Annotated in this window: 41 protein-coding genes (1 of these 41 only partly in view); 14 read left to right on the forward strand and 27 right to left on the reverse strand. The window is 35.4% G+C overall.

Going from position 1 to position 57,671, the window contains the following annotated elements; all coding sequences use genetic code 11:
* Positions 1–81, reverse strand: the 5' portion of a protein-coding gene (locus ACFOOI_RS19220; protein WP_379839707.1) for a universal stress protein. It extends 747 nt beyond the left edge of the window; the window shows 81 of its 828 coding nt (coding positions 1–81); it begins with the start codon at positions 79–81; the stop codon falls past the left edge of the window.
* 160 nt (positions 82–241) lie between these two features.
* Here ACFOOI_RS19220 and ACFOOI_RS19225 point away from each other — a divergent pair, with 160 nt between their 5' ends.
* Positions 242–670 carry a hypothetical protein gene (locus tag ACFOOI_RS19225; RefSeq protein WP_379839709.1) on the forward strand — a complete coding sequence of 143 codons (429 nt, stop codon included), beginning with the start codon at positions 242–244 and terminating at the stop codon, positions 668–670.
* Positions 671–681: 11 nt separating this feature from the next.
* Here the strand turns inward: ACFOOI_RS19225 and ACFOOI_RS19230 are convergent, their stop codons facing one another.
* A complete protein-coding gene (locus ACFOOI_RS19230) occupies positions 682–1,485 on the reverse strand; it encodes a winged helix-turn-helix domain-containing protein (protein ID WP_379839710.1) in 804 nt (267 codons plus the stop codon).
* Between the two features lie 144 nt (positions 1,486–1,629).
* Between ACFOOI_RS19230 and ACFOOI_RS19235 the strand changes: the two genes are divergently transcribed.
* From ACFOOI_RS19235 to ACFOOI_RS19250, 4 genes are all read left to right on the forward strand, one after another.
* On the forward strand, positions 1,630–1,959 hold the full coding sequence (locus tag ACFOOI_RS19235; RefSeq protein ID WP_379839711.1) for a two-component regulator propeller domain-containing protein: 330 nt from the start codon (positions 1,630–1,632) through the stop codon (positions 1,957–1,959).
* Positions 1,959–2,738 carry a ligand-binding sensor domain-containing protein gene (locus tag ACFOOI_RS19240; protein WP_379839712.1) on the forward strand — a complete coding sequence of 260 codons (780 nt, stop codon included), beginning with the start codon at positions 1,959–1,961 and terminating at the stop codon, positions 2,736–2,738. Before ACFOOI_RS19235 ends, ACFOOI_RS19240 begins: the two co-directional genes overlap by 1 nt.
* A gap of 68 nt (positions 2,739–2,806) precedes the next feature.
* Positions 2,807–3,211 (forward strand): hypothetical protein, encoded by a 405-nt coding sequence (locus tag ACFOOI_RS19245; RefSeq protein ID WP_379839713.1) that lies wholly within the window; start codon positions 2,807–2,809, stop codon positions 3,209–3,211.
* Position 3,212: 1 nt separating this feature from the next.
* Positions 3,213–3,800: a YceI family protein gene (locus tag ACFOOI_RS19250; RefSeq protein ID WP_379839714.1), complete on the forward strand. Its 588-nt coding sequence runs from the start codon at positions 3,213–3,215 to the stop codon at positions 3,798–3,800.
* Between the two features lie 46 nt (positions 3,801–3,846).
* On the opposite strand, the gene ACFOOI_RS19255 is transcribed toward ACFOOI_RS19250, so the two are convergent.
* The 6 genes from ACFOOI_RS19255 to ACFOOI_RS19280 all read right to left on the reverse strand — a co-directional run bounded on the left by ACFOOI_RS19255 (position 3,847) and on the right by ACFOOI_RS19280 (position 12,934).
* Positions 3,847–5,103, reverse strand: coding sequence for a PQQ-dependent sugar dehydrogenase (locus tag ACFOOI_RS19255; RefSeq protein WP_379839715.1), 1,257 nt, complete (start codon positions 5,101–5,103; stop codon positions 3,847–3,849).
* Positions 5,104–5,282: 179 nt separating this feature from the next.
* The gene (locus ACFOOI_RS19260) at positions 5,283–5,576 is read right to left on the reverse strand and encodes a LytTR family DNA-binding domain-containing protein (RefSeq protein ID WP_379839716.1); all 294 of its coding nucleotides are present in this window, start codon (positions 5,574–5,576) and stop codon (positions 5,283–5,285) included.
* Positions 5,577–5,588: 12 nt separating this feature from the next.
* Positions 5,589–7,967, reverse strand: a complete 2,379-nt coding sequence (locus ACFOOI_RS19265; protein ID WP_379839717.1) for a DUF4114 domain-containing protein — start codon at positions 7,965–7,967, stop codon at positions 5,589–5,591.
* A gap of 507 nt (positions 7,968–8,474) precedes the next feature.
* On the reverse strand, positions 8,475–11,075 hold the full coding sequence (locus ACFOOI_RS19270; protein WP_379839718.1) for a hypothetical protein: 2,601 nt from the start codon (positions 11,073–11,075) through the stop codon (positions 8,475–8,477).
* Between the two features lie 3 nt (positions 11,076–11,078).
* Complete coding sequence (locus tag ACFOOI_RS19275; protein ID WP_379839719.1) at positions 11,079–11,906, reverse strand: GLPGLI family protein; 828 nt, start codon at positions 11,904–11,906, stop codon at positions 11,079–11,081.
* A 425-nt stretch (positions 11,907–12,331) separates the two neighbouring features.
* Positions 12,332–12,934, reverse strand: a complete 603-nt coding sequence (locus ACFOOI_RS19280) for a hypothetical protein (RefSeq protein ID WP_379839720.1) — start codon at positions 12,932–12,934, stop codon at positions 12,332–12,334.
* Positions 12,935–13,180: 246 nt separating this feature from the next.
* Between ACFOOI_RS19280 and ACFOOI_RS19285 the strand changes: the two genes are divergently transcribed.
* Positions 13,181–13,549: a hypothetical protein gene (locus tag ACFOOI_RS19285; protein ID WP_379839721.1), complete on the forward strand. Its 369-nt coding sequence runs from the start codon at positions 13,181–13,183 to the stop codon at positions 13,547–13,549.
* Between the two features lie 414 nt (positions 13,550–13,963).
* Here the strand turns inward: ACFOOI_RS19285 and ACFOOI_RS19290 are convergent, their stop codons facing one another.
* The 6 genes from ACFOOI_RS19290 to ACFOOI_RS19315 all read right to left on the reverse strand — a co-directional run bounded on the left by ACFOOI_RS19290 (position 13,964) and on the right by ACFOOI_RS19315 (position 20,681).
* Positions 13,964–14,515 (reverse strand): hypothetical protein, encoded by a 552-nt coding sequence (locus ACFOOI_RS19290; RefSeq protein ID WP_379839722.1) that lies wholly within the window; start codon positions 14,513–14,515, stop codon positions 13,964–13,966.
* 1,144 nt (positions 14,516–15,659) lie between these two features.
* Positions 15,660–16,310 (reverse strand): hypothetical protein, encoded by a 651-nt coding sequence (locus tag ACFOOI_RS19295; protein ID WP_379839723.1) that lies wholly within the window; start codon positions 16,308–16,310, stop codon positions 15,660–15,662.
* 62 nt (positions 16,311–16,372) lie between these two features.
* Positions 16,373–16,612, reverse strand: coding sequence for a hypothetical protein (locus ACFOOI_RS19300; RefSeq protein WP_379839724.1), 240 nt, complete (start codon positions 16,610–16,612; stop codon positions 16,373–16,375).
* 203 nt (positions 16,613–16,815) lie between these two features.
* Positions 16,816–17,277 carry a hypothetical protein gene (locus tag ACFOOI_RS19305; protein WP_379839725.1) on the reverse strand — a complete coding sequence of 154 codons (462 nt, stop codon included), beginning with the start codon at positions 17,275–17,277 and terminating at the stop codon, positions 16,816–16,818.
* Positions 17,278–17,352: 75 nt separating this feature from the next.
* Positions 17,353–17,481, reverse strand: a complete 129-nt coding sequence (locus tag ACFOOI_RS19310) for a hypothetical protein (protein ID WP_379839726.1) — start codon at positions 17,479–17,481, stop codon at positions 17,353–17,355.
* A 143-nt stretch (positions 17,482–17,624) separates the two neighbouring features.
* The gene (locus ACFOOI_RS19315) at positions 17,625–20,681 is read right to left on the reverse strand and encodes an SdrD B-like domain-containing protein (RefSeq protein WP_379839727.1); all 3,057 of its coding nucleotides are present in this window, start codon (positions 20,679–20,681) and stop codon (positions 17,625–17,627) included.
* A gap of 492 nt (positions 20,682–21,173) precedes the next feature.
* Here ACFOOI_RS19315 and ACFOOI_RS19320 point away from each other — a divergent pair, with 492 nt between their 5' ends.
* Both ACFOOI_RS19320 and ACFOOI_RS19325 read left to right on the forward strand, forming a co-directional pair.
* Complete coding sequence (locus ACFOOI_RS19320) at positions 21,174–23,129, forward strand: T9SS type B sorting domain-containing protein (RefSeq protein WP_379839728.1); 1,956 nt, start codon at positions 21,174–21,176, stop codon at positions 23,127–23,129.
* Between the two features lie 392 nt (positions 23,130–23,521).
* Positions 23,522–26,737 (forward strand): WD40/YVTN/BNR-like repeat-containing protein, encoded by a 3,216-nt coding sequence (locus tag ACFOOI_RS19325; protein ID WP_379839729.1) that lies wholly within the window; start codon positions 23,522–23,524, stop codon positions 26,735–26,737.
* A gap of 554 nt (positions 26,738–27,291) precedes the next feature.
* Here the strand turns inward: ACFOOI_RS19325 and ACFOOI_RS19330 are convergent.
* The 9 genes from ACFOOI_RS19330 to ACFOOI_RS19370 all read right to left on the reverse strand — a co-directional run bounded on the left by ACFOOI_RS19330 (position 27,292) and on the right by ACFOOI_RS19370 (position 37,026).
* Entirely contained in the window at positions 27,292–27,747 is a 456-nt protein-coding gene (locus tag ACFOOI_RS19330; protein ID WP_379839730.1) for a hypothetical protein, read from the reverse strand.
* A gap of 183 nt (positions 27,748–27,930) precedes the next feature.
* Positions 27,931–28,095 (reverse strand): hypothetical protein, encoded by a 165-nt coding sequence (locus tag ACFOOI_RS19335; RefSeq protein ID WP_379839731.1) that lies wholly within the window; start codon positions 28,093–28,095, stop codon positions 27,931–27,933.
* A gap of 99 nt (positions 28,096–28,194) precedes the next feature.
* Positions 28,195–28,893: a hypothetical protein gene (locus ACFOOI_RS19340; RefSeq protein WP_379839732.1), complete on the reverse strand. Its 699-nt coding sequence runs from the start codon at positions 28,891–28,893 to the stop codon at positions 28,195–28,197.
* A gap of 397 nt (positions 28,894–29,290) precedes the next feature.
* Complete coding sequence (locus ACFOOI_RS19345) at positions 29,291–29,692, reverse strand: hypothetical protein (protein ID WP_379839733.1); 402 nt, start codon at positions 29,690–29,692, stop codon at positions 29,291–29,293.
* Complete coding sequence (locus tag ACFOOI_RS19350; protein ID WP_379839734.1) at positions 29,682–30,080, reverse strand: hypothetical protein; 399 nt, start codon at positions 30,078–30,080, stop codon at positions 29,682–29,684. The genes ACFOOI_RS19345 and ACFOOI_RS19350 overlap by 11 nt, the downstream gene beginning before the upstream one ends.
* 110 nt (positions 30,081–30,190) lie before the next feature.
* A complete protein-coding gene (locus tag ACFOOI_RS19355; protein WP_379839735.1) occupies positions 30,191–30,751 on the reverse strand; it encodes a hypothetical protein in 561 nt (186 codons plus the stop codon).
* A gap of 847 nt (positions 30,752–31,598) precedes the next feature.
* Complete coding sequence (locus tag ACFOOI_RS19360; protein ID WP_379839737.1) at positions 31,599–34,103, reverse strand: hypothetical protein; 2,505 nt, start codon at positions 34,101–34,103, stop codon at positions 31,599–31,601.
* Between the two features lie 602 nt (positions 34,104–34,705).
* A complete protein-coding gene (locus ACFOOI_RS19365; protein ID WP_379839738.1) occupies positions 34,706–35,440 on the reverse strand; it encodes a response regulator in 735 nt (244 codons plus the stop codon).
* Positions 35,437–37,026 (reverse strand): histidine kinase dimerization/phosphoacceptor domain -containing protein, encoded by a 1,590-nt coding sequence (locus ACFOOI_RS19370; protein ID WP_379839739.1) that lies wholly within the window; start codon positions 37,024–37,026, stop codon positions 35,437–35,439. The genes ACFOOI_RS19365 and ACFOOI_RS19370 overlap by 4 nt, the downstream gene beginning before the upstream one ends.
* A gap of 246 nt (positions 37,027–37,272) precedes the next feature.
* Here ACFOOI_RS19370 and ACFOOI_RS19375 point away from each other — a divergent pair, with 246 nt between their 5' ends.
* The 6 genes from ACFOOI_RS19375 to ACFOOI_RS19400 are packed head-to-tail and all read left to right on the forward strand — an operon-like array spanning position 37,273 to position 51,028.
* Positions 37,273–39,009, forward strand: coding sequence for a hypothetical protein (locus ACFOOI_RS19375; RefSeq protein WP_379839740.1), 1,737 nt, complete (start codon positions 37,273–37,275; stop codon positions 39,007–39,009).
* A gap of 34 nt (positions 39,010–39,043) precedes the next feature.
* The gene (locus tag ACFOOI_RS19380; protein WP_379839741.1) at positions 39,044–39,442 is read left to right on the forward strand and encodes a hypothetical protein; all 399 of its coding nucleotides are present in this window, start codon (positions 39,044–39,046) and stop codon (positions 39,440–39,442) included.
* A 52-nt stretch (positions 39,443–39,494) separates the two neighbouring features.
* Positions 39,495–45,821, forward strand: a complete 6,327-nt coding sequence (locus ACFOOI_RS19385; RefSeq protein WP_379839742.1) for an RHS repeat-associated core domain-containing protein — start codon at positions 39,495–39,497, stop codon at positions 45,819–45,821.
* Positions 45,818–46,618, forward strand: coding sequence for a hypothetical protein (locus ACFOOI_RS19390; RefSeq protein ID WP_379839743.1), 801 nt, complete (start codon positions 45,818–45,820; stop codon positions 46,616–46,618). The genes ACFOOI_RS19385 and ACFOOI_RS19390 overlap by 4 nt, the downstream gene beginning before the upstream one ends.
* A 4-nt stretch (positions 46,619–46,622) precedes the next feature.
* Complete coding sequence (locus tag ACFOOI_RS19395) at positions 46,623–48,797, forward strand: LamG-like jellyroll fold domain-containing protein (RefSeq protein ID WP_379839744.1); 2,175 nt, start codon at positions 46,623–46,625, stop codon at positions 48,795–48,797.
* Complete coding sequence (locus tag ACFOOI_RS19400; protein WP_379839745.1) at positions 48,794–51,028, forward strand: LamG-like jellyroll fold domain-containing protein; 2,235 nt, start codon at positions 48,794–48,796, stop codon at positions 51,026–51,028. Before ACFOOI_RS19395 ends, ACFOOI_RS19400 begins: the two co-directional genes overlap by 4 nt.
* Positions 51,029–51,256: 228 nt before the next feature.
* Here ACFOOI_RS19400 and ACFOOI_RS19405 read toward each other — a convergent pair whose 3' ends face one another.
* The 4 genes from ACFOOI_RS19405 to ACFOOI_RS19420 all read right to left on the reverse strand — a co-directional run bounded on the left by ACFOOI_RS19405 (position 51,257) and on the right by ACFOOI_RS19420 (position 57,661).
* A complete protein-coding gene (locus tag ACFOOI_RS19405) occupies positions 51,257–54,451 on the reverse strand; it encodes a type I restriction endonuclease subunit R (protein ID WP_379839746.1) in 3,195 nt (1,064 codons plus the stop codon).
* A 3-nt stretch (positions 54,452–54,454) separates the two neighbouring features.
* Positions 54,455–55,060 carry an 8-oxoguanine DNA glycosylase OGG fold protein gene (locus tag ACFOOI_RS19410; RefSeq protein ID WP_379839747.1) on the reverse strand — a complete coding sequence of 202 codons (606 nt, stop codon included), beginning with the start codon at positions 55,058–55,060 and terminating at the stop codon, positions 54,455–54,457.
* The gene (locus ACFOOI_RS19415; protein WP_379839748.1) at positions 55,057–56,304 is read right to left on the reverse strand and encodes a restriction endonuclease subunit S; all 1,248 of its coding nucleotides are present in this window, start codon (positions 56,302–56,304) and stop codon (positions 55,057–55,059) included. The genes ACFOOI_RS19410 and ACFOOI_RS19415 overlap by 4 nt, the downstream gene beginning before the upstream one ends.
* A gap of 220 nt (positions 56,305–56,524) precedes the next feature.
* Positions 56,525–57,661 (reverse strand): Fic family protein, encoded by a 1,137-nt coding sequence (locus ACFOOI_RS19420; protein WP_379839749.1) that lies wholly within the window; start codon positions 57,659–57,661, stop codon positions 56,525–56,527.
* Between the last annotated feature and the right edge of the window lie 10 nt (positions 57,662–57,671).

Here is a 57,671-nt window from a genome sequence, read left to right on the forward strand (position 1 = left end):
CCTTGTGGCTAAATTTATAGCAAAGTTTAGTGCGTTGTCTGCTCCGCTAGAAAAATCGATCGGGACTATTATTTTTTTCATGTTATCTAAGTTTTAGTCAAAATTAGAAATTGTTTTTTTTAATTATTATGACCTATATTAACAAAAAATATGACATTGAATAGGTAAGTTAGTTTTCTTATTTAAATATTTTAGTGTCTAATTATCAATTAATTGTGAAGTTTTTGATTGAAAAAAATAAATGAAGTTATCTGATTTCAAGCCAATTGTAGTCGGTTTTATAAACCATACACTCCCCAAAGAGGACTGGACACACCAAGCACATGTTATGGTAGCATTTTGGTTTAATACCCAATATCCTTTTGAAGAGGCATTTGCTAAAATAAAAGCAAAAATAATGGCATACAACGAAGCCATTGGTGGACTAAATACTGATACTGCAGGCTATCACGAAACTATTACGTGGTTTTGGATGAAATATACCAAAAACTATTTGTTAGCAAATATAGATTTAACACTTGACGAGGTTTGCCAAAAGTTTTTAGAATCAGAAAATTCGCTCAAAGAATTGCCTCTTAAATATTATTCTGCTGAGCTTTTGGCTTCTACAAAAGCTCGTAAACAACGAGTTGAGGGAGATATTTTAGTCTTAAATCTAAAAAGTAAATAAACTTCAATTCCTTAAAACTCGATGCCGTAGCCTTTGCCGTGGCTGTTTACGATTTTGATATTTGGGTCGTTTTGAAGTTTTTTTCTGAGTTTAGATACCAACACATCTAAGTTTCGGCTGATGACAAATACACCTTCGTTTTCCCAAATTTCTTTTAACAGAAAATCTCGCTCTACTATTTCGTTTGGCTTTGCTAAAAGTAGCTGCAAAAGCTTCGTTTCGTTTTCGGAAAGCTCGATGGTTTCATTTCCGAATTTTAGGGTTTTGTCTACGGCAATAAATCTAAATTTTCCCAAAGAGAAATAGTCTTTCTCTGTTTCAGTGGGCTTCTTTTTTTTAGAATAATACCAAAGCCCATACACGATAAAAATCAAGAATGGAAATAAGAAAAGTGGCCAATTAACAAAACTTTCTAAAATTTGAATCCTAATATTATAACAATCTTTTGGGTACACTCTGCCAAGGCAAGGAATACCAAAATCGTATTTCTTTTCTACTTTATATCCGTAAATAAGTTCTTCTTTTTTATTGCAACTATACACCGACACCTTGTATTCTTTTCCTTTGGAATATACCGAAAGATGCCTATGAACGATTTCAATCAGCGTGTCGGGGTTTAAGGCGAAATCGCTTTCAAACGATATTTGGTAAGTGTTGTTTCCTAACTCTTGGATGGGCAAAACCCGCGAGGTGGAGTCGCCCGAATGCAATAGCAAAACATGGCCAATGTTTCTAAATATGAGGGTGTCTTCTTTTTCTTTACAAGAGAAAAACACCACAAGTGAGAATAGAATGAAAAGGATTTTTGATTTCATAATTAGCTGCAATTTAAAGTTAAAAAGCCGCTCCATTTCATGGTTTACGTATTATTTACACTATTTTACATTTGATTTACAAGGTCTTGGGCCATTTCATATAGTTTTGGTTCATAATCAAAGCCAAAAGCAATCTTTTATATCATGGAAAAAATCAGTATTCGAGTTTCAGCTATAGCCTACTTATTATTTGTAACGGTGGCCTGCAGCGGACAAAATCCCAAACAAACAGAAAAAGACAGTGTAGCCGCCAAAGCGAAAGTGGTAAACGCTCCTGTAATAGCTCCGAAGTTTTTTAATATTAACCAAAACGATTACATACAGATAAGTGCCTACATCCGTAAAATATATCAAGACAAAAAGGGAAACCTTTGGTTAGGAACTAATGGCGATGGTGTGGCTAGATTTGATGGCAATTCGCTTGAATATTTCTCAAAAAAGAAGGATTTAATGGTGAGGCCGTACGAGGAATAGTGGAAGACCAAGATGGGGCAGTTTGGTTTGGAACAGACTTGGGTGTTACAAAATTTGATGGCGAATCTTTTATAAACTACGGAAACGCCGATGGACTTGAAGACTGCGGCGTTTGGAATATCATGATAGACAAATCAGGCGAGGTTTGGGTCGGGACTATCTCTTCGGTTTTTAAATTTGACGGCAAGAGGTTTACCAAATTTGCTTTACCAGAAACCACAGTCGGAGCCAATGAGTCGCGGTTTTCGACCAACTTAGCGTGGAAGATTTTTGAGGATTCAAAAGGAGTTTTTTGGTTTGGAATGGATGGGGCAGGCTTGTATCGGTTTGATGGCAAAAACATAAAAATATATACAACCAAAGATGGCTTATGTGGCAATAACGTAAACGACATATTGGAGGCCAAAGACGGTAGCCTTTGGTTTGCCACCCGCGACGGCGGCATTAGCAAATACGATGGTAAATCGTTTACAAATTACAATGAAAGCAATGGCCTTACGAGCAACTTTGTGTACACCATGATGCAAGACAAAACGGGCGATATATGGTTTTCGACTCTCGGCAGAGGTGTAGACCGATATGATGGAAAGTCTTTTACGAATTACCAAGAAAAAGAGGGAGTAACGCGGAATCACATTCAGAGCATTTTTGAGGATAACATGGGCCGACTTTGGTTCGGGTTTTCTGGTGGGCTGTTTAGATTTGAAGGCAATAAATTTATTAATATCACCAAGTCTGGTCCGTGGCAGTGGTGTGCTCCCAAAGTTTCTTCTAATTGAAAGTTGTAAATTAATGATTTTCAGTTAGTTGGGTTCAGTTTTTTATTCTAAATAAAATTTAATTTCAAATGAAAAATATATTTGCGATATGCTTAATCTGTGTGTCTGTAGTTTCTATGGCACAAAGTCGATTTTCGGACTGTTCGGTGTTGTTACTGAATGAGCAGGTTTTGGTAGAAAACTATTCGCCAAATGCCACTTGTAACGTATCAAAAGCCGCCAAAGGCTGGCTAACTGCTGGCACTATAACTTTAGGTGAAAACAGCATGAAACCCAATGCCAATGGCAAGTTTGAATTTGGAGTTGCCATTAAAGACATGGAAACCGGAACGCTGCATCTTTTCTCTTTTGAAAAATATAAAAAAGTTAAAATAGAGGAGGTTTTAAGGCAATGTAAAGCCGGAGACTCAATTGTGATTTTGACGACTAATTCGAAATTCGCATTGCCTCACAATGAAATAAAAGTATATTGATATGAGAGTCATTTTTATAATGATTTGGTTGTCATTTTCTTCGGTGTTTGCCCAAGAGAAACACGCCTTAGACCTAAATAGGAGCACTGCGTTTTGGAAAGGAAGGATATTTGGCGGAATGCACGGAAACGAAGGAACCATAAAGTTTAGTGCAGGCGAAATAGCACTAAACAGCAAAGGTGAGCCATACGCCGCTAGTTTTGTGATCGATATGGAAAGCATAAAAAATACCAACCTCAAAGAGCCCAATCAGCAGCTCAATATCGAAATGGACTTAAAGTCCGATAAGTTTTTTGATTCTAAAAGATATCCGAAAGGCTATTTTAAAAGTACACAAATACGAAAAAATGGAGCAGGTGAATATTCGGTGCAGGGCGACTTGACAGTAAAAGGTATTTCTAAACCAATTGTGATAAAGGTTAAGCTAACAAACACCATAGACGGGCTAAACGCAAGTTCAGATTTTACTTTTTATAGATCACACTGGGGAGTAAATCTCAGTACGCCAAATGTGCTGTATACCAACATAGGAGAGGGGCTAATAGCCGAAGAAGTGCCAATGAGTTTTCAGATGGTTTTTGCGAAATAAGAATAGTTAAGAGCGTGTTTCGATACGCTCTTAACTATCAATCTGCTTATTTTTTATACGAAATCTTAAAAAGTGTTTCTCCCAAATCGTCACAAACAAACAGTTCTCCTTTGGGACCTTGTGCCAGTCCGCATGGACGGTGCTGAATAGGGCCTGTAGGTTTTGCTAAATCTACCCCTGCAAAATTATCCGCGAATATCTCCCAAGTGCCTGCTGGTTTTCCGTTTTTGAAAGGCACAAAAGCCACGAAATATCCTTTTTTGAGCTCGGCAGACTGCCCGTGAAAAGCAATAAAAGCACCGTTTTTGTATTTAGCAGGAAACATGGCTCCGGTATAAAATAAAATATCGTTTGGTCCTAAATGAGCCGGAAATGCAAGTAGCGGATTAATGGCTTTTTCGCCACCCGTTTTTTTGCCATTGCCGCCATATTCGGGAGCCATTATTTTCTTTTTCTGAATTTGGTCATAATATATGTACGGCCATCCGGCGTCGTCTCCTTCATGGATTTCGTAGAGGGTTTCGGCAGGTAGCTCGGCACTTTGCTGCGGGGTGTAATATTGCGGATAAAAATCATGAAACTGCCCACGGCCATGCACCGCCGAAAACAAAGAGTTGGTTTGGGTGTTCCAGGTCATAGCCACTGCATTTTTTAGACCTGTGGCGTATCTGCTTCCATCAGCAAATGTCTGGTTTAACTTGGTGGCACTAAACTTCCAAACGCCGCCTGCTGAGTCTAAAACTGAGCAAGGCATTATTCCTTTTCCCGAGTTTGGTTCACGGCAGGGGTCGTTCCAGCTGCCGATAGTTACCAGTAGGTTGCCCGTGTTGTCAAATGTGAAAGGCTTGGCGTTGTCACGGCCGTGGTCTGGCAAACCGCTGACAATCATATCGGGCTTTTCGGTGTTTATTACTTCTTGGTTTTGGTCTAATTTGTATCTAAATATCCCCGAGTTAGAAGCCGTGTACAAGTGTCCGTCTTTTATTTCTATGCCAGTGCCCGGTAGGTTGCCGAATGATTTTTGTTCGTCTATTACGCCGTCGTGATTTTTGTCTTTAAGCATCAATATGGCTTTGCCATCTACCAGTTTTGAGCGGTTTATGTAAATTATTCCGGTTGAACTTACCACCATGTGGCGAGCTTTGCCTAGTTCAGAGCCGAGTACTTCTGCTTTGAAACCACTCGGAAGTTTTAGTTGAGAAGCCACTTCGTTTGGCTTAATAAAAGATTGACTTGCCGATAAGATTACCCCGAAAAACAGGGGAATCAAGAGCCTTGATTTTTTGGTTAAAGAATTTTTCATGTAAGGTTGAATATTGGGTTTTTAAACTAAAGCATGAAGTTAATGGGAATCTGCAAATTTCCTTTACTTTTTTTACCTAAATGGGTGTCTTTTTAAGGATTTGTAATACGCTGAAAACAAAAAAAGTAGAACTGAACTTTAGATGTTCAATTCTACTTCAAATAAAACGCTACTTCGCCTCAAAGGGCTGTCTTGAAAGGATTTCTCCGTCTAGACACATGGGTTTCTACGCCATTTGACATCAATATTCGTGTAACTTTGTCTTTGGTTTTTAGTTTTTTGATGTGTTCGGGGTTTAGTAGGTGCGACCTATTTACCCGAATAAAGCTTTTAAGTTCTTCTTTTTCTTCGTGAATTTTTAGGGTAAAACCCGATATATATTTTTCTCCGTTTCTAAAATAATAGACGGTGTAGTTAGTTTCTGCCTTTAGCATCACGATGTCGTGAGGGTCAGCGTTTATCCATTTTTTCATTTTTGTTTTATTTTAGTTGTTTCCGCAACCTTTAATTTCGGCTTTCAGTACTGCACCTGTAGACGCCTCAAAACCCGGAAGGAGTTCTATGGCATTGGCCGCCGAAAGCTGAATGTTCGCGTTGGTTTTATTTTTATTTGTTACTTCTAATTTTCCACTAGACTCATATTTTTCTTTTGAATATGCCGAGGCCACCACTTGTTGGGTGCTTTGGCAGGCACCTACTTTACTAAATGCCAATTGATTGATTTTTACATTGAAGGGCAGGTAGTTTTGATCAGGACTTATTACCGAGAATGTCACCGCATTTATATCGGTTTTGTTTAGTGCTTGGCTTTGGTTGTTAATAAATTGAGCCAAATCGATGTAGTATTTCTTAACATCGGGTGTTAGCGTCACGAATATCCGTGCTTGGTCATTCCAATTTATAATTCCCTTTCTGCTAATTACTATTTCTACGGTGTTGGTCCCCGAAGCTGTAAACGTAAGGTAGTTGTAGGCACTTAGGTCTTGAGGTTTTAGTCCCAAACGAAGAGGACGGTGAATCGAATAGTAGTTTTTTGTGCTACCTGAGGCTTCGATGGCCCTTTCTATCCAATAGTGGTTGTTTTCTATCGGTAGTTTGTCTTGCGGGAAAGTCACCAAATTAGAATTCATTACATTTTCGGTTTCGTAGTTAGCCACCCATGCACCGTCTGCCAGATAGAGCCCGTCAGACTCAAGCGAGTCGGCATCGTAGATAAATAAACCGGCATCAAAAACCCCAGGGGCATCGAGTGTAAAGGTTTGATTTACTAAGCCGTTTAGCGTAATTTGTTTCAGATATGGCAATGAGGTTTCATTTTCGGCCACTTTATAGGCACCGCCCACATTTAGGGTTTTAACTAATTTGTTTCTATTCAAAATATTAATATTGAATTTGCCCTGATTGTAAGAACCCGACCCAGCCAATATAGCGGGAGGAGCCGTAAACTTGATGTCATTGGTTAAATGATATACGGTGTCTAGTTTGGCTAATATACTTTCGGCCATATAAAACACACTACCCGGGTATTTGCCCCAAAGCTGAAAACTTAGGTAGTCTGAGCCGGTAGCGTACTCTTGTACAATCCAATGTGAGTTATATTCAAAAGTTGAGTCGGCTACAACGCGAGCCGAAAAACTCAAGCCATATTCGATAGATTCATCCGGTTTTTTGAATGTAACCAACGTAGATGGATACTGATTTCTTATAAGTACAGTCTTGGTAGATAATATGGAAGCTCCACCTACTCGGTCGCAGATGTTTTTGGTATGGCTGTAGACTTCATTTATTGTTTTTATGACAAGCCCTACGGCGTTAAGCGTACTGCCATTAAAATAATCGTAAGAGAGCAGCTGGCTCGCGTTTGTGATGCCTACCAAGTCAGTAGGCGTAGACACATAAGCAGTAGATGAGTCGGGGCCGATATTTGGCAAAAAGTCTGCTAAACCTGTGCTAACGGTGTTTATGCTCGTTTGGGCACTGGCTTTTATCATCGATTTTGGACTGTTTCTGTCTGCTTTATTGTTTTTTAGTTCTTTGTTTACGTTTCGTTTAGTTATAGCCGTGGCCAATGAGCCGTCGCTTTCTAGTCCGCCGTCGTTTCCTGACGATACCTCACCTACCACATTGGCGGTTTCAAGAAAAGTGGCCGCTTGTAGGGCAGTATTTGGAGATGCTGTGATATAAAATAAGGCATCGTTAAAGTCATTGTCGCAGTTGCTGTAATCTCTTCTGATATCTTCAAAACCCATCACCAATCTGTCTGTTTGTGAATCATAGAGAATTACGTTGTGGTACCTTAGGTTTGGATTTGCTTCCGGGTTTAGGTTTGGGTGAGAATACAGTTTCCAAAGTCCGTTGGTAACTGTACTGCCGTTATAACCATTGGCCAAAAGCACCCAGCCGATACCCGTGTTGGCCGGGAAAGTGCCCAGTTTTACCTTGTCGCCGGCAATAAGACCACCGCCACTGCCACTTGCCGAAACATTGGGGAAAACAATAGTGATTTGACTATTAGTTGGTGCTACAGTAGGTGGGTTGCTTGGGTCAAACGTATAAAATCCCAAAACGTTTTTATAACCAGCTCCTTCCGAGACGAAAGTAACCCAGACGTCAGCCTCTTCATAAACTACTATACTTGATTTTGAATCAGTAACAATATACTCAGGATTGTAACTTGGTACTGGGTATCCCTCTGGAAATGATGCCTTTACCCGTTGCAAAAACGTGGACGTAACTACGTCTCTACCTGCCATGTTAGTGGGTACACCCAAGCTATTAAAAGGGCTGAGGTAATTGTAGGCTTGTGAAAAGGCTATATTGTTAATTAGACCAAAAATAGAAGCTAAAAGTAAACGTTTAAGCATGGCTTAGAATTATTGAAAGTGATTAAAGTATTCCCAGTTTTTTTTGGTGGGATTTTGTTTATTACCAATCAATTATGCGGCCAGTTAAGACCTGATAATTGGAAAGTTATTAAGCGGATATAAAATCCACGAAAACTTATATTTCGAGGTTTAAATTGTGACTGAGGAAGATAAAAAAAGCCGAATTTTCTGTTTTTTTCTGTGTTTTAAGTGCTGTAATATTTAGTGCCAAAAATAGTGCGAGGATATTATATTTTTCGTGATTTCGTTTTATCTAAAAGTTAAATTTTGGTTTGGTGTTTTACTTCATTTATTCCTCTTGATTGTGAAGTTATTTAGCCGGGATTTTAAAGGGGGTAAGTTTCATTGTTTTTAAGCCAAAGTAATAAATACTGCATCCATTCGAATATTGATTTTAGTTTAATAGAATTAGTGAATGAATAGCATCGAGGATTTTATTTATTTTAGGTTAGAAATTCCCTGCCGGAATATGCTTAAGAATAAATTTTAATAAGAAAACTTGACCCTAAAAAGTACTTGCCTAGGCCTTAATGCGTAGGCAGATTCCACGTAAGAAAGCGAATTGTTTTGGTATGAAATATTTAAGACCGTATTAAAAATATTTGAGAAAGTAGCATCTAAATCTACTTTGTGTTTTGTAATGGTTTTTCTGAGTAAAACATCCAAAAAGTAATTTCGTGAAGCCGCTGTTTGGTTTACATAATATTCGTTTTGAATTCCGACATATACGTCTTTGGGCAGGCTAATATTTAGTTTCAAGTTTTGACTGATTTGGTACACAGGCTCATTGGCTGTTTCTGCTATGAAATTTCTAAAAACACTCGAATTTAGGCCATACACCAAGCCTAGATTTTTGGAAAAAGTAGAATTAATATCCATTCTAGTAGTAGCAGACTTAAGTTTTACTTCATTTTCTGCATCATTTATTAATTGAATGCTATTTAGTTGATTTATAGATTCCTGTACGCTTAGGTTGGTTTTTAGGCTTCTGAAAAACTTGCTGATTCTAAAATTCAAAAACTTGGAAGAACTTTGATTTGGATTCAAAATCGCACTTTTAGTTAACACTCCGTTAGGGCTAATTTTGTTTACAAACTGGAGGTTGTTTGTGACATATGTTTGATTAAAGGCCAGGTAGCCAAATAAGTCTTTTAGCGTATTGTTATAGCTGAGCTTTAGTAGATTACCGAGGGAAGTATTTTGCGAAATTGGAGCGTCTATTTTCTGAATATTTCGATAAGTCTGCATTATGTTTCCAAAATACAGCGGAGTGCTTTCTCCAATACGAACGTTTCGATATACCGACGACCTCAGCTCCCAATTGGTGTTTAGGCTATATAGAAAATCAATTCTGGGCTCAAAACTTGGCTTGTTTACGGTTTCTGATTTGTTTAAATCTCCATCAAATGCCTTTATGAAGTTATATTGAACTGGTAGCTGAAAAGTTAGTTTTACGGCTTTTACATTAATTTGACTTCTGACTTTAATATAAGGAATGTGTTTTTGCCAAATTAGCTTATTCTGAAAGCCCGGTAAATTCGAAGTTGCTTCCTCAAAAATCAGGTTCGAATTCAGTGTTTCGTGGCTATAGTTGTATCCAATTTGTGTCTCTAGCGTCTGTTTTTCATTTAACTTAAAATTGCCGCTAAAGGCATTTCGGGCGTACCAAGAGTTATTTTGTACGTACTGACTGGCACCGGTTGATGTTTTGTTTAAGACATAAAGGCTCGGATTTACCGCCAAACTTTGGTCTGAATTTTCTTTCCCAATGGTGGATTGTAAAGCGTACAGTTTTTTATTGATTTTTAGGAATTTATAAAAATGATTTTTAAAGGTCAAAGTCGGAATATTGACCTTCTGTAAAATATTTATGCCTGATTTTATGATATTTCCCGAAGCTTGGTTTTCTGCATATTTCATTTCAAAAACATTGCTAAAATAGTCTGTATTTGTGTTTTTCTTTAGGCTCAAGTTTAGCTTAGCGTATTGGCTCTCGGTGGCATTGATAATCTGTTCACCTAAGGTAATTAAGCTATCTCTCGATGTAAAAAAACGCGTATTGGTGTAGCCTACCTGTTTCAAATTTTCTTTTAGGATTTCAAAATTCAGCTTTAGTTCTACCTCTTTTTTTACATGCTTTAGCACATTGATAGAGCTAAGTTTAGAAGTATTGTCAATGAAACGATTTTCTGAAAAAGGTGGACTGTTGATTTGTTGAATCCTAAGCCATTCGGTAGGGGAGTTTTCTTCCGAATCGGTTAAAGATTTAATCTGTTTTTCGAGTAAAATACCTACGTTATTAGCTTGTACAGTGGTAATTGCCTGTAATCCTTTACTAAAAACCATGGGCGTGTAATTGACAAAATGCAAGAGTGGGTCGTAGCCGATTCCGAGGTTTGCTATTCCTGTTTTCGCTACTTTTGCCTTCAATCTAATATTTATAGCCGCCTTGTCAGAAACAGATAATGAATCTAGGATACGTATAGGTTGATGGTTTTCTAAAACTTCCACACTTCTTACAGCCTCTATGTTGAGGTTGTCGTTTGCCATATTATATTTTCCACCGAGGAGGTCCAAGCCTTCTATGTAGTATTTATTAATGGCCTCCCCTTGGTACAAAATCCGGCCCGAGTTCTCTATTTCTATACCCGGCAATTTCCGCAACACATCCGCAAGTACTCTATCGTTTTTGTTTTTAAATGCGTCTACATTATAGCTTAGGGTATCCCCCAACTTGGTTATGGGCTCTCGTGCCACCGAAACTTCTTTTAATACCGTGATTTTTGGCTCAAGTGTAAGGTTTATCTCTTGATTTTGATTTTTAATTGTTAATATTTTTGACTCGTAAGACATTATCCGAACACTCAATATTATGGAGTCTTCCTTAGAGTTGTATTTTATAGCGTAGTCGCCTTTGGCGTCTGTAAATGTAAAGGCAATTATTGACTTGGTGCTAGGATTAGAAACCGTAATGTTTACGTTTTGTATGCCTGAGGAGCCATCGCTTATGTGACCATTTATTATCTGCTGACCAAATAGTTGGCTTTGGAATACAAATAAAGTACCTAATAACAGTATTAACCTCACCGCTTATTCTTTGATAAAATCTGTTTCTAATCGATTAAATATCCTAGCTTTTTTTGAGTTTGGGTCGCTTATTTTTACACCATTAAAAGTGCCGTCGCCATATTTAGCAATAATGACATCCTTAGGGTTTTCAGTCCTGTATTTGTTTTCTTTCCAATACGCTTCATGCGTAATTGGTATTATCTTTTTTGCGTTTTTAAATAAATCTTGGGTTATATCTGAATTAACTTCTTTGATACTAAAAACTTTGAAGTCAAAAATATTTTGGGTGTCATATACTCGCAAAATTAAACCAGGCAAGCCATGGAATTTCCAAGGGCCATCTGATATAGGGAGTTCGGGAGCGTACCAAGCCACATAATCGCGGCCCATGTAACTAACGGTAGCTTTTTGACAGGCATAACCAAGTAGGCTGTCGAGCCCTTCAGAGGGTGTCCAATTGAGATTTATGTCTTGTTTATAATTGTAATAGTTATTGTCAGCAATACCCGAGCCTTTACAGGTCACATCTAGTTTTTTTGACGAATAATCTTTTTTTATTAACTCTCTAAATTCGTCATAATAAGCCCCAGTTAATTTTATTTCTTTGGGAGGATTAGCCAAATGTGCATTATAAATGGAGTCACTAATAATTAGATTCTTTAGAGCATAGTTGGAGCCGGAGTTTGGCTTGATAATAAGTACTGCTTTTCTAGCGGTCGGTTTAGTATCTGCTATGCCTCTATGGTAGGTAATGCTGTAAATAACTTCTATATATTCTTTTTGAGCAGACGCTGTTTTAAAAATTAATACGAAGAGCAAAATGCATAAAAGTGCTGGTAGTTTTTTCATGGTAAAAAAAAGTTAGTGCTTTGTTTTGAAAGATAAGCGAAAAGCTCTCCGTTAAGACTTAAGCTTTGTGTGTTAATGAAATTAGTTTTAATGGCTGTTAAAAAATGGAACTATAGTTCTAAGTTATTTGCAGGATTTGAAATTGGCAAATCTTTTATTCAAAAAAAATCTATTCAGAGAAGAATTGGCTATTAGAAGGAATTTCGAAGCCGAAGTAAAAAAGGGAGTATTTCTAAGTCTTTTTAACGTTTTTAGTCCAGTTTTTGAGCCCAAAAATATTTCATTCAAGTGTATTCTTTCAATCAAAATCTTATCAAATAAATAAGGCTTAAAACCGATTCAAAAAAAAAGCTTCGACATGCCCTTGGGGTACAAATCGAAGCGTTGATATTTAGATAGAAAGAGAGTTGGGGAAATGGTAAGTGTTAGTTTCCTCCAATTCTATAGTTCAATGTGATATTAAAGGGTGTTCTGATGGCTCTAAACTTTTTGAAAAAGCCTACGATGTCGTCCAGTGCTTCGTCGCCAGTTACGGGGCCACCACTTGCCAGGCGAGTGCGGTCCATAACCCAGTACCCAAGGCCAAGTTCGGGCTGAATAGCAAATTGGGAATCTCCGATCATGTATTTATACCCTATCAATACACTTGCCCCAATTCGGGTGTTGATGCTAGGGTCTTCAAATTTTACTTTTTGACGCATAATATCTATCGTAGGCGACACATGAAAGCCGTCGATGGTGGTTTTAGGGTTCGTGTAAAAATTGGCTCTAAAAGTTCCTACGTATCCAAAACGGGGAATAGGGGTGGGGTCTTGCATGTTTCCTTCAGAGTCTGTGGTGCTAACTTCTGCCCATGGGCCGAGCAAAAAACGGGTACCAAGTTCGAAACTGAGCTTGTCATAGCCCATTTCGAAGTTTACGGCTACTTTTTTTGATAAAAGGTCATCAACATTAATTCGGGTGTCGAGCTGTGCGAAGGCCAAATTTGAAGATAGTGTGAGTGCAAATAGTAAAAGTTTTATTTTCATAAATGAAGAAAGGGTTTGGTGTATGTGTTTAATTAAAGGGGGCAAAACTAGCAAAAAAGTTGAGTTTTTTATTTAATGGTATTTAAAAAAAATGTGTCTATTTTTTTGTCTTCAAAAAAGTTATTTTCGGCTATTAAAAATGGTATAAAAATTGAGATAGTAATACATAATAAAGGCAAATCCCTCAACTAGCTGCCTGCACTAAATCTGTATTTTTTTCAAATTTAATTCTTTATAAAAATTCTCATGGCAGCAATTAAAAATTTAGACGGTTATTCAAACCAAGAACTGACAGCACTCCTTAATCAAGGAGGCAGATTTGTGGTTTACAAGTATTGTGTTTCTATCGTGGTGATGACCTTTAGAAGAGGGTCCGACATCTACTTTATTCCCCCTCACGAAAACGCAATCTTAAAGGGACTTCCTTATACTTTGTTGAGTCTGGTATTGGGCTGGTGGGGCATTCCGTGGGGGCCTATTTATACCGTTGGGTCGATTTATTCCAACCTGACTGGTGGCAAAGACATAACAGACGAAGTCATAAACGCCATCAACGCAGGCCAAGGCATAGACGCCATAGAGGCCGAATTAGAAAGTCAGCTAGAAAAAGGTTAAATATAGATGGAGTTTAGCAAAGTAAATAGCGAAGGTTTAGTTAAATCAGAGTTTCCTTTTGTGGGGAACTCTTTTTTTTTAAGAATGCTTTTGGCTGTTCTATATCATAGTCTGATGGACAATGGCGAAGCAAGATAAAAAGGATTTTTAATCCGTTATATTGAAGGATTTAGGAGTTCTAATTTGGGTAATTTTAAATTTGCTTTTGCTCTGTTTGTATGTTTTATTGGTTTTGTTGACTTTAGCTATTTTCGGGGGAAGATATCAAAACTTCTGAATTCATATCAGTCTTAAAGTGTTTAAACCAGATACTTAGTTTCCTTTATTCTTAAATTTTCCGGCTTTATACTTAGCTTAGTTCGTTTATCTACACTCGGCTTTCTTATCGGTCTGAAGTCCTAATGATAGCACTATTTAGTCTGAGGGATAAGTAGTTCGGGTTAAATTTAAATTTTCTCTCACACTGTTTAAATTTTGAGAGTTGAATTTGTTTTCAAAATCAACAGATTTTTCAATTAAGTTCTCAATTATTGTAAAATTTAGTTTTACACATTTCATAGTGAATAATGAAAACAACCATTTATCTTTCAAGACAAATCTTAATGTTTTCTCATTTTTAATAAAAATATACATATTCAACAATTTTGAAGTCTCAATTGAGAGTTCTATTTTATTTATGGAATCCCAGCTAAATTGATTTTTTGTTTGATTATGTTTTATAAATTCTAAGCCTTTATTAGTTACTTTAATAAATGTTGAAGGAATAAAAATTAAAAAGCTTTTAGTCAGAACTATTGAAAAAAATAATACTGCGGTAAATAATAAAGAAATATTAAGAATACCTGAAATTTCGTTTTTTGGGTTAATTTTTAGAAAAATAAAATAAGAGGCAAGACAAAATATTAAACCTATAATATTATGAACTAAGAAAGTAATATAAGACCTTAAAAAGTAAGTTTTAATCATAATTATTATTTTTAAACTCGATGTTAATCTCCTATTGTCCCCTAAATCTATTTTCTTTTTTTTTATATTGTAATAACATTATCTAGGTCAATCTATCCTTTTGATAAAAATTTACCAAGCATCCCGCTCTGCTTAGTCCAATGACTAAGTACTGCGACATTCGGTCTTCAGACCGTAACAAGGAAGGCATTTCCAGTCAAGTAGCCAATGTTGCCGTTCTTGTCTTAGCCTTGTGTGTCATTATGCATAGTTGTGCTTATGCCTTCGGCTATTGGGCCTATGTATATGCCTTCCATTAGGCGGTTATGACAATATGTTAAACGGTTTTTCAAGTGTTTTTTTATCTTTTGTTTTAATTTACTCTCTGTTTACTCTGGGTACAACCCGCTTTACTCACCTTCTGGGCTATAAACTACGTAAGTTAGGTTTTATTTAAAAAAGTGCATTTCAAAAACTTGTGAAATTATTCCTATTGTTATCAAAATTAAGGCCCTTTTTGTCAATTTATTTTTCTTTTGAATGGATTCAGAATTCCCTTTAAATATTTCAAAGATTGTGATACTAAAAATAGCTCTGGATATATTTTCAAAATGGTTAAGTTTCATTTTAAAATATTTGAAATATGTTATTATAAGGGGAACAAAAAAGATAAATTGAATTATTTTAAAAATCACTTTAGCGTAACTATTTTCCATTTATAATATTTGTTCGTTTTAAAATTAATGACGGTCTCTTGAATACTCTATTGTTGTCTTTTGAACTATAATTATTAATTTTCAACTTTCTCAGGATTGGAACTGAAAATGTTTCATAAATATTAACCCGCTTTCGAAGTTTCCTTCTTCGTACGTGTGAACTCCGGCTTTAGGCGGAATAATTATAATCCTTATTTCAATAATAATGCCTTTTTTCTTTGATGTGAATTATAAAATCCGAAACTATAATTACACCCATAATGCTCTCTCCCCAATCTTTAAATAGCGAATCCTTGTCGTTAAAAAATGTATTTAACTTTTAGGAGGCCGCATGTTGATTTATCAAATGGATTGGTTTAAATCCTGACTTGATTGCTTTATGAGGGTGAAACACGCCTTACACATCTTCGAAGGCAATAGTCTTCGAAGTCCTGGTTTTGAATTAGTAATTACTTACATCTTTCTTTTTCAACATTAAACACTTTAAAAAAATATAATGAAGTATAATTATATTGATAACAAGAACTATCTGAATACTTTGAATTTTCGAAATTGCAATTAACGTAGGTTTTCAATTTTTTTTCAGATAATTTATATTTTTCAATACAGTTTAATTGAAAATTTAATGAATCTAAAATCAAGTCAGGGTCAATTGCAAAATCGACTAAATTGTCATTTTTACTTAAAAATTTTTTTTGAATATTTTCTTTCATGGAATAGACTTCATATACGTCTAAGGAATATTTATTATTTTCTTCAAAATCCTTAAAAAATATTAGTTTGTGTATATAATCACCTTTGAAAATTTCAATTTCTTTCACATCTGTGGCTTCTCTATACTCAATGGTTCTTTTCCAAAGTCCATTTTCATAGTAAAATTGTTTGGTCCGAGATTCAAATAATGAAAGGTGACATTTTAAAAGAATGGTATTTTTTGAAGAATGAAAAACTTCGAAAAAAGGAAAATTAAAAAATGGGTGTCTTATTTCGTCAATACCTTTAAAATTAATGAAATCAAAATTTTTATAATATTTTGAATCATTATTTAATTTGCAAGAATTAATTGTGATAAATATCAATAATATACTAATTCTCTTCATAATAAAAATTACCATTCAGTATTTTAACATTTGTTACTGTTGTAGTCTTTGGTGTACCTGAATTATAGATCAAATTTGTCCATTTCCCTAGCTCTGCTTAGTCTTATGACTAAGTAGCTGCGACATTCGGTCTTCAGACCGTTACAAGGAAGGAAGGCATTTCCAGTCAAGTATCCAATGTTGTCGTTCTTATCGTAGCCTAGTGTGCCATTATGCATAGTTGTGCTTATGCCTTCGGCAAGTGTTCCTGTGAAGGTATCTTCCATGGTGCGGTTTTGACAATATGTTAAACGGTTTTTCAAATGTTTTTTCTTTACTTACTGTTTTCTGCAGCTAAAATCCGCTTTACACACATACGAAGGAAATAACCTTCGCAAAGCTGGAGTTTGGGCGATATGTTATTGTTTTGTTCAGATGGTGTTTTTTTAATTTTTATTTCAACTGCTAAAGTAAAGGAAGAGAGGTATTGCCTTCTAGAAAAATAAATTTAAATTGTAAATACAAATCATTTTTTATTTTTCACTTCAAATGCTACCAAAATACCATCTAAAAATGATTCTTCCGATTCAGAGATTATGCCCTCTTGCTTATAAGGTCCAATTAAATCCTTTATAAAGTCATATTCAATATGACTTTTAACTTTCCCTCGTTTTAAAATCTTAGCTAATTTATTTTCCCTTTTATAAGGTAGTCCTTCTTCCCTAATTATCTTCCAAAATTCCTCCACCGTTTGTCCTGAGCCTTCTTGAAAATAAGTAAAAACATCTTGATACTCATATTTTAGGCTTGACAAATTATTATATGGAGGCTTCCTGTCTATTAAACCACTTTTAGTTTGATTTGTACATAATACAAACCAATCAATATCGGATTGTTTCCAATTTTTGGGTGAGTAATTTGTGTAAGCTTCGATTGCTATATCGCATGCCTTACGTAAATTTTCTATTTCTGTTTGATATTTTGTCATGATATTAAGGTAAAAATTTCCTTCCGAACCCCGCTCTGCTTAGTCTTATGGCCAAGTTGCTGCGACATTCGGTCTTCAGACCGTTACAAGGAAGGCATTTTCAGTCAAGTAGCCAATGTTGCCGTTCTTGTCATAGCCTTGTGTGCCATTATGCATAGTTGTGCTTATGCCTTCGGCAAGTGTTCCTGTGAAGGTATCTTCCATGAGGCGGTTTTGACAATATGTTAAACGGTTTTTCAAATGGTTTCTTTTTTTAATTTACTTTCTGTTTTATGCGGGTGAAACCCGCTTTACACACGTACTAAGGAAATATCCTTCGCAAAGCGAGGTTTGCATCTCAAAAGTCCTTACGGAGACAATATTTTTTTGATTGATATGGGGACACAAATCACGTTTTCGCATTTAGCAGAAAATGCTATGTCAATGTCTGTGAAACTTTTTTGAGATGTGTTACTTAGGTCAATCACTATTGGCTCTGTATCAAGGGAGCCTGGGTAAAGGTCTGAGTCCGTGCCAATGTTGTTTCCTTGCTTTACTAGAGTCGAAACTTGGAGGTTTTTTGGAATTGAAGTACTTACTAGTTTTATTTTGTATGTGCCAGATTCTAGGTTGGCGAATCCAAATGCACCGGATGCATCGGTGGTGTCCTTGGCGAGTAGATTACCATCTAAATATAGCTCAATGATAATATCGCCTACGCCATTCTCATTTTGGTCTTGGAGCCCGTTGTTGTTGGCATCTAGCCAAACGTAGTCGCCTAAGCTACCTTTGGTGTTGTCTATTGTAAATCCGGCCGCCAAAGAAAAGTCTTTATTAAGGGTACTGGTGGGTGATACTACAATATCAAAAACATATGGATTTTCGTTGTTTAAGTCGGAATCTAAATTTTTATTTTCACCTACAAAAGGTATTGTGGGCATATAACCAGAAGGAGTATGAATTTTTAAATTATAAGTTCCAGATGTTACTTGATCAAAAATAACCTTTCCTGTAGTATCAGTTACACTACTTGTCAAAAGAGAATCAGAAATGTATAAATCTACCGGTACTTCTGATAATGGTGGTTCGTTAGTTTCTTGAAGGCCGTTTCCATTAATGTCATCCCAAACATACAAGCCAATTTGACCTGTCCATATTACTAAGCGAGTATCTATATTTTGAATCTCTCTTTTAAAGTCATTGTAGACTGTAGAATTGTCAACTTCAATAATAAAAGTTGTTCCAGTAGAATCTGTTTGGGAGCTGTCAAAAAAGCCACCAACATACTGATTTGTTGCCTTAAAGCCTTGAGGAATATCGACTTTTACCAAATATTTGCCATTCGGCAGGTTTTTAAAAATATATTCTCCATACGGTCCGGTTATTGTGCTATCAAGTTTATTAAATGCTAAATCTAAAAGGTAAACTTTGAACTTGGGTACAGAATTGTATGTTTTCAAATCGTTAAATGTCCCATTTAGCAATGCCACTCGACCTGATATTAAGCCTAATTTTTTTATAAAGCCTTGATTTATAGATAGGTTATCTATGATGCTATTGTTTATGTCAGAAGTAACATTTAGACGAATTTCAAATGTGGAGTCTATTTTGCAATTTTGACAAGGGAAAGGAGAAGAAAATCTAATATTATAAATTCCTTCAGTTACATTGTCGAATTTATAAACTCCATTTAAGTCTGAAAAAGTGGTAGCAATTAAATCCCTTGAAAATAAAGTAGTAAAAAGCTGAACTTTAACTCCAGGAAGATAACCTTCTGTTGATTCTTTTACATTATTTTCATTTTGGTCTTGGTAAACATACCCTCCAAAACTTGCGTTATTTTGATTTGGAATTAAACCTGCATTAAAGTTTTTAATATCTCGACTTGGGTCACCAACAGGTTTTGAAGTATCAATATTTGATCCAATAATGGTTCTCCCGAAATAAATATTATTAGGGTCTGTATATATATATGAATCCGAGGGATTGGTATAATCAAAAACTCTAGTGTAGGTTTTGCCAAAAGGTGTTAAAACTGAAATTAAATAATTCCCAGAAGCTAATCCTGAGAACATATAATTGCCTTCGTAATCTGTTTTTGTTGATGCTAATAAATTAGTATATTGGTTATTTAAATAGATAGTTACATTATTAAGAGCGGGTTCATTTACTGAATACAAACCGTCTTCATTAGTATCAGTCCAAATTTTCCCACTGATTGATCCATAATTGGCGGGTTTATAAATTCCCGCATTTATAACAAAAATATTTTTCTCTTGAATATTACTATTGTTTATTATCGTTGAATTTAGAGTCATGAAAGTAACAGGGTCAAAACTTGAAGCTATGGAGTTTACACCTGTTGTTATGGGGGATATTAAATATTCTTTCGGACAATTTATTAATAAAATATATTCTCCATCTGGAAGTCTACTAAAATTATATCTCCCATATTTATTTGTAAGTTCATTAGCAACTATTTCACTTTTTTCATTGATTGCATAAATCGAAACATTTTTAACTGGTTTCTCTCCAACATCTCTTAACCCATTTTCGTTGGTGTCTTCCCACACTAATCCTCCAATTATGCCCAGCGTGTCAGGTACCACTCCGATATTATAAACAATAGAGGAAGAGTAAGGGGGGTATTTATTTAAGTTTAATCTCTTATAAACCGATGTTGAAATTTCGTTATTTTCATCTATGTAATTTTTATTATATATAGTGCTGAATACTACGTAATATAATCCTTTTGAAATAATTTTTAATTTATACTTGCCATTTGTATCTGTGTAGGCTGTATCAAGACCATTTAAGTTTTCATCGTACAAAATAACTTCAACATCAGTCTCCGGGATTATTTCTTCATCTAATATCCCATTTTCGTTTGTATCATTCCACACTAAGCCTTCTATCGTTTCATATTTTTTATAAACCCCTACATCTATTTTAAAATTATTGTTACTAAGGCTCTCTGTGTCAATATTGTAACCAACCGAAACACCCGTCATAGGGTTAACGTCTGAGTCTTTATTTTCATCAAAAGTTACATTTAAATCATAAACAAGAATATTAGAATAAGGTACTATTTCGTATTGGGTTGGCAAAGAGGCCGACAATGCCTTGATTCTATATACTCCTTTCGATAAATTATTAAAGGCATATGAACCATCGGGTGCGGTAACTACGGTCTTCACAACCGAAAATCCTTCGTATAAGTCAATAGTTACCCCTCCCATTCCTACTTCTGTATCCTCTTTATAAGTATTTTCGTTTTCATCAACCCATACCATTCCACTAATGCTTCCTGTGGCTGCTGAGTTAGTTTGTGCCTTTGAGTTTTGGATAAAAAACAAAGTAAGAATTGTGCAAAATGTGCTTTTTAGGAGCCACAAAATAGTTTCTTTTGGTAATACTTGAGTCATGTCTTTGCAGGCATTAGAATAATTTAAAATTGTGCTTTTTCGGATTTTATTCTGTTTGAATATTTACTGAAAATTGGGCTAAATTCTTTACTTCAAATTGCGAGCCAATTCTTTCCTCAGAAATAAAAAAAGGGGTAGTTTTTTTTGAAATAAATAATTACTGAGCGGTAGTGTTTGTTTTTAAGTGGTTTTGGAGCTTTTGTTAACTAAGGAGTTATTTAACGAGAAAAATATTTCAATTTATTTTAGACTCTCCAAAAACGCAAACTGCTTAGCGAAGTAAAGCCCAACGGAGTAACTTAAATGATAGCATGGGTGTAATTCTACTTCGGTTTCAACTAACAATTGGTTTAAGATAGAGAAATTTTCAATTGCAATTATTTTATGGGCAAAGAGTATTGTCGGAATGATTTTTGAATAAAATTAATCGAAGAAACAAATAGCTTAAAATACATCTTTACCACGCAGTTTTTTACTTTCAAATTTTGCTTTATGAGCTTTATTTATAAAATGCATTTTTCTGATTTTCATAAACACATTTTAGTAGCAACTTTAATTTTACTTTTAAGCCTAAAAAGTCTCGATTCTTTTGCTCAACAAATAGTAGGTGCGGATATTAGTATGGAGGTAAATTCTGACTTTGCTATCTATAATAGAATGATAGTAACTCTAAATTTGTATGTAGCAAACGCTCCGTCTGCCAGTTTTGAGGAAACTTTAAGTGTTTCAAGAAAAACTGATACTAAACCACTTGAGAGTGTTTTAGTCCAGCGTGTAGGGCCTAGTAAATTACTAAACTCTGGAAACCCAAAATGTGTAGAAAATAATGGCGTAAAAATTTTCCATGAAGTCTATGTTGGCGAGTTTTATTTGAATACCATAATATATAAAAAAACTGAAGGGCATTTTATGATATACGATGGGTGTTGTAGGTACCCCGGGCTCGATAACATTGCAAATCCTAGCACAACTCCTATTTCAGTGATATTAGATTTTCCTCCTGCCTATATTCATCCTTTTACGAATAGTTCACCTACTTTTTTAACACCCAATGTTTCGTATATATGTAAAAATGATGCAGCAAGTATAATGCTCGGTGCTAAAGATGGAAATGGGGACGAACTCAGGTATTCGCTTATAGACCCTCTTGGAGGTTTTACCACTGCAGATATGCCCTATTCTGACGAATTAGGGCTCAATAAACCAAACGCTACATGGGCTACTGGATTTAATAAAAATAATCAAATTAAAGGAAGCCCTTCAATGAAAATTGATTCAAAAACAGGAGTATTATCCGTTACTTCTTCAATTTTGGGTTTGTTTACGGTTTCTATTCTTGTTGAAGAATTTCGAAATGGGGTAAAAATTGGTTCAAATAGAAGAGAAGTGGCGATTAATGTCATTGATTGCACGGCTTCAACGGTATCTAAGCCCATTGTGAAAAAAAATGGCGTGGAAGTGAACAAGGTAGAATTATGTATAGGCTCTAGTACAACACTAGAGACAGACAATAATCTAGGTATGAATTTTCAATGGCAAAAAAATGGTCAAAATATTCCAAATGAAAATTCTTTTAATTTAACAGTAGTTGAAAAGGGTGTATATAATGTTATTAAAAGTGATAAAAATACCTGTTTAAGGGAAGCCATTTCTGATAAGGTTGAGGTGATAGATGCCAACCCAGCACCGGTTATAAAAGCAAGTAAGGAATGGGCTTGTGGCACAGAAGATGTAAAAATCGAATTAGTTAGCAATCCTTCGGGTACTTCTGTCGACTGGTATAGTGCGGATAATAGATTAAATATTATAGCTCCATTTATAATTGTAAATAATGATAGTCGAATAAGTGCAAAGTTTGTGTCTCCGAATAGTTGTGGTCAACTTTTTTCAAATGAAGTGCAGGTGATATACGGACAGAAAAAGCCAAGTTTAGTAGTACTTACTTACCCAAATGGGTATAAAATATGTCCAGATGAACTAATTGAAGTCGGCATGACCAACAATGAAGCGTTGCAACAATATAAATGGTACAAAAATAATGTCCCTATTCTAGATGGTTATAATCCAACTATGGTTTTTAGTGATAATGGAATATACAAACTAGAAGTCAGTGAAGGTTCGTGTGAAAAAGCTATTGTAGAGTTTAATGTAACGTATAAAAATGACTGCCCTGTAGAGCCTATACTACAACTTTATTATCCGCAGGTATTTACTCCTAATGGTGATGGGATAAACGATAATTGGGTAGTCTACAATCTTAATTTATTCCCGGATTTTGAGATATTTATTTATGATCGTTGGGGTAAAATAATATTTCATTCTTTAAACGATTTAAACCCGTGGGATGGTAAAAGTAACGGCATAAAAGTGCCGGCCGGAAACTATCCTTTTAAAATAAAAAGACCAGGAGAGCAGGATGTCACGGGCTCTATTGAGGTGTTGTATTAAAGAAAGAGTTAGTGTTATCTATTAAGTCAAATCGCCGCTAGAAAAAAAAGATTTCAAATCCGACCCTTTGAGTGTTTTTGTATTTCTCATTTTAGTTAAAATTCAAGGTTCTTTCAGCTCTCCTTGTATGTTTTATTGTTTTTGTTGGTTCATTTTAGCTTTCTATGGATGAAACCTGACATTCGCATCTATGAAGGAAATGTCAATGGAAAAATTATTTTGCCATCATAAACTTAGCTTAAATACCCGTATTTTTTCATTTAATGCTCAAATGCTAAAGTTAAGGTAGAGCGAATTCTTTTATATCATGAAAGAATTTTTACTCTCGCTTGCAGCTTTTGTATATTATTTTCAAATTGTAGCTTAATCAACAAACCGTTAACCTTATACACATGAAATTAAGATTACTAATCACTTCATTTCTATGCTGCTTTCTGATAGCACCACAGGTTTTTTCTCAAAAAAAATCTAAAAAAACAAAGCTAGAAATCGTAATGCCGGTACCAGCTGCAAAGGTGGATATGGCCCTTTTGAAAAACTATAAATTTAGAAGCATAGGGCCGGGCACTATGTCGGGTAGGGTGACTTCTATAGATGCCGTTTGGGCAAATCCTGACATCATTTATGTAGGAACAGCCTCAGGCGGACTTTGGAAAACCGAGAATGGGGGCACCACTTGGGAATCGATATTTGATAAAAACCCGATCATAAACATTGGTGCGGTGGCTATTCAGCAGTCTAACCCATCGGTGATATGGGCAGGCACAGGAGAAGGGAATCCCCGAAACTCAATAAACCTTGGTGCGGGTATTTTTAAATCTATGGACGGCGGCAAATCTTGGAAGTGCATGGGCTTAGAGAAAACGATAAACATTCACCGAATTCTGATTGACCCCACCAACCCAAATGTGTTATATGCCGGAGCTATAGGAAATCCGTTTGCTTCGCATCCTGAGCGTGGCGTGTTTAAAACTATTAACGGTGGAGAAACATGGGAGAAAATATTATATACCAATGAAAACAGTGGCGTGGGTGATTTTGTGATGGACCCCACCAACCCCAATAAGCTGCTGGTAAATATGTGGGAACACAAACGCACGCCCTACGATTTTAAATCTGGTGGGCCTGGCTCAGGTATGTATATGACCTACGATGGCGGAAAGAACTGGAAAAAACTAAATGATAAAAACGGCCTGCCAAAAGGCGAACTGGGAAGAATGGGAATTGCCATAGCTCCGAGCGACCCCAATGTTATTTACGCCCTTGTAGAATCTAAAAAAAACGCACTCTATAAGTCTTTTAATGGAGGCGAAAAATGGGAAAAAGTAACCGATGACGAAGATATTGCGAATAATCGCCCATTTTATTTTTATGACCTTGCCGTAGACCCTCAAAACGAAAACCGCGTGTATAATATCTATCAAATGATATCACTAAGCGAAGACGGAGGCAAGAGTTTCAAGGTTATAGTGCCATACAGCGGTGTACACCCCGATCACCACGCTTTTTGGATTCACCCGAAAGACCCGAGCTTTATCATCAACGGCAACGACGGCGGCTTGGCGATATCAAGAGACAGAGCTAAAAAATGGCAGTTTTGTGAGTCGATACCCGTAGGGCAGTTTTACCATATAAATGTAGACAACGAAACGCCCTACAATGTATATGGCGGCCTGCAAGACAATGGCTCATGGAAGGGCCCAGCCTATACTTGGAAAACTGGTGGCATAAGAAATCAATATTGGGAGGTTGTATTGTTTGGCGATGGTTTTGACGTTATTCCCGACCCTGAAGACAACCGCTACGGCTGGGCCATGTCGCAAGGGGGTAACTTAGCAAGGTATGATGTGCTTACCGGAGCTTCGGAGTTTTTGAAACCGACCCACCCTAACCCTGCTGTGCGACTAAGATTTAACTGGAATGCCGCCATAGCTCACTACAAAGAAACTAAGACCTTGTATTATGGCTCGCAGTTTTTGCATAGGTCTACAGACAAAGGCTACACTTGGGAGATAGTTTCGCCCGACTTAACCACCAATAATAAAGAGCAAATTAAGGCCTCTGACAACAGTGGAGGCTTGACTTTAGATATTACTTCTGCCGAAAACCACAATACCATTTTGTGTATTGCCCCATCTACTGTGGATAAAAATGTGCTGTGGGTAGGCACCGACGACGGCAGCGTGCAACTAAGCAAAGATGGAGGAAAAACCTGGGAGAAAGTATCCGGCAATATGCCTGGTTTGCCATCTGAAGCGTGGATTCCGCAGATACGAACTTCAAACACCAAGGCTGGCGAGGCTTTTGTGGTCGCAAATAATTACCGAAACGGTGGGGCATTTACGCCATATGTTTATCGTACAAAAGACTTTGGAAAGACTTGGGAGCGTATGGTAGACGAAAGCAAAGTAACAGGCTATGCCTTGAGTGTATTGCAAGATCCTGTGGAGCCCAATCTTATTTTTGTAGGAACAGAGCAAGGTCTGTTTGTGAGTTTCAATGACGGAGCCACCTTTCAGCAATATGAGCATGGTTTTCCTCCGGTAAGTACCATGGACTTGGCCATACAGGAGCGAGAGTCAGACCTTGTGGTAGCCACTTTTGGCCGAGGAATTTTTGTGTTGGATAATATTCAACCATTGAGAGATTTAGCAAAAAACAAAGGCGAGCTAAAAGCCAAATTAAAGATATTTAAACCCAACGATGCTTATTTGGCGGAGATCAAAGATGCACCGGGCATTATGTTTGGGGGCGACGGGATGTATGAAGGAGAAAACAGACAAACGGGAGCTCTCGTGCAATATTATGCAGCACCCAAAGGCAAGAAAAACCCCAAAGACTCTACAAGTATGACCTATAGCGACTCGCTGACCATACAAGTTTTTGACTCAAAAGGTTTGCTTGTGCGTAACTTAAAACAAAAAGTAGACAGTGTGGGCTTTGGTACATTAAAATGGAGACTGGACGAAAAAGGTATGCGTTCGCCTGGTAGCAAAAAACCAAAAGCAACAGATACCGAAAGCGGTGGAATGGACGTATTGCCGGGCATTTATAAAATAGTGGTGAAGATGGATAGCACCTCAGACTCTACTGCGGTTACGGTTAAGTCAGATTTTAGGAAAAACCATAACCTAGCTGATGAAACAGAAAAAAGAGCAGTGATAAAAAGACTACAAAAAAGTACAGAAAAGCTCGTGGCTGCCACAGATCAAATAGAAGAATCGAGCGTAATAGTAGAAAATATACTAGCCCAACTAAAAGGCAACGACAACAAAAGCCTGGATACACTAAGAAAGGCATCGAAAGCTATGGTAGATTCTCTAAAAGCAACCAATGAAATAGTGATGGGTAAGAAATTTACACGCCAAGGCTATGGTAGACCGTACCAAACTACCGCCCCTGCCGCAATAAATGAAGCTTCAGGGTATTTACGTTCTAAAAGTAAAATAGGTAGGGCAGAGATGATTCTTGTAGAAACCGCCGAAGCGGAAACAGCCAAGACGATAGCACGAGTAAACGAGTTTTTTAGCACCCAATGGGCAGCCTACCGCAAACTCGTAGAAAACGCCAAAGTACCTATGTTTAAAGATTACTCAAAAATAGAATAAGTTTTAATAAATGATTGTTAAAACCATCATAAGCCAAGTGAGTGTTTATGGTGGTTTTTTTTTGTGAAAGTTTATAGGTTTCAAAACCCCGGTGGATATGGTTCTTCTCTAGAAGGCTCTTAGTACGATAGAGAGTTAATTTGAAAATCTTAATTGGGTTTGGTGAGTAAAACTTGCTTTAAATAGGAGGGAAGGTGGAACTTTCGATAGTGGGGTGAAGGCAAGGAGACCTTAAGCGAAGGATAGTCTCGTCTTGCACAGCGGGATTTATTTAGTTAACACAAACGGCTCGTTTGGAAACCCATAATTAAACCAATACGAGTAACTGATATATCCGTTTTGTCTTAGCCACAAGTAGCATCAAACATGGTTATGCTAATGCCTTCGGCAATTGTACCTGTGTAAATGCCTTCCATTAGGCGGTTATGACAATATGTTAAACGGGTTTTCAAGTGTTTTTTGTTTTTTTAGTTACTTACTGTTTTCTGCGGTTACAAGCCGCAATTCACACGTACGAAGGCTATAGCCTTAGTACAGCGAGGTAGAGGGGTTTATCATTTACAAATATTTAAATACCAATTATTATCGATTAGTTGTTTTTCAGAAATCGAAATTAGTTTAGTATATATATTGTTTTTAACAAGGACGGGCCATGTATTTCTTTTAAGTAATTCTTCTTTAAAAAGAAAAACATACATTTTTTTTTGCTTCGATTTTTTTACGATTTTTTTCCAATAGTCTTCGCCATGACCAATGGGCAAATCTGTTGAGTTTGCCTTTGAATAAAATGTATAAACTTCATAATTTAAACTTTCTGGAGATTTTGTAATATCGCTGTCAATATACATATCGATGGCATTAACCAGAAGGGAATCTGACGATATTATGTAATCAAAATTATATTCACAATTATTTACAATATGTAAACTATAATCACGACCTACGCAACCTAAAACAATTAAAGTATTAATTGTTAAATAAAGTATGTTTTTTTTACTTCCAATCTGCATTTCTAATAGCATTTAAATAAATTTCATTGATAGGATAATACGAGTGGTTCCAATTTCTAGGTAAATTAAGCATGTAGAAAGATAAAGTATTTGCTTCTTTTTCTGACCAACTATTCATATGCTCTGATGCCGATTTCCCCGCTCTGCTTAGTCTTATGACCAAGCAGCTACGACATTCGGTCTTCAGACCGTTACAAGGAAGGCATTTTCAGTCAAGTAGCCAATGTTGACGTTCTTATCGTAGCCTAGTGTGCCATTATGCATAGTTGTGCTTATGCCTTCGGCTAGGGTGCCTGAGTATAGGCCTTCCAATAGGCGGTTTTGATAATATGTTAAACGGTTTTTCAAATGGTTTCTTTTTTTAATTTACTTTCTGTTTTCTGCGGGTACAACCCGCTTTGCACACCTACGAAGGTACAACCTTCGCAGAGCTGTTTAACCGTAGATTTATTTCGGATACCATTTCAGTATTTGATTAGGACTTTTTAAAGTTCTACAACGAATTTTAAAAAACATGCTATCTACTGGATTGTCAGCGTAATTAAAACGATAATAAAATTCTTCAAATTCCAATTGCAAAAGACTTTTAGGGTTTTTTACTATAATTTTTTCAGACTTTATTTTATTTGAAACAAATCCGAAATGATTTGTCCCCGAAAAACTAACCTCAAACTCTAATGTTGAATTCCATTTTAAGTCGCAAATTTCAACTTTACTTTTAGTAATAATAACAGGGTCCATATCTTTAATATTTAGAATTAATTCATATTTATCCTTAAAATAATTAAAATTTAAAATATCAATAGTAAAACAACTTAAATCACTTTCTAAGTTTTTTATTTTTATAAATTTTAAATAATTAGGTGATGGAAATAAATAAAGGCTCTTATTTTTTTTCCCCCATGTGCCTTCCAAATTCCCATAATTTTTATTCTTTCCATCATTTATTACCGACCCTTTATGAGTAAAATATTTGAATGTAGAATCCCTGTTTAAAAATAATGACGTTCGCAAAATTGCATTTTTCCTGCTTGGATAAAAAGTAGTGTAATCATATTCAAAATGCAATTTAGGACTACATGAATTCAAAGAAATTAATGAAAAAATCGTTATCGCACTCATCCTTATACTTAATCTAAAAATCATTTTTTACAATTAAACTTTATAATTTACTTTTTAATCACATTATTCTTCCAATCACTAACAACTCTATTTAATTCGATAAATATTCTTGATTGAACCCGCTCTGCTTAGTCTTATGATTAAGTAGCTGCGACATTCGGTCTTCAGACCGCTACAAGGAAGCCATTTCCAGTCAAGTATCCAATGTTTCCGTTTTTGTCGTAGCCTTGTGTGTCATTATGCATAGTTGTGCTAATGTCTTCGGCAATTGTGCCTGTTTACAGGCCTTCCATGAGGCGGTTTTGACAATATGTTAAACGGTTTTTCAAGTGTTTTTTGTTTTATTTACTTACTTTTTTCTGCGGGTACAAGCCGCTATCCGCATGCACGAAGGAAATATTCTTCGCACACCCAGATTACTTCATTTCATTGAAACATTATCTAATCCATACGGTATTTCAACCCATCCATTTGTTGGAATAAATTTTAAAGTATCTGGAACATGAACATCTCTTATTATTTTAACTATTTTTGGATTTCCACAAGAGACTTTTATAAAGTATCTTGAGTTCAACTGATTAATATTACTCATATCACCTGCACCTCCATTTTTGTACATTACTGAATTATATTCGTAAGCAAATAATGGAGAGCTTCCTCCTTCAAAATCGGATTCAAAACCAATAACTCTACATATCGATATTCTATAGCATTTTTCTAATTTATTTTCAAAGTAAATAAATAAAATAACCAAAATAACCAGAAAGGGTAATCCAACATTCAATACATTCTTGTATTCATTCTTTAAATTTTTATTTTCCATTAATTAAAGCATTTTTTATTTCATTACTAAAAGACTTCGAAAGAACTTGACTATAAATATTCACAGCTTCATTATAAAATGGTTTTACTGCTTCATTATATCCATTGGTTAATTTTCCCAAACCATAATTTAAGGCAAATCTTCCTACAAAATCCTCACCTGAATAACTTTTTGTTCTAAAACCGGAATTAGATAATTCTAACGTAAACGCTGCATTTAAAGTAGATCTTGCTCCTAAACCCGCTCTGCTTAGTCTTATTATTAAGTAGCTGCGACATTCGGTCTTCAGACCGTTATAAGGCACCGTTTCCAGCCAAGGGAATGCCCTAAACTTAATTTTTTTGAATTTTATTCTTTGACCACTATGAAATACATTTCTTTTCGCCATTCATTTTAATGATACTGTTTTTGACTTTACCCTTTCTGCGGGTAAAACCCGTAATTCACAACTTCGAAGGCACAGCCTACGTAGAGCAAAGCAACTATCGTAGAGCTGCATTACTTTTTTAAACCATTCAACATTAAAGAATCTAATTCAGCATTTAGACTTTCTCTTTTTTTACTAGGTTTTAAACCTATTAAATTTAATGCTGAATATTCAAAGTATTCTTTTTCTTTAATTTCACCTTTTCTAATTAATCGATTACGAATCCAAACACTATAATTGTAAAAATCATTTAATGATTTGTTATAATTTGATATTTCGTTTTTGCAATTGTAAACAAATAGATATTTTTTGGAATTAATATTATCACCTATAGCCGAAATAATTATGGAATCAATTTCATAAATTTTATCACATAGTTGAAAGTCTTTGATATTGTCCTGATAATTATTCACAAATAATATATTTTCAAACAATTTATTTTTCAAAATGCTATCATTTTCAGTTTCAAGTTTTAGAGTAATAGATTGCACATTTTCTTTTAATCTATTTATTAGTAGTTTTTCTTTTTTGCAAACTTCTAAATCAAAAGTAAAAACATTTTTCTTCACTCTATGATAACTATAAACAATCACTAGAGCGGATATTAGAATTAGAATTATTATCTTTTTCATATTTATATTAATGACCCCGCAATGCGAAGGTTTCAGTTTCGAACGTGTGACCTCTGGCTTTCAGCCTGAGCGTTTATAATCCTTTGGTACAATTTATTTCAATAATAATACCTTTTTTCATTGATGTGAATTATTAAATCCGAAACTAAAATTACAGCCATAATGCTCTCTCTCCAATTTTAAATAGGGAATACTTTTTGTAAAAAAAATGACCTTAACTTATAAGAGACCACATGATGTTTAATCAAATGCATTGGTTAAAATCCTAACTTGATTACTTTCTGTGGTTATTATTCTTTTTCTCTCACCCATATATTCTAAATCACAAAATCGGGGCTAGATAAAAATGGTTTCCAATCCGATATTCTGCATGTTTTTGTGTTTTTTCATATAGGGGGGTCTTGTTTTTATGTGCCATAATGGAGTTTTGCTGTGTGCTCGGATTTTTAAATGATTTATATTTTTTCATTTCAAATTGTGTGCCAAATACATCATGGTAATTAGAATGGTAATTAGAAATGAAATTAGAAAAAACAAGGGTGAAATACGCTAATGTTTTTGTGAGTCAGGTGGCTTCAGTAAAATGTGGAATCCGTAAGGTTCTGAACGCAATAAATATTTTTTGGAAGTTTTGGATTATAGGAGTTGAAAATACAAAACTCCAAATTTTCAAAGGATTTCTAAAACCCCCAGAAACCAAAAAAAGCACTCAAATTGAGTGCTTTTTGCGGTCCGGACGGGACTATGTAATGCTTTGATTTACAGATTGTTAAGTCTTTTGCAATTAAATAGTTACAAAATGGTAGCATAATTTCATTTTTTTCTGATTAAATATTGAGAATGTCTATTAATCAACGTCTTTCAAATTGGGGTAAATGCTAAATTCATTAAAATTTTCTTCAATGAAACTGTTAACTGCATCTCTTAGTTTTTGAACGTTTTTCGCAAAATTTCTATTCTTTTTTTCAGATTGGAAATATTCTTTTATTCTTTGATCATTTATTTTGGAGTTTATGAGAATACAATTCGCAATACACACAGCGAGTTTGATTCTATAACCATTAAGCTTATCTTCTTTTTCTAAATCTGATTTTATGTCTTGTTTAGAGTTTCTTTTAGAAAACTTGGTTTTATATTCGCCAAACTCTTGTATAAAGAATTTCTCTGTTTCCTCAAATAATGAGGAGTAATAATTGAGTTTTTCACTACTGTTTTTAGGATTCTTTAAAACTTCATTTATTATTTTTTCAATAGATTCTATTGCTGTTTTTACTTCATATGGGGGCCATTTTACAACATTTTTTACACTTAACCCCATGTTTAATGGATCTTGCAGGCTCTTTTTGAAATTTTTATAAATTATTTGAATTTGCTTATTAGAATGTTCTTTCCATGTAAGGTGAAGCCAGTGCTTTATTAATTCAAGGTTTTCATATTTTGATTCTACAATATTATCAAGTGCATAATAAAGTAAAGAAATTTCACGAATATCGTTCCACCCGCCTATTTTTTCAGAAAAAGATTTAAGCTCTTTTTTTTCATTCATATTAATAGAGTCTATTTTTTCTTTCTTTTCCTTTTTTAATGAAACTGGGAAGTATGTATCTAGCTCAAATTCTGGAGCAAAACAATTGTCAGTTCGGCCATCTAAAGTGTTTTCTTCTTTGTATTTTGCGGTTAATGAAAGTAGAATTGCTTTTTGATTAATATCAATCTTATCGGTAGGAATGAATATTTCCTTGTTGGGATTGTTTGAATCTTTCCATAAACCAATTACATGTTTTGTTTTATCATTATCAAAATTAGACTCGGAACCTTGAATCTTTGACCGCTTGGCCATACCTAAAGATGTTAAACTTAAGACAGATGTTCCTGGATCATCTGCTAATACTGTTGCGTACCGTGCTGGCCACCTATTTGAAAGCTGTGGGCCATCACTTAATAATGCCATTAATAAAGTGGGGCCGATTCCTCTAATTACTTCAGCAACGGGCTCGAGTCGTGCTAAGTCTTCACATATTAGTGCCGTAATGGAAAGCCAAGAATTTGGGGCTAAAATTGTTAATTTCCTTTGACTACTCGCTATATATTCAAACCAATTTCTTTGTGTTGTCATTTTTGTAGATAATTGATATTGAATTAATTGATTTTTATCAAGCCTCCATCTATGATGTTTTCTTTGATTTAAATCATACCACCTACCAGCGAAATAGTTAGCAATCTTAACTTCATTGTTATACATATCATTAATGTTTTCAAATTCAGTAAAACCATCGCTAAATATCCCTGCAATAACTATTGGTAAATACTTGATTTTTTTTCTGTTTTTAAACATCAACATTAACAAATAGTCATATTCATTCTTAGTAAGGGAAAGTTCTGGAAAAACTACAATATGGATACGGTTAAACCTGTCTCTTAATTCAATTAGTTTTTCAACAATTGAATGAATTAAGATTAATCTATCTTCCTTAAATTCCTCAATATTAACCTTAAAATACCTAGCAGGATGGTTTTTAGGAGGCACAACTGAGAAATCTCTTGAATGAACTTCGAATGGAATTGGAACTGCAAGAACATTTAATGTCTTTTCATTTGTATCTAGCCAAGGAATTGTTCTCCAAACAACTTCAGTTTCAGTTAAATGGTAGGTTAAATGAAATGATAGACTCCTAAGCGATTGTCCTTGTTGGGGTGTTCTGTATTTTGGAAGAACGACACCGTTTAATTTATTCAATGTGCTTAAAGATCCACTTGATGTTAATAAAAAATTACCAATTGTAATTGCCAAAAGAATATCTGAATCTTCAGAGTAGTTTTCATCTACAATACCCATCGTGGCAGAAGCAAGGTCGGAAATTGAATGTAAGTCTACAATAGCTTTTGCTAATTCTCTTGCTTTTTTGGCAGTTTCAATATAAGAATCTTCGAAGTTTATTATGGGGTCAGAAACCACAATTCTTAAATGGATCAATTCAAAATCTATTAATCTTTTAACCACGTTAAATGCTTCCTCAAAAAAACTATCCGCTTTAGTTCCCTCTAAGGTTTCACTATCAATTATATCATGTTGGAAAAAAGGTGAGAATTCATGACTTTCGTCTTTAATTAAGCACCCTACATTTTTAATCCAATGGTCTGCTTCGTCCTCTAATAGGAGGTTTCTTTGAGTGAAATTCCACTCTAATTCTTCAATTTGGCAGACTCTGTAGCTTCCAGTACGATGAAGGATAATTGAGGTTAAAGCGAACAAGTTAGGTGGCCAATATAACCATTCAAAGAGGTCTTCAGAATTGGTTAAATTGCGAATTAATTGTCGGATTGTGAAGTTGCTTTCGTTTTCTGAGTACATTTTTTATTGGGTTGAAAAGTTGAAATTAACAGATAAAATTATCAGTAATTCATAACATCCCTACTTCGAAAACTCCTCACTTCATTCTGTTATGATTAGACCTGAATATAAATATATTTTGAGTTTTTTTATAAACCTATTGATTCTGATCAAACAGCTAAAAGTCAGTATTTTAATTAAGAAATGCAATATTTTTTTATTATTCGGTAAAGCACATAAGATATTTAGATAAATATTTTATTCAATTGTTATTGTGAAAGAGATTTAGGTCAAAATTTTTATTGTCCATAATTTAATAAAACTTTTGATTTAAATAGATGTACTTTTTAAACACTCTTTATTAAGTGCATAAAGCAAAATAGCCATTCTATATAAATGATTCTACAACTTTTTGTTTTTCTTGGCTGCTCCAGATTTTTCGATGTTTGTTAATAATACTATAAATAACTATGGTTACAGAATTTTGTCTATTCAATTAGGAGGGTAAATTTTTTTTTATTCTGAAATTAACAATTCTAGAGAGCTAATTATTAACAACTAAACTTGATTGTCAATACCTTTTTTTTATACTATTGTATCCCAAATAATGATTTACATATCCATCATTTCGGTCTACGAATTGGTTTTACTAACCGAAGAAAATCAGAGTTGGCACTTACTTTTAATTTAATTATTAATGGTAATCCATTTAATTCAACTTGCCCATCGAATACTTCATTCATAAAATCCAGGTTTATTAATGCTGAACGTGAAATTTTAACAAATTTTGGTTCATAAAAAAATTGTTCTAAATAACCTAAGTTCACAGAAAAGCGTTCGGGCATTTTTTTGCCAGTTAAATAAATATCAGTAAGGGACTGACGAGCATGCAAATAAACTACATCATGTTTATTGATTTTTTTTATTCCACTTTGGATTGGCATAAATATAAATGGATTATAACTCAACTCATGATTTTCTTCAATATTATGGTTGTCAAAGGCTAGCCGCAATTGTAAATCCAGTTCCCTTACTTTAAAAGGCTTTATTAGATATGCCGCTGGATTGGTTTCTTTAGCGTTTTGAAAATTTGTATCATCATCGTGTGATGTTAGGAAAATGAAAGGAAATTTGTGGTTTTCGTTTACATAATGAGCAAAATCAATTCCCGTTTGTTTTTCATTCAGATCAATATCAATTAATGCAACATCGAACTGTTCAAATTCAACAGCACGAATAGCCTCATCTACAGTTCTGCAGACCCTTGGAGGTGGATGTCCAGTGTTAGTGAGAGTAACTTTTAAATCACGTCCTGCTATGACACAATCTTCCAAAATAAGTATTCTTAGGAACTTCATAAAGTTTTACTTTTAAAAAATGAGAATAAAATTGTATTATCATTTATAAGTTCAATATTTCCGTTTAGTTGCTCAATTTGCATCAAAATCATTTCGTATCCAAAACCTCGTTTGTTTGCAGAAGAAAAAATATCTTGAGGAATGCCTATACTTGAATCGGTATATTTAATAATAAGTTTATCTTCCTGTAATTGGGAAGAAATGGTAATAGCATTTCCAAATGCGTATTTGCATGAGTTCATAGTCAATTCAGTGATAATTAAACCAATACTCAACGCTTGGTCGGGTGATATGAGTATATCGCTAAGTTCGAATGATGTTTCGGTATCATCTGCTTGGCAACTGTCTAATACATTAGAAACAATATCCTCAACAAATGATGCCAAATTTGTATGTAGGAATTTTTGCCCACTATATAGTGTTCGTTGCAAGATGGCCATACTTTCAATTCGAAGCTGAATTCCTTCTATTTCTGATTTATTTGTTCCATCTTTTTGTAAATCTTTTTGCACATTTAACATACTCGAAATAAATTGGAGGTTGTTCTTAACCCTGTGGTTTTGTTCAACTAATAATAAGGCATTTTTCTTACTTATTCGTTTATTTATTTTCATTAATCTAAATAAATTGAACGCCCCAATCAATACTCCAATTATTACTACGGCACTGAGTATTAACAACCATCTTTGTAAACGTAATTTTGCTTCTTTGACTGTTAGGTCAGTCTGTTGTTTTCTGAGCTGAGCTTCTTTTTTTTCGGTTTCATATTCTATTTGAAGTTTACTAATAGAGGCTTTGCGGTCAGCGGTTAGTTTGTCTATTTCATGTGCTTTTAATTTTCTATAAAAAGCTAAACATGTCTTAAAATCGCCTACACCTTCATAAAAACTTACGTTTGTCTTTAAATAACTATGGATTAAATCATTGTGATTGTTAAACTGTTTCAAATAAATGGCTTCTGCTTTTTTTATTAATTTTTTAGCTTTTACAAAATTTTTAAACTTAATTTCAATTTCGGCACCAGTAAGTAGTGATAATGTATACAAATAGACTGTACTGTCTTGATCTCCAAAATAAGCAATTGCTTTAGAAATATATCTTCTTGATTCCTCGATATTGCCCCATTTTTCATAGCCTCCAGCAGCAATTAACAACTCATGGGCATCTGCATAATTAATTATTTTTTGTTTATCTATAGTCCGGATATAATAGGCTGGATCTTCAAATAAGTTTCTAAACTGGCGGTAAGCTTTTTTAGACTTAGACGCCAAAATTACAATTCGTGCTTTTTCGAAATACTCCTCTTTTTCATTTTTTAATCCAAGTACTTGCGAAATTCCTCCAAGACGAACGTACAACCGACCGAGGGCGTAGGTAGGCTTTTTACTCTCAAGCAACCGTAACGATTTATTAAACCACTTAGCCGCTTCTATTAAGTCTACAGGTTGTACTTTCTTGCCATTTTGATAAAACTTTTCTGCCAATAAAGCAGTATCTCGACTGATTGTAGCATACGACTCCGCTTCCTCATTAAGGATTGGGGCATTGGTTTGAGCATAGGTAGGAATTATTGCTTTTATCAGCAACAAAAAAAATAATTTAGTATAAAATGTGGGTCTAAAAACTTTCAAAATTACAGTTCAATTGAAATCTTCAAAATTAATAATATTCAATGATTTTTAAAACTAAATAATATTTGTTGTCTGATTTCTGATTTTGGTTGGTCACTTACAGTAAATCGTTGTTCTACTATTGCAAAAAACTAAACATTTTGTTTGATTTAGTTTATGTTAGCTAGAAAGAGGATGTTTTAATAAACCCAAATCAAGTTTATGAAATTTTTGCGAATAATACTTTTAAGTTTATTTACCACAGTATTAATATTTTTGAATTCGTGTTTACCAAAAGGTCAAATTTCAGTTTCTAATCATAATGAAATAAGAAGTGTTTACGAACCCAAATTTGGAAGGAAATTAAAAGCAGAAAAAGATATTTACAAATGGATTAGAAAAAAGTATAAAAAGCCATTTTATATTGTACAATATTTTTATTCAAATAACCGAAAGTACATCGAAAAATTTACGGTTATCCCAAAAAGTAACTTTGAAAATTACATTTTTAAAAGTATATCTGATATAAATATTTTTGATAGGTGCTTAGTAAAAGATCTAGAAAAACAATTATATTTTGAAAAGTCATTTACAAGTAATTTTAGACAACTTAGCTTTGATGAATTAATAGTTTTATATTCTTATGAATCAACTACATTTAATAAATCATCCAAAAATAGATTAGCTGTAAATAATCAATCCATCGTTGAAGATTATTTAATAAAAGAATCCACTTCATTTTCTCAACTTGAAACCCTTTTAAAAAACTTACCACATCTGAATAATTCAGAACTTTTAGCGAATAAGTATTTTGCTAAAATAAATTCATTAGAAACCGCAATTGCTTTTTACAAGTCATTTTGTAAAAATGACAGCGATATCAAAAAGCAATATGATGAAAAACTTACGAAAGTACTTTTCAATTATACAGACAGTTTTTCTAAGCTGACCAACTTGGTGAGCCAGATTGATGCATTGAGAAGTTCTTCAGAATTATCTAAAAAAATGCTTAAAAGTATAAAAACAGTAGATGAAGCTTTAACTTATTACGATGTTTTTAAGAGTGTTGCAAAACATCAGGGAGACGTTTCTGAAGCAGGACAAAAAGCCATTGAATTGGCAAAAGATATAAATTCTTTAGGGAAAATTTTTAATAAATATACTTCTCTCGATATTCAGTTTTCAGCTCAATTAATGGCTAAACTATATTTAAATACCCCAAACGATTATATTTCATATTTCAATAGCTTCGGTAGAAATAGTATTTTTGAAAACTACCTAATTGAAACAATCAATTCTACAATACCATCTTACTCAAAGAAAAGCCTATTAAAAAGTCTAATCAAACACTATACAGGTTGGGAAATTGAACCAAAAAAAAGTTTTAAATTGAAATATTTAGTTCCTGCAAATACAGTCTGTGTTTTTACATTTACTGGTGTCCCTAGCAAGTTCAAAATAGAACAAGAATCGAATTATTACACATTAAATTTACACTACTTTGTTAGTGTTGCTGAAGATGGTAACAGCAAAAGAGCTGGCTGCAACAAGTCCATATTTAAAGCAGCAGGCGATGGCTTGGTTTTAAGCAAGTTAAGGCGTGTAAGTGAGTTAAAAAATAAGGATTTTAACATTTACTATTTAAAGAAATCCTCTCAAGATAGATTAATTGACTTCTCTTTTTTGAATGAACACTCATATAAAGACTTAAGATTTAGCATCCATTTTTTTGAAGGGGAAGATAATTTAAAACTAAGAGGCTATAGTGATAGGTGGTACGACTGTGATTATAGAGGTAGGTTATCTGAGTACAATTATCTTTCAGAAAAAGAAAGAGAGATGTCTGAAAATGAGTTTTTACGAGATATTCTATGTAATATTTTAGACCTATATCATGCCTTTGATTACAATGGAAAAGCCAATTTAAAGGAGGGGTTTTTAGGGGCTATTGATTTGTGAAAATTTTTATATTAATATTTTTTAACTAACAATTATGAAGAAAATCTTACCATTTATTTGTCTACTAATATTGTCATGCACACCTTCCAATGATAACCAAAAAACGGACAAAGAATCTGTTGAAACAGACAACCGTTCTTATGCTGGAAGTTGGCTTAAAGAAGATAAAAGTATTCGTATTATTATTGAAAAAATAAATGATGAGACCTTTGATGTTAAATATGTAACAGCAATCGATTTTGATAATGCTAAAATGGGTACAGTCATTACCGAACTTTCGGGTAAATATGACATGGTCGTCGATAAAAAAGCGATTCAAAAGCCAGTTGATTTTGACATGAACGATGTCAATACAATTGGGTCGGCTTACCAATTATACCTAACGGAGGGCGATAGGCTATACAATAATAAGTTCTTTTTTGATAGGGAATAGGATTGATATTAGACCAATACAGATGTTATAAATATAAACTCAAACAGCTTAAATGAGATACTTTTTACCAGCCTTTGTTTTTCTTTTCGTATCGGTATTTAGCGTTGATGCCCAAACCACAGTCCCTGGCGATAATTTCGGCTATACCTCTGGTAGCTTTCAGGTTAATGAAGCAGGTGCAGCTACATATAACATTCCTTTTGTAATTCCTCCCGGAACTGCCGGATTGCAGCCAAGTATTGGAATATCTTATAGTAGTCAAGGTGGCAATAGTTTTGTTGGTCTTGGTTGGACTTTGAATGGTCTATCTACAATTACAAGGAGTTCAAAAACGAGGGCACAAGATGAAACCGCAAGCACCACACAGCGGACAAAAGCAGTTAACACAGGAATCCATTTTGATAAATCTGACCGTTTCAGCTTAGATGGAGAACGTTTAGTTTTGGCTCCATCCTCCGTTAATACTACAATTCCCTTTGATGATAATTATGGTGATGATCAAACAATTTATTACACCGAGCAAAATAATTTCACAAAAGTAATACTTTACGAAAATTCTGGAACCAACAGTCCGCAGTATTTTAAGGCATATACAAAATCGGGGTTGATTTTTTATTATGGAAATACTACAGACAGCAGAATGGTTGACCCAGACAAAAATGTAGGCTACCAATGGCTGGTAAACAAAATTGAAGATAGGAATGGTAACTATATGACCTTCTCTTATGACCAAAATGCAACTTCAGGAGAGGTTTACCCCAATGAAATAAAATATACGGGTAATTCGAATACTGGTTTGGCTACCTATAATACAATACAATTTGAATTTGAGAATCGACCAGCGGCTGATGTTAAAGAAGTTTATGGTATTCGTTTTAATAAAAAGAACACTTATAACAAAAGATTAAAGTCGGTCAAGATTCTTTATCAAACTCAATTAGTTAGAGAATACAAACTTTCTTATATTTTACAGCAATACTCTTTATTAGAAAGGGTACAAGAATGTGATGGTTCCACATCTCAGAATTGCTTCGAACCTACGGTATTTGAATGGTCTAATATTGAAACCCCACAAGAAACAGAAGTAGAAGTCACTTCGGTTCCTGCTTCCAGTTTAGATAAGCGACTTTTTGGTGATTTTAATGGTGATGGTTTAAATGATATTCTTGTCTGGACGAGAAATAATACTACATTGACCTTTAAATTTTATGCTAATGATGGAAATGGGGAATTTGTCCCTGCCGATACAGTTACTGCAAACATTGGTGTAAGCTATGATCCAAGGGTTAGCATTGGTGAATTTAACGGAGATAATGTTAATGACATTACAGTCTCTTGGGTTCCTGTAAACGGAACGGCGAATGACGTACTTTTCTTAATTTCGGAACCAGCTTCTATGGTAGAAGGGCAAAGTTATGAATACCGTACTCAATATTATACAAAACTTACTCGCTTGGGTGCAAAACCTTATGATGATTTTATTATTGATATTAACCAAGATGGTATTTCCGATTTCCTTGATATGGAAACTGTAGGAAATAATAAAGTTCCAACTATTAATACGGTTTGGATGGCTCAAACCTTACCAGTTAATAGTACCACAAGCCAAGTATTTTATAATGCTTTAGATCAAACAGCCCTTAATAATTCCAATTATAACTTGGGATGGGCGAGTTCAGATACATCGCAAGTTCAATTTAGTGATATCGAAAATGATGGCTTAACAGATATTTTCATTTTTGATAAGGTAAATGGTCTATACTCTTTAGTAACACCACGCTCTGTTCGTACGGCAACTGATTTGACTAAACGTGAGAACCAATTTCAGGTAAAGGTTGATGAATCAGATAGAAACATTTTGAATAGTAGTATTTTAATTGGTACCAATAAGACCATCAATCTACTGGATATGAATGCTGATGGCTTGCCAGATTTAGTTGTTTTAGACCCTTCTACAAGCAAGCTGATAATTGTTCCGAATAAAGGGTATCGAAAATTCGAGACACAATCTGTTAATTACAAAGAAATTGCCTTTACTAATTTCACAAATTATCCAGAGCTATTTCCAAATGATTTCAATGCCGATGGCTTGATGGATTTGACTTTCTATAATAAAACAACTGGGGCAAACCGAACTTATCTGAACAACGGGAAATTTGCCTTTAACATAACCAATGTCATAACTGATGCTTTTCCATTATTTCAGTTTAAAGATTTTGGTGCAAATGTTGCGAAACCAGTTTATGGTCATTTTCTGAATGGTTCACATCTTGATTTACTATATTACAACACCACAGATAGTAAATGGTATGTTCAAAAACTTCGTCAAAACCAAGGATTTACCATAAAACGCTTTACCAATGGAGCGGGACTTAAACACGAGGTAACTTTTGACAACCTACTTAACGACCAATTATACGAAAAAGCAGGACTCGTAACATTCCCGAACATTGATATTCAAGCACCGCTGTATGTAGTATCGAAGGCATCTACCTATGCTGGTGGTGGAAACGAAATAGCTACTCAAAAATACCGCTATTGTGGTGCCACTATAAATGTAGAAGGCCGAGGCTTCCGAGGTTTTACCATGATTATGGAGATCGATAGTGTAACCGGTATCTATGATAAACGTTATTTCAGACAAGGAGATGACCAATGGAAATACACAGGTCAAACGGTCATTAAAACCGAAAGATTCACTTCTAATGGTATTTTATTAAGTAGGAGTTCCCATGCTCCATCACTTTTAAAATTCCCTAATAATAATTATGCTAAAAGCTTCTTTTCTTATGCGGCATCAGATAGCACCGAGGACTTCGTAAACTATCGAACTCAAGCCAGTAAACAAACAATGGATAACTACGGTAATCCGTTGACCATTGTAGCGAGTTCTGGAAATGGCTTCAAAGATTCAACGGCTAATGTGTACACTGATGATTATACCAGTTGGATTTTAGGTCGATTAACTTCTGCAACTGTTACCCATTTTGCTCCAAATGTTTCTTCTGAAACAAGAAAAGCAATTTTTGAATATAGCAGTACTACTGGTCAACTGACCAAAGAAACCTCCGATGCCAATTTACCTGCTATTGACAGAGTGATAAAAACATATGTTTATGACACTTACGGCAATATTCTTACTAGTACTACAAACGCATGGAACGGCACAGCCTACGAAGATAGAATAGTTCAAACTCAATTTGATAACCTCACCAATAGGTTTGTCACTCAAGGCACAAATCCGCTTGGCCACATTTCAAGTGCTGTATACGAACAAAAATTTGGCGTTCCACTTCAAGAAACTGATATAAATGGCTTAACTACTACCTACGAATACGATGGTTATTCTCGGCTTATAAAAGAAACCATGCCTGATAATACTTGGCATACGGTAGCCTATAGAAAAGCTAACAATTCTTTTTTTAATAGCCCAACGGGTGGTGTTTTCCTTACATATAATCAATCGAGCAATGGACAAATAGGTATTGAACATTATGACGCTTACAACCGAGCTATCGAGAGTAAATCAAAAGGTTTCGATGGCACTTGGGTAAAAGTAACACACGAATTTTTAAGAAAATCTACACCAGAATTTAGAGAAACTATTCGAGATTCTTATCCTTATTTTGAAGGTGATACACCCGCTGGGTTCACTCAGAGAGAAGTAAATAAATTAGGACAAGTAGTAGAACAAAAAGTATCGAAAACTGGAGGGCTACGATCTGCCAAAAGCGAATTTGCTGGTCTAATTCATGAAGAGTATAATTTTAAAAATCAAAAACGTACTGCCATTTATGATCAGGCAGGTCGTGTAACGGAGGCTCGGTACAACGAAGCCAACAATCTGTTTTTTACATACGATGCCATGGGTAGGTTGCTTACTACTACCGACGTAAAAGGTAATGTAATAAGTAATGTGTACAATACCCGTGGACTAAAAGTAAGTATGACTGACCCAGATATGGGTACCTATCAATACGAATACAATGGTTTCGGAGAGCTTACCAAACAGACTTACCCAAATGGTGATGTGGTAACCATGACCTATGATAAACTCGGACGATTAAAAGTACGCACCGATGTAGATGGCACTACCACCAATACTTATGATACAGGTAACAAAGCAAAGGGAAGTTTAACGGCTGTAAGCTCGTATGTGTCAAGTCATAGTTTTACGTTTGATAATTTAGGACGTAAAAGCCAAGAAAATCTGACTCTAAATGGCACCACTTACACAACCGCTTATACTTACGATACGCAAGGAAGGATAAATACCATAAGTTACCCCGCCAATAACTTGGTGCTCAAGTACATCTATAATAGTTATGGTTATTTAGCTGAATTACGAAACAATGCCAATAATTCTCTTTTTTGGAAAGCTGAAAGCATTGATGCCAGCGGAAATGTAACACTCCAAACATTTGGAAATGGCGTAAAAACTGAGCAGGAGTATGAAGCGGCTACTCAATACTTACGTTCTATTCGTTCGTTTAATGGTAGCCAAGACCTTCAGCATTTTACCTATCAGTTTAATGACCTGGCTCACCTAAGTAGCCAAAAAGACGAAATGCGAAATAATACCGAGAGTTTTGAGTACGATGATTATAACCGCTTAGTTGAAACAAAACTAAATAATACTACTACTACAACTTTAGAGTATGATGTATTGGGAAATATCATTTACAAGTCTGATGTTGGCCAGTATGAATATGGAGGGGTAAATAATGGCCCGCACCGTTTAATAAATGTCCGGACAAAGGATGCCAACGTTACCTGCTCTTTTACACTCAACATCAATACCACTTATACTTCATTTAATAAAGTTAAGACCATTTCTAATGATACTTCTTCAGTTCAGGTTTTTTATGGACCAGACCAACAGCGTATCATGCAGAAAATGTACGTAAATGGTAATTTGATTCGTACCAAACTATATTTAGGTGGATTGGTAGAGATAGAAGCCTTTACCAACGGAAAAATTTTACAGACCAGCTTTATAGGAGGGGTAGGCATACAACTGAAAGAAACCATTGGGGCAACTACTACTACTATATTAAAATACTATTTAAAAGATCATTTAGGTTCTGTAACTGGCTTAACCGATGCTGCAGGTGCATTGGTAGAAGAGTTTAGTTATGATGCTTGGGGACTACGGCGTAATGCTGATTGGACTGCTGCCAGTACTTCAGCAAACTCCTCCCATGATAGAGGTTTTACAGGCCACGAGCATTATGATCTCTTCGCTATGATTGATATGAACGGGCGTGTTTATGACCCAGTTTTAGGTCGTTTCCTTCAACCTGACCCCTTTATTTCAGACCAATTTGATTTGCAGGCATATAATAGATACAGCTATGTCTTAAATAATCCTTTAAGCTTGACTGATCCTAGTGGCTATTGGCCAAAGTTTATTGATAATTTTTTCGAATCAGTAGGGAATATTTTCAATTCGGTGGTCAACTTCGCAAAAGAGAATTGGAAACCTTTACTTGTAGCGGCGGTAGGTATTGGGGTTGCTATTTTTGCAGGACCTGCTATCGCAGCATATTTCGGAGGTAATACCTTTGGAGCTGTAATGGCAGGTGCTGCTGCTGGATTTACTTCGAGTGTTACTGGTTCATTATTAAATGGCGGTGGACTAAATGATGCCTTAAAGTCCGGTTTAAAAGGTGCGTTGATAGGTGGATTAAGTGCTGGATTAGCTTACAATGTTGGACAACTTGCTGGACATGGTAATTTCGCCAATTCCGATTGGTCTAAGAAAGCGGAAATTCTCAGAATTAAGATTGTAGGTCACGGAGTAACACAGGGAATAGTTGCCGAAGCAAGTGGTGGTAAATTTATCCATGGATTTATTAGCGGTGCGGTTGCGGGAGGTACAGAGGATGCTATCGGGTCATATTTTAAGAGCTTTAGCAAAAGTATTGTAGCAGCTTCTATTGTTGGTGGCGTAACTTCAGAGTTAACCGGTGGGAACTTTCAAAACGGTGCTATTACAGGTGCTTTTGTTATGGCCTATAACTATTGGGGAGAATCCACAGTAAATTATTTAAAAGAAGAGGTTATTAAAAAAGGAATTACTGATGGAACAAAAACTGCGGTTAAACTTTTATCCAAAAATCATAGAACAGTTAGTTTGGCAACAAATGATTTACCTCCGGTTATTGATTTGTTATTCGATATACAATCATATGTTTTGTCTGGAATTGAAATTGGAGTTAATGAATATTATGGAAATTATAATATAGCTAATGCTGCAAAAGAGAAATTAATTTTTCAGGTGGGGTTACAATATAATCCTACAATACCCACATACAAAAAAGTAATTCTTATGGAAGTATTCAATAAAACCGTTGATTTAAAGTATAACATAAAATGAGAGAATATTTATTTGCCTTTGTGTTTATAATTATTTCCATCACATCAAATTCTCAGTCTTTACTTATTGCCGAATATGATTTAAATGGAAACGTATCATCCAAACAAACTAAAGGCAGTAGCAGTATCCCTGAATTAAGTGCAAACCCTGAGAATACGAATCCCGGGCAAGCATCGGTGCTGACCGCAACGGGTTGTGCGGGTACTATTCAATGGAGCACGGGGCAAACGGGTAATAGCATTACGGTTAGCCCACTATCATCCACCCATTACACCGCTGAGTGTATAGAAAGTGGCTGTGGTGCTAATGGTTTTGAACGAGTCAAAGTCAATGTTATCGCATGTGAGGTTTATACTCTTACTGCAATTACTGCAGTAGCCTCTGTAAAACTTGGTCAGCCAGTGAGTCTTTTTGCCTATGGCTGTCCGGGGGGCATCATAAAATGGAGTACAGGTCAAGTAGGCGGTCAAATAAGCACCAAAGTGTATGAAACTACAGCTATTTATAAAGCCACCTGCACATCTGAATTTTGTGATGACCAAGGCTCTGCTTATGTAATTGTTGGTGGCACTACGGGCTGTGCAAATGGTGATGTACTACTAACCAAACAAGCAGGTAGTTGGGCAGACCCAGCCACATGGGCTTGTAACCGTGTGCCCGGTATAAACGATGAAGTATTGCTAAACCATGAAGTTACACTTTACGGAATAAACGGCTACGCCAAAACCATCATTTTCAAAAACGGAACCTTAATCTATAGTGATACGGGCAAGTTATACACCTCTGCAAACAATTAAAAACATGAAAAATATCAGCATTTTACTCTTGCTAATTTTGCCTTTTGTCACTTTCTCGCAAGCACCCACAAGTGGCTTAGTGGCCTATTATCCTTTGGACGGTGGGGCTGCAATTGATGCAAGTGGCAACAACCGAAATGGTAACCTTTCGGGAGGAATAACCCAGACTGCTAATAGGTATGGAGAAGACGGGAAAGCGTTGATGTTTGACGGTATAAATGGATCGATTGTAGTATCCAACTGGAACATCTTGACAGGAAACGCTAGTAGGTCAATGTCATTGTGGTTTAAAACAAGTGGTTATCCTCCACTTCATAGTGTTTACTTAATTTGGGGGGCAAGTGCAGTAAATCAAACAAGTTGGTTGGGTACATATACTTCTGCTGGAAATAAACTTTTACATTTTTCAGCTGGTTCTGTAAATATTGTCTCCGTTTCTAACCAGCCTCAATATTATGATAATAGTTGGCATAATATGATAGTTACCTCTAATGGAACTACCATAAAACTCTACTTAGACGGTGTAGAAGTAGGTAGTTTAAACGGCACATTAAATACTGCAAGTAGTTCATTATTTATTGGTCGTTTTATTACCGCCAGCGATTACTTTAAAGGTGCTTTAGACGACATCAGAATATACAATAGGGCTTTATCCCATCAGGAAATTCAAACTATGTACCTCTCGGAAGTACCGAGCCAATATAACACCGAACTGGTAAAGATTGGCTCTGATAGATTCATACATAATACTGGTGTTGCCAATACCTACATGGGCGTAAGGGCGGGTTTGAATACCAATGGGTCTAATAATACCTTTTATGGTTTTGAATCTGGGCAGAGTGGTTCATCAGGGGATAATAATACGTTTGTGGGAACAAGTGCAGGTAAAGTAAACGTGGGTTCAGCCAACACGTTTATAGGCACAGAATCGGGACTTACAAATACTAGTGGTGGAGCGAACACATATTTAGGTCATAAAGCTGGAAACTCACAAAATACTTCAATGAATGTTATGATCGGTGCAGGTTCAGGTCAATACTCCGAAACTGGTGACAGAAACGTATATATCGGTTATCAAGCTGGATATGGCAACAGCAATGACAAAAATGTAGGTCAAAGAAATGTAAATATTGGCTGGAGTGCTGGTTATAAAAACACCACCGGCAATTACAACACTCTAACTGGATATCAAAGCGGATTTGCAAACCAGACAGGCATTTCAAATACATTTTATGGTTACAATACAGCTAGTAGTTTAGATGGAGGAAATCATAATACACTACTAGGTTATAATGTTGGGCAATATTTAATTAGCGGTAATTATAATACATATTTAGGTAGCCAAAGTGGGCGAGGGGCGGCTTCACCAAATCAAAATACTGGAAGCTCAAACTCTGTTGTAGGTTACGCTGCAGGATATAAAAATACCACTGGTTCAGAAAATAGTTTCTTTGGATATACAAGTGGGTATTTTAATACCATTGGAAGCAAAAACACTTTTATTGGGCGTGAGGCCGGATTTAATTCCACAACCGGAACAAACAATACATTTATAGGGCACGAATCTGGTCTTGAATTAGTGTCAGGTTCAAATAACACTTTCATTGGTAGGCAGGCAAATAGTATAGGTAGTAGTAAAGCAATTCTTCAATATTCAGCTGCAATAGGTGCAGAGGCAAAAGTGTCAGTTAATAATGCAATTGTACTTGGTGATACAATTAGAGGAATAAAAGTAGGGATAGGCATGACAAATCCACAATATCCGCTCGATGTAAAAGGTGTTGTAAATATGCGAATTGGTTTCAATTCTCCTGGTATAAAAATCAATGGAAATGACTTCATGGGTCTTGATCAGGATGGCGAATATTGGGTTTCTAATTTTAAAATGAAATATTCTGATGAAAGTCAATGGGCTGATAAAGTATTTACTCCTAGTTATGAAGTTTTGGCTTTAAATAATCTATCACAATTTATACATAAGAACGGTCATTTACCAGGAATTCCATCGGCTTCAGACGTTGTCCAAAATGGTGTAGAGATTCAAAAAATAATACCTGCATTATTAGCCAAAATAGAAGAATTAAGCCTTTATCTTATTGATCAGCAGAAAGCTATCGATATTATTAAATCTGAAAACACAGAACTTCAGGAAGAAGTCAAAAAACTGAAAGCATTATGAAAAAAAATCTCCTCTTTTTGTTTCTAATTTTTCTTAACTTTTTATCAAATGCCCAGGCACCTAGCAGCGGTTTGGTAGCCTATTATCCTTTAGATGGAGGTGTTGCTTCAGATGCTTCAGGAAATGGTCATGATGGCAACCTTACAGGTGGTATAACCCAAACTGCCAATAGATATGGCGAAGATGGGAAAGCCATGCAGTTTAATGGAACAAATGGTCTAATAGTTATAGACAATTGGCAAACAATTACTGGCGGATCTGCAAGATCAATTAGTGTTTGGTTTAAAACTTCATTGCCGATCAAAACAGAGTATATGGTATCATGGGGCAACTATGGTAATTTTTGGGCTAGTTATTTAGGAACCTACATGTGGAATGGCGGAAGATATTTAGGTTTTGTAGGATACAACAGTGATAATTTTATTACTAATCCTTTCCAATTTTATGATAATAGCTGGCATCACATGATAATAACATATGAAAATTCAAATAAGAATTTATATGTAGATGGAGTATTACAAAAAACTACTACCGGTGCTTTATCCACCACAAGTACAAAACTTAGATTAGGTAGTAATTCTGGAGGTGGCGATTTGTATTCTGGAGCACTAGATGATGTCAGAATTTACAATAGAGCTTTGACATTACAAGAAATACAAACTATGTATCTATCCGAGGTACCAAGTACGTATAATACCGAATTGGTAAAGATTGGCTCCGATAGGTTCATACATAATACTGGCATTGCCAATACCTACATGGGCGTAAGGGCGGGTCTAAACAGTAACGGCTCAAATAATACTTTCTACGGCTTTGAATCAGGTCAAAGTGGTAGTGCAGGGGATAATAATACTTTTATGGGAACAAGTGCAGGTAAAGTAAACGTGGGTTCAGCCAACACGTTTATTGGTGCAAACGCAGGAAAGGCTACTTCTTCTGGAAGTGAGAATATATTTGTTGGTTCCGGAAGTGGTACGAACAATACAACGGCAAATAATAATATTTTTCTTGGGAGTGGTAGCGGCCAAACTAATACAATTGGCGGTGCTAATATTTATATTGGTTCTAAAGCAGGGAGTATACAAAATACAGGTGCAAACGTAATGATAGGGTTTGCCGCAGGACAATATTCAGAATCTGGAGCAGATAATGTATTTCTGGGGTATTACGCTGGAAGAGGTGCTTCTTCTTCCGAAAGGAACACAGGAAGACGTAACGTATTTATCGGGCGACAATCAGGATACTCTAATACAACAGGTCAATACAATACTTATTCGGGCTATTACAGCGGCTACAAAAATACAACAGGAATTGCCAATTCTCACATTGGTTACTTAGCAGGTTTCAATCAGGATGTAGGAAATCATAATACAACTGTTGGATATAGCTCAGGTACTTACATGAGTAGTGGTCAAAATAACACGTTTGTAGGGAGTGGTTCAGGTAGGGGGACGTCGGCTTCTATTTTAAATTCTGGTGACAATAATTCGTTACTGGGATATGCTGCCGGGTACAATCTAACTACCGGTTCAGAAAACAGTTTTATTGGTTCGGTTAGTGGTTATAGTAACACTACCGGTGCGGCCAATACGCTCATTGGTCGAGAAAGTGGTTATAATTTAACAACGGGCTCTCAAAATACTTTTATCGGGCACGAATCAGGAAAAGAACTTGTAACAGGTTCATATAACACGTTTGTTGGGAAGCAAGCAAACTCCATCGGCACAAATGCACAAACTTTACAATATGCGGCTGCAATTGGTGCCAATGCAAAAGTTTCGGTAAGCAATGCCATTGTTTTGGGAGATACCATCAGGGGAATAAAAGTAGGGATTGGCATGACAAATCCACAATATCCGCTCGATGTGAAAGGTGTTGTTAATATGCGTGTAGGGTTTAATAATCCGGGTATTAAAATCAATAATCAAGATTTCATGGGTATTGATGAAGGAGGAGAATTTTGGGTTTCGAACTTCAAAATGAAATATAAGAATGAACATGAATGGGCAGATAAAGTATTTGAAAAAGGCTATAAACTCAAACCAATAAGTGAAGTAGTATCTTTTGCAGAAAGGAACAAAAGGCTTCCCGGGATGCCTTCAGCTGAAACTGTATCAACTGATGGTGTTGAAATACAAAAGATGGTTTCACTTCTCTTAGAAAAGGTTGAGGAGTTGACTATTTATGTTTCTGAATTAGAGAAGAAAATAAAAGTTTTAGAAAATAAATAAATTCGCGTTAATGTTTCAACTAAAATGCATTGGAGAAAGTATATAAAAGATCTTGGCGTCGTAAGGTCATCAAATGTGTATTATTTTGTAATTTTAGAGACACACTTATATAATTCCTGATATTTTTTAAATGGGCTTTTATAGTTTCTTTTTCTCTGCTACAGTCATTGTGATTGGAATGTTTATTTAATGTTTGTTCTTTTAATTTTAGTGGAGTACCTCAACTCATCATTCCGGCTCCGCAGCCATGGATAGGGGAGTGTCGTTGTTTTTGTTTAGGGTGTACGTTTTAGTACTAGTAAAATCATTTGCCAACAGCTTTGCTTGCTCCAGTACTGTTTCGGTGGCTTTGGCTTGCATGTTTGGTGGATAGCCATGCTTTCTTAGTATTTTCTTTACAGCAATTCTCATTTTGGCTTGGAGGTTTTCTCTTACCGTCCAGTCAATGCTTGTGTTGGCTCTTACTGTATCTACTAATTCACGTGCGATGTGACGTAAAATCTCATCTCCCAGTACCGATACGGCACTGTCGTTTACTTCTAGTGCTGAATAAAAGGCAAACTCCCTAAAGTCAAGTCCAAGTTCTTCTCCTTTTCGGTCGGCTTCTTTTATTTCTTTGGCCAGTTTTATTAGTTCATCTATTACTTGGGCTGACGTTATCAAGTTGTTTTGATAGTTTCGGACAGAATTCGATATCATTTCAGAAAACTTCTTCGACTGCACAATATTCGTTTTTTGTCTTGTCTTTATCTCGTCATTCAATAGTTTTTTTAGCAACTCCAAAGCAAGGTTTTTGTGATTCATTCCTTTTACCTCTGCCAAAAACTCATCAGAAAGGATAGAGATATCCGGTTTCTTAATTCCTGCTGCATCAAAAATATCTACTACGTCTTCAGCCACCACTGCATCTGATAATATTTGCTTGATAGCCGTATCAAGGTCATATGAACTTATAGACTTACCACTTTCGGTTACTTTAACTATTCGTGCTTTAATGGCTTGAAATAAACCCACTTCATCTCTGATGTCGTTTGTAAAAGGATGCGGTACCGAAATGGCGAATGATTTTGATAACGTAGTTACGGAAGCCGTAAATCTGGCTTTTCCATCTTCCAATCCTAAAATAAAATTGGCTGCTTTGATTGGGAAATACAGCTTTTCTTTTGGAGTTAAACCAAAGAAAGCTTGATAGTCAAAGCCCTTAGGTTCTGTTAGCTCGGTAGGTTGCTCTTCAAACATCTGGGCCACTATTTCGTATTTGCTCATCATAACCGATGCCGCTTCCTCCTGGTCAAATGTAGGCTTTCCTTTGCCGCCACTTTCAGTGTAAACAGATAAGGCTTTTTTGAGGTCGGTTGCTATGCCGATATAATCCACCACCAAACCACCTTCTTTGTCTTTATATACTCGGTTTACACGTGCTATGGCTTGCATGAGGTTATGGCCTCTCATGGGCTTGTCTATGTAGAGTGTATGCATACTTGGTGCATCAAAACCAGTAAGCCACATATCCCTTACAATGGCAAGTTTAAGGCTGTCTTTCGGGTCTTTTAGGCGTTCGCCTAATGCCTTTCTTTTCGGTTTGTTTCGTACATGAGGCTGGAAATTCAAAGGATCAGAAGATGAACCTGTCATTACCACTTTTATAGCTCCTTCGGTATCCTCGTTGCTGTGCCATTCGGGTCTTATTTTAACAATCTCGTCATAGAGGTCTACACATATTCTTCTACTCATACATACTATCATGGCTTTGCCGTCAAGTATGGCATTTCTAGCCTCAAAATGGGCTACAATATCCGCAGCTATTAGCGACAAGCGATGTTGGTTACCAACTATGGCTTCTAGTCTTGCCCATTTGGCTTTCAGCTTCTGTTGGCTGTTAAGTTCTTCGGTTTCGGTTAATTCCTCAAAGTCTGAATCAACTCTCGGGATCTCTTCTTCTTTTAGTTTGATTTTGGCCAGTCGGTTTTCGTAAAAAATACGTACGGTGGCTCCGTCTTCTACAGCTTGCTGAATGTCGTATACATCTATATAGTCTCCAAAAACCGCCTGTGTGTTTTTGTCTGTGTTTTCTATGGGTGTGCCTGTAAAACCGATAAATGAAGCATTGGGCAAGGCATCACGCATGTGTTTTGCAAAACCATCCATAAAGTCGTATTGGCTTCGGTGTGCTTCGTCTGCTATTACTACTATGTTTCTTCGGTCTGACAGCTCGTCAAATTTGCCTTTGATATTCTTGAACTTTCCATTGCCCAAATCTATCTTTTCCTCTACTTCAGGTAAGAATTTTTGGATGGTGGTAAATACAATACCGCCTGAGGTTACAGACAATAGTTTCTTTAAGTCGTCTCTGTTTTCTGCCTGAACGGGTGTTTGCCTTAGAATGTCTTGACTCAACGAGAATGTTTCGAAGAGTTGGTCGTCAAGGTCGTTTCTGTCGGTCAATATTACCAAGGTCGGGTTGTTGAGTGCCAATACCAATTTACCTGCATAGTAAGCCATAGAAAAGCTCTTTCCGCTGCCTTGTGTATGCCAGATTACTCCGGCTCTTTGGTCACCGTTTTCCGCCGTTGCTTTTTTGGTGGCTTCCACCGCTTTATTTACCGCAAAATATTGGTGATACCGGGGTACTATCTTGGTAATTTTCTCTTTGTTAAGTTGAAAAATAGTAAAGTGACGGATAAGGTCAAGCAAAACCGTTTTGTTTAGCATACCTTTGACCATAACCTCCATTTGAGGGATGTTTTCGTCTGCTACTAATTTGCCATCTATGGATTTCCACGGGACAAAAAACTGCTTGGGAGAAGTCAATGAACCGTAAAGTGCATCCCAACCGTCAGATGCTACGAGTAAGGTGTTGTATTGAAAAAGGCTTGGTATGGTTTGTTTGTAGGTCTGTAGTTGGTTAAATGCCGCATGCACGTTTGCGTTTTCGTCTACCGCATTTTTAAGTTCTATAACAACTAAGGGCAAACCATTTACAAACAAAATAACATCAGGCCTTTTGTTTACACTTCCTTCTATTACCGTAAATTGGTTTACTACCAAAAACTCGTTGTTGCTTGGTGTTTCGTAATCAATCAGCCAAACTTTATCTCCGGCTATTCGGTCACCTTTTCGATATTCTATGTCTACACCTTCAGTTAGGTATTTGTGAAACTGATAGTTGTTTTGGAATAATTCGGGGCTATCTGCACGCAGTACTTTCTTTAGTGCTTCTTCTTGTGCCTCGTAGGGTATGTTTTTGTTAAGTTTGGCTATAGCTTCCTGCAAGCGATTTTTTAACACTACTTCAGCATATTCTCTTTCGGGATATTCACCATCTGGCGAAATCGTTTTTCCGTTTATGTAAACATACCCCAAATCAACAAACTCCTGTATGAAAACTTGCTCTATGTGGTCTTCTGATAGTACTGCTGCCATGGTTCAGATGGATTTTCCGTTTTGGTCAAATAAATAAACTTCGAGTTGCTCAGGTGTTATATTAAACGAAGTGGCCATTTCTTGCATACGCTCCAAGTAGTTGATATAAATTCCCACTTTATATGGATTTAAGTCTTTTCTTAGTAGTTCAAAATCAGCAAATACTTTTATTGAATTTATAACTTTTTCATCTAAGATCAAGCAAGGTGTTTTGTTAAATGTGTTACCATTAAAAAACAAAAGCTTTGTAACGGTCGAAGGGCCAATTCCTTCTATTTGCATCAATGCACCAAAAGCAAAGTATAATTCTGCTAAATTTAACTCATTTTTGTGTTTAAGTAGTTGAGCTATTAGCGTGATATTTTGCATGGTAGGTCTAAACCGTCTCATTGCGTTGGGGTAGCCCCAAGCCAAAGTTCTGATTATGCCACGTTCTTTATTTCCACTTTCAAAGTCTCTTTTTATTTCATCACGATTTATAGCAATTGAGTTAGCTCCAAAATGCTTAACATAGACCTCGTTTTTTAACCAAAATGCACTCTTTATCACCTCAAAAGGTATTTTCTCTTTTTGAATTTTCTGTAGGATATGTAATTTATCTATTTTCATATCTCATTTATTTGTAACTCTCCTGAAATGAGCTTGGGTAATAGTGTATCTCTCAGGTTGGTTAATTCTTGGTTTTCAAGCAAGTTTATTCTCAGCTGTTCAAACAATAGGTCAATTTGTAGCATATATTCATTCAAAATATTCTTTTGGGGAATAAGACAATTAATTTGTTTGAAGTTAGTTTTCGAAATCTCTAAAAATGTGGAACCATTGGCTCTCTCAATTATTAAGTCCATATTAGATTTTATCCAATATAGGATGTACAAGTTTGAAAAACCTTGTTTTGCATTTATCGCAATGTACCCTTGATTTATAGCCGTTTCAATTTCAGTTATTGCCAAATAACCAATAGGTGCTCGGGAAGAAAGTAATAAAGTACCTTTCGGTAATAAACCAGAGCTTATTTTTTTTAAGCCTTCTTTGGTGACTTTTTTATCTGTATTTAAAAGTAATGGAAAGTGTAAATTAGATAAGTCTCTTGGACTTGTCCAATGAAACTCTCCATCCCAAAATAACGGTTCTTTTGTGCTTGGCGTAGTTCCCCCTTTTACCTCTAAAATATCGTTAAGTACGCCAACTTCCCACCCCTTAGGAATTTCCCCTAACTCGCTATCTATCATTTCGCCACCTGATGATTTGTAAGGTTCTCCGTTTTCGTTGGGAAACTCAAAATCTATAAACCATTGCTTAAAGAGGGTTTGGGCAAGGTTTTCTAACTCTTGGTTTATTTTGTTGTTGAGTTCTATTTTGTCGTCAAGGGAGGAGAGGATTTCTGCTATGGCGGTTTGGGTTTCAATATCTGGAACAGAAGCGAAAACAGTATCAAAAGTATTTCTTGTAATTGTATCAAAAACAGCTCCGTGAGCATTTCTTTTTAATTCTGAAATTTTACATTTCATCAAATAATAAAGAAAATCATTTGTGCATATTTCCGATTTAGCATTAAGTCCATAACAAGATTGATTAAAAGCCATATCACGACCTAAAACTGCCAATTCACCAACTGTACCACGAGCCGATATGATGATTTGACCTTTTTTTAAAATTTTAGTGCTTGAATTATTTAAACCCAATTCTGTAATTTTCTTTTCCGTATCAAATACTTTTTTCTCTGCATTGCCGAAATCTACAACTGATAACCAAGGAATATCTCCATCCCAATACTTTGGAATTTTAGTTTTTGGTGTTCCTCCACCTATTACATCCATTAAATCCGATAATTTATATTCTTTCCAGTTGGTCATTTAAATGGTGTTTATTTTTAGTAATGAAAGAATAGAAAACAAAACAAAGTATTGATTATCAAGTTTTTGAATGTTTTTATTTTCGGTTTTATTTTTCATTTGTTTTTTTTAGAAATTGGCAGTTTTGTTTTCATTTGCTTTTAGCTGAAACGAAATCAAACCACTATCTATCAATTACTTATGTTATTTGCTTATGAGATTTACTTTTTATTTGCTTTTTTTAGAAGAGTTTAATGTATTCGTCAAATACAAATACTCGATTACGGCTTTGTCCTGTCATTTCTTTTAAGATACCTGCATTTACAAATTCGGTTACCAAATCGTTAGCTGTTTTGTAGCTGCTGTTAGTGATTTCTTTTACTTGGTTTACGTGTATTACAGGTTTTTTAAATAGATGCTGTAATAGTATGGTTGCATTATTGGCTCTTTTACCAAAATTGGTGTTTATATTCATTTCCAATCTGGCTTTTAATTCGAGTACATTAGATAGGGTTTGAGTAGCCATTTCAGCAGTTTCAGCAACACCTACCAAAAAATATTTAAGCCATTGTTTCATATCATTTTTAGACCTTACAAAAGTGAGGTTATCATAATACAAGCCTTTGTTTTTCTCAAAGAATGCAGATAAATATAGAAGCGGTTTGTTTAATATTTTTTGATCCACTAAAAATAAAGTAATAAGCAAACGACCAATACGACCGTTTCCATCTAAAAATGGGTGAATGGTTTCGAATTGGTAATGAGCAATTCCGATTTTCACTAATGCAGGTACATTTATATCTTCGTTGTGAAGGAATTTTTCTAAATCACCCATTAGTTCGTTTACATAGATTTGATTAGGTGGTATAAAAACAGCATCAGCTAAACTGTTGCCTCCAATCCAATTTTGGGAGGTTCTAAACTCTCCTGGTTGTTTGTGTTCACCACGCACACTATCTAAAAGAATCTGATGTGTTTTTTTAATTAAACGTGAAGAAATCGGAAGAGTTTCTAACTCTTTTATGGCTTGGTTTAATGCTTTGATGTAGTTATTTACTTCAACCCAATCATTTTTTCTTTCTGGTGAAATTTCATCTTCATCTAAAAGTGCTTCATCCATTTGAGTTTGTGTCCCTTCAATTCTACTTGACACCACAGCTTCTTTAGTTACGTGTAGTTGGATGAATAAATCAATGTTGGGAACAAGTCTTGAAAATGAATTTAGTTCACCTAACTTAATAGCCGCTTTTTCTAATAAAGTATTAATGCTTTGGTCTTCCCAAATCCACGAATCATTTATTTCATTGGGCATAAAATAGGTATAGCCTGTTTGGTGCTTTATTTGTTTACCTGCTACATATTTTTCTAAATTTATCATTGTCTTTTTT

Source organism: Lacihabitans lacunae, from assembly GCF_042649125.1.
Lineage (GTDB): Bacteria > Bacteroidota > Bacteroidia > Cytophagales > Spirosomataceae > Leadbetterella > Leadbetterella lacunae.

Coding starts and splice junctions, on each gene's coding strand:
- ACFOOI_RS19280 (WP_379839720.1), bottom strand. CDS start 12,934: ATGAAAATAAAACTTTTACTATTTGCACTCACACTATCTTCAAATTTG.
- ACFOOI_RS19400 (WP_379839745.1), top strand. CDS start 48,794: ATGAAAAAAAATCTCCTCTTTTTGTTTCTAATTTTTCTTAACTTTTTA.
- ACFOOI_RS19405 (WP_379839746.1), bottom strand. CDS start 54,451: ATGGCAGCAGTACTATCAGAAGACCACATAGAGCAAGTTTTCATACAG.
- ACFOOI_RS19355 (WP_379839735.1), bottom strand. CDS start 30,751: ATGAAAAAGATAATAATTCTAATTCTAATATCCGCTCTAGTGATTGTT.
- ACFOOI_RS19230 (WP_379839710.1), bottom strand. CDS start 1,485: ATGAAATCAAAAATCCTTTTCATTCTATTCTCACTTGTGGTGTTTTTC.
- ACFOOI_RS19380 (WP_379839741.1), top strand. CDS start 39,044: ATGAAGAAAATCTTACCATTTATTTGTCTACTAATATTGTCATGCACA.
- ACFOOI_RS19410 (WP_379839747.1), bottom strand. CDS start 55,060: ATGAAAATAGATAAATTACATATCCTACAGAAAATTCAAAAAGAGAAA.
- ACFOOI_RS19420 (WP_379839749.1), bottom strand. CDS start 57,661: ATGATAAATTTAGAAAAATATGTAGCAGGTAAACAAATAAAGCACCAA.
- ACFOOI_RS19295 (WP_379839723.1), bottom strand. CDS start 16,310: ATGAAGAGAATTAGTATATTATTGATATTTATCACAATTAATTCTTGC.
- ACFOOI_RS19360 (WP_379839737.1), bottom strand. CDS start 34,103: ATGTACTCAGAAAACGAAAGCAACTTCACAATCCGACAATTAATTCGC.
- ACFOOI_RS19365 (WP_379839738.1), bottom strand. CDS start 35,440: ATGAAGTTCCTAAGAATACTTATTTTGGAAGATTGTGTCATAGCAGGA.
- ACFOOI_RS19330 (WP_379839730.1), bottom strand. CDS start 27,747: ATGCAGATTGGAAGTAAAAAAAACATACTTTATTTAACAATTAATACT.
- ACFOOI_RS19225 (WP_379839709.1), top strand. CDS start 242: ATGAAGTTATCTGATTTCAAGCCAATTGTAGTCGGTTTTATAAACCAT.
- ACFOOI_RS19305 (WP_379839725.1), bottom strand. CDS start 17,277: ATGACAAAATATCAAACAGAAATAGAAAATTTACGTAAGGCATGCGAT.
- ACFOOI_RS19390 (WP_379839743.1), top strand. CDS start 45,818: ATGAGAGAATATTTATTTGCCTTTGTGTTTATAATTATTTCCATCACA.
- ACFOOI_RS19395 (WP_379839744.1), top strand. CDS start 46,623: ATGAAAAATATCAGCATTTTACTCTTGCTAATTTTGCCTTTTGTCACT.
- ACFOOI_RS19340 (WP_379839732.1), bottom strand. CDS start 28,893: ATGATTTTTAGATTAAGTATAAGGATGAGTGCGATAACGATTTTTTCA.
- ACFOOI_RS19310 (WP_379839726.1), bottom strand. CDS start 17,481: ATGGAAGATACCTTCACAGGAACACTTGCCGAAGGCATAAGCACAACT.
- ACFOOI_RS19255 (WP_379839715.1), bottom strand. CDS start 5,103: ATGAAAAATTCTTTAACCAAAAAATCAAGGCTCTTGATTCCCCTGTTT.
- ACFOOI_RS19245 (WP_379839713.1), top strand. CDS start 2,807: ATGAAAAATATATTTGCGATATGCTTAATCTGTGTGTCTGTAGTTTCT.
- ACFOOI_RS19235 (WP_379839711.1), top strand. CDS start 1,630: ATGGAAAAAATCAGTATTCGAGTTTCAGCTATAGCCTACTTATTATTT.
- ACFOOI_RS19250 (WP_379839714.1), top strand. CDS start 3,213: ATGAGAGTCATTTTTATAATGATTTGGTTGTCATTTTCTTCGGTGTTT.
- ACFOOI_RS19265 (WP_379839717.1), bottom strand. CDS start 7,967: ATGCTTAAACGTTTACTTTTAGCTTCTATTTTTGGTCTAATTAACAAT.
- ACFOOI_RS19325 (WP_379839729.1), top strand. CDS start 23,522: ATGAAATTAAGATTACTAATCACTTCATTTCTATGCTGCTTTCTGATA.
- ACFOOI_RS19320 (WP_379839728.1), top strand. CDS start 21,174: ATGAGCTTTATTTATAAAATGCATTTTTCTGATTTTCATAAACACATT.
- ACFOOI_RS19275 (WP_379839719.1), bottom strand. CDS start 11,906: ATGAAAAAACTACCAGCACTTTTATGCATTTTGCTCTTCGTATTAATT.
- ACFOOI_RS19350 (WP_379839734.1), bottom strand. CDS start 30,080: ATGGCGAAAAGAAATGTATTTCATAGTGGTCAAAGAATAAAATTCAAA.
- ACFOOI_RS19315 (WP_379839727.1), bottom strand. CDS start 20,681: ATGACTCAAGTATTACCAAAAGAAACTATTTTGTGGCTCCTAAAAAGC.
- ACFOOI_RS19385 (WP_379839742.1), top strand. CDS start 39,495: ATGAGATACTTTTTACCAGCCTTTGTTTTTCTTTTCGTATCGGTATTT.
- ACFOOI_RS19345 (WP_379839733.1), bottom strand. CDS start 29,692: ATGGAAAATAAAAATTTAAAGAATGAATACAAGAATGTATTGAATGTT.
- ACFOOI_RS19260 (WP_379839716.1), bottom strand. CDS start 5,576: ATGAAAAAATGGATAAACGCTGACCCTCACGACATCGTGATGCTAAAG.
- ACFOOI_RS19290 (WP_379839722.1), bottom strand. CDS start 14,515: ATGATTAAAACTTACTTTTTAAGGTCTTATATTACTTTCTTAGTTCAT.
- ACFOOI_RS19375 (WP_379839740.1), top strand. CDS start 37,273: ATGAAATTTTTGCGAATAATACTTTTAAGTTTATTTACCACAGTATTA.
- ACFOOI_RS19285 (WP_379839721.1), top strand. CDS start 13,181: ATGGCAGCAATTAAAAATTTAGACGGTTATTCAAACCAAGAACTGACA.
- ACFOOI_RS19415 (WP_379839748.1), bottom strand. CDS start 56,304: ATGACCAACTGGAAAGAATATAAATTATCGGATTTAATGGATGTAATA.